This is a genomic window from Micromonospora sp. NPDC127501, from assembly GCF_040302185.1.
In the GTDB taxonomy this organism is placed as follows: Bacteria; Actinomycetota; Actinomycetes; order Mycobacteriales; family Micromonosporaceae; genus Micromonospora.
Genome location: NZ_JBEORJ010000002.1, coordinates 655,436 through 712,118, shown reverse-complemented (window position 1 = coordinate 712,118; position 56,683 = coordinate 655,436). Strand labels below are relative to the sequence as shown.

The 56,683-nt window shown below is 70.4% G+C and carries 53 protein-coding genes and 3 tRNA genes (2 of these 56 cut by a window edge); 25 read left to right on the top strand and 31 right to left on the bottom strand.

Annotated elements, in window-relative coordinates; all coding sequences use genetic code 11:
- Positions 1–13 carry the final stretch of an HAD family hydrolase gene (locus ABTW72_RS07330; protein ID WP_350855358.1) on the top strand. 578 nt of this gene lie to the left of the window's left edge, so 13 of the gene's 591 nt are visible here — the last part of the coding sequence; its start codon lies beyond the left edge, outside the window; its stop codon occupies positions 11–13.
- 4 nt (positions 14–17) lie between these two features.
- Here ABTW72_RS07330 and ABTW72_RS07325 read toward each other — a convergent pair whose 3' ends face one another.
- The gene (locus ABTW72_RS07325; RefSeq protein WP_350855356.1) at positions 18–989 is read right to left on the bottom strand and encodes a quinone oxidoreductase family protein; all 972 of its coding nucleotides are present in this window, start codon (positions 987–989) and stop codon (positions 18–20) included.
- A 236-nt stretch (positions 990–1,225) separates the two neighbouring features.
- Between ABTW72_RS07325 and ABTW72_RS07320 the strand changes: the two genes are divergently transcribed.
- Positions 1,226–1,921 (top strand): YoaK family protein, encoded by a 696-nt coding sequence (locus ABTW72_RS07320; protein WP_350855353.1) that lies wholly within the window; start codon positions 1,226–1,228, stop codon positions 1,919–1,921.
- Between the two features lie 12 nt (positions 1,922–1,933).
- Here ABTW72_RS07320 and ABTW72_RS07315 read toward each other — a convergent pair whose 3' ends face one another.
- The 3 genes from ABTW72_RS07315 to ABTW72_RS07305 form a co-directional block, all read right to left on the bottom strand.
- Positions 1,934–3,013 carry a COG1361 family protein gene (locus ABTW72_RS07315; protein ID WP_350855351.1) on the bottom strand — a complete coding sequence of 360 codons (1,080 nt, stop codon included), beginning with the start codon at positions 3,011–3,013 and terminating at the stop codon, positions 1,934–1,936.
- Between the two features lie 89 nt (positions 3,014–3,102).
- Positions 3,103–5,076, bottom strand: coding sequence for a purple acid phosphatase family protein (locus ABTW72_RS07310; RefSeq protein WP_350855348.1), 1,974 nt, complete (start codon positions 5,074–5,076; stop codon positions 3,103–3,105).
- A 144-nt stretch (positions 5,077–5,220) separates the two neighbouring features.
- Positions 5,221–6,540, bottom strand: coding sequence for a HupE/UreJ family protein (locus ABTW72_RS07305; RefSeq protein WP_350855345.1), 1,320 nt, complete (start codon positions 6,538–6,540; stop codon positions 5,221–5,223).
- Positions 6,541–6,619: 79 nt separating this feature from the next.
- Here ABTW72_RS07305 and ABTW72_RS07300 point away from each other — a divergent pair, with 79 nt between their 5' ends.
- The gene (locus ABTW72_RS07300) at positions 6,620–7,282 is read left to right on the top strand and encodes a type 1 periplasmic-binding domain-containing protein (protein ID WP_350855342.1); all 663 of its coding nucleotides are present in this window, start codon (positions 6,620–6,622) and stop codon (positions 7,280–7,282) included.
- 70 nt (positions 7,283–7,352) lie between these two features.
- Here the strand turns inward: ABTW72_RS07300 and ABTW72_RS07295 are convergent, their stop codons facing one another.
- From ABTW72_RS07295 to ABTW72_RS07285, 3 genes are all read right to left on the bottom strand, one after another.
- Positions 7,353–9,002 (bottom strand): glucuronyl esterase domain-containing protein, encoded by a 1,650-nt coding sequence (locus ABTW72_RS07295; RefSeq protein WP_350855339.1) that lies wholly within the window; start codon positions 9,000–9,002, stop codon positions 7,353–7,355.
- 230 nt (positions 9,003–9,232) lie between these two features.
- Positions 9,233–9,922, bottom strand: a complete 690-nt coding sequence (locus tag ABTW72_RS07290) for a hypothetical protein (protein ID WP_350855337.1) — start codon at positions 9,920–9,922, stop codon at positions 9,233–9,235.
- Positions 9,915–10,415 (bottom strand): sigma-70 family RNA polymerase sigma factor, encoded by a 501-nt coding sequence (locus ABTW72_RS07285; RefSeq protein ID WP_091396991.1) that lies wholly within the window; start codon positions 10,413–10,415, stop codon positions 9,915–9,917. Before ABTW72_RS07285 ends, ABTW72_RS07290 begins: the two co-directional genes overlap by 8 nt.
- A 181-nt stretch (positions 10,416–10,596) precedes the next feature.
- Here ABTW72_RS07285 and ABTW72_RS07280 point away from each other — a divergent pair, with 181 nt between their 5' ends.
- The gene (locus ABTW72_RS07280; protein ID WP_350855334.1) at positions 10,597–13,827 is read left to right on the top strand and encodes a S8 family peptidase; all 3,231 of its coding nucleotides are present in this window, start codon (positions 10,597–10,599) and stop codon (positions 13,825–13,827) included.
- Between the two features lie 99 nt (positions 13,828–13,926).
- Here ABTW72_RS07280 and ABTW72_RS07275 read toward each other — a convergent pair whose 3' ends face one another.
- Positions 13,927–14,649, bottom strand: a complete 723-nt coding sequence (locus tag ABTW72_RS07275) for an SDR family NAD(P)-dependent oxidoreductase (protein WP_350855332.1) — start codon at positions 14,647–14,649, stop codon at positions 13,927–13,929.
- Between the two features lie 470 nt (positions 14,650–15,119).
- Between ABTW72_RS07275 and ABTW72_RS07270 the strand changes: the two genes are divergently transcribed.
- Both ABTW72_RS07270 and ABTW72_RS07265 read left to right on the top strand, forming a co-directional pair.
- Positions 15,120–15,272, top strand: a complete 153-nt coding sequence (locus ABTW72_RS07270; RefSeq protein WP_350855329.1) for a hypothetical protein — start codon at positions 15,120–15,122, stop codon at positions 15,270–15,272.
- A 227-nt stretch (positions 15,273–15,499) separates the two neighbouring features.
- Positions 15,500–15,982, top strand: coding sequence for a class I SAM-dependent methyltransferase (locus ABTW72_RS07265; RefSeq protein WP_350855327.1), 483 nt, complete (start codon positions 15,500–15,502; stop codon positions 15,980–15,982).
- 94 nt (positions 15,983–16,076) lie between these two features.
- On the opposite strand, the gene ABTW72_RS07260 is transcribed toward ABTW72_RS07265, so the two are convergent.
- The gene (locus tag ABTW72_RS07260; protein WP_350855324.1) at positions 16,077–17,606 is read right to left on the bottom strand and encodes a non-reducing end alpha-L-arabinofuranosidase family hydrolase; all 1,530 of its coding nucleotides are present in this window, start codon (positions 17,604–17,606) and stop codon (positions 16,077–16,079) included.
- A gap of 512 nt (positions 17,607–18,118) precedes the next feature.
- Positions 18,119–19,231 carry a ricin-type beta-trefoil lectin domain protein gene (locus ABTW72_RS07255; RefSeq protein WP_350855321.1) on the bottom strand — a complete coding sequence of 371 codons (1,113 nt, stop codon included), beginning with the start codon at positions 19,229–19,231 and terminating at the stop codon, positions 18,119–18,121.
- Between the two features lie 833 nt (positions 19,232–20,064).
- Here ABTW72_RS07255 and ABTW72_RS07250 point away from each other — a divergent pair.
- Positions 20,065–20,592, top strand: a complete 528-nt coding sequence (locus ABTW72_RS07250; protein WP_350855318.1) for an RICIN domain-containing protein — start codon at positions 20,065–20,067, stop codon at positions 20,590–20,592.
- A gap of 422 nt (positions 20,593–21,014) precedes the next feature.
- The gene (locus ABTW72_RS07245) at positions 21,015–21,605 is read left to right on the top strand and encodes an RICIN domain-containing protein (RefSeq protein WP_350855316.1); all 591 of its coding nucleotides are present in this window, start codon (positions 21,015–21,017) and stop codon (positions 21,603–21,605) included.
- Between the two features lie 741 nt (positions 21,606–22,346).
- On the opposite strand, the gene ABTW72_RS07240 is transcribed toward ABTW72_RS07245, so the two are convergent.
- Positions 22,347–22,419: transfer RNA gene (locus tag ABTW72_RS07240), tRNA-Arg, on the bottom strand.
- Between the two features lie 35 nt (positions 22,420–22,454).
- Positions 22,455–22,545 (bottom strand) — tRNA-Ser (locus tag ABTW72_RS07235).
- Between the two features lie 239 nt (positions 22,546–22,784).
- On the opposite strand from ABTW72_RS07235, the gene ABTW72_RS07230 reads away from it, so the two are divergent.
- Positions 22,785–24,110, top strand: coding sequence for a hypothetical protein (locus ABTW72_RS07230; RefSeq protein WP_350855313.1), 1,326 nt, complete (start codon positions 22,785–22,787; stop codon positions 24,108–24,110).
- A 4-nt stretch (positions 24,111–24,114) separates the two neighbouring features.
- Here ABTW72_RS07230 and ABTW72_RS07225 read toward each other — a convergent pair whose 3' ends face one another.
- Entirely contained in the window at positions 24,115–24,885 is a 771-nt protein-coding gene (locus ABTW72_RS07225) for a CPBP family intramembrane glutamic endopeptidase (protein ID WP_350855310.1), read from the bottom strand.
- A gap of 144 nt (positions 24,886–25,029) precedes the next feature.
- Between ABTW72_RS07225 and ABTW72_RS07220 the strand changes: the two genes are divergently transcribed.
- A complete protein-coding gene (locus tag ABTW72_RS07220; RefSeq protein WP_350855307.1) occupies positions 25,030–26,145 on the top strand; it encodes a globin domain-containing protein in 1,116 nt (371 codons plus the stop codon).
- 68 nt (positions 26,146–26,213) lie between these two features.
- On the opposite strand, the gene ABTW72_RS07215 is transcribed toward ABTW72_RS07220, so the two are convergent.
- Positions 26,214–27,743 (bottom strand): peptide deformylase, encoded by a 1,530-nt coding sequence (locus ABTW72_RS07215; protein WP_350855304.1) that lies wholly within the window; start codon positions 27,741–27,743, stop codon positions 26,214–26,216.
- Between the two features lie 327 nt (positions 27,744–28,070).
- On the opposite strand from ABTW72_RS07215, the gene ABTW72_RS07210 reads away from it, so the two are divergent.
- A complete protein-coding gene (locus ABTW72_RS07210) occupies positions 28,071–28,847 on the top strand; it encodes a hypothetical protein (RefSeq protein ID WP_350855301.1) in 777 nt (258 codons plus the stop codon).
- 28 nt (positions 28,848–28,875) lie between these two features.
- On the opposite strand, the gene ABTW72_RS07205 is transcribed toward ABTW72_RS07210, so the two are convergent.
- Positions 28,876–30,711, bottom strand: a complete 1,836-nt coding sequence (locus tag ABTW72_RS07205; RefSeq protein ID WP_502892164.1) for a DUF6311 domain-containing protein — start codon at positions 30,709–30,711, stop codon at positions 28,876–28,878.
- Between the two features lie 212 nt (positions 30,712–30,923).
- Here ABTW72_RS07205 and ABTW72_RS07200 point away from each other — a divergent pair, with 212 nt between their 5' ends.
- On the top strand, positions 30,924–31,634 hold the full coding sequence (locus ABTW72_RS07200) for a class I SAM-dependent methyltransferase (protein WP_350855298.1): 711 nt from the start codon (positions 30,924–30,926) through the stop codon (positions 31,632–31,634).
- A gap of 153 nt (positions 31,635–31,787) precedes the next feature.
- On the opposite strand, the gene ABTW72_RS07195 is transcribed toward ABTW72_RS07200, so the two are convergent.
- Entirely contained in the window at positions 31,788–32,330 is a 543-nt protein-coding gene (locus tag ABTW72_RS07195; protein WP_112724999.1) for a YbhB/YbcL family Raf kinase inhibitor-like protein, read from the bottom strand.
- A gap of 111 nt (positions 32,331–32,441) precedes the next feature.
- Between ABTW72_RS07195 and ABTW72_RS07190 the strand changes: the two genes are divergently transcribed.
- Positions 32,442–32,630 (top strand): hypothetical protein, encoded by a 189-nt coding sequence (locus ABTW72_RS07190; protein ID WP_350855295.1) that lies wholly within the window; start codon positions 32,442–32,444, stop codon positions 32,628–32,630.
- A gap of 75 nt (positions 32,631–32,705) precedes the next feature.
- On the opposite strand, the gene ABTW72_RS07185 is transcribed toward ABTW72_RS07190, so the two are convergent.
- Positions 32,706–32,792: transfer RNA gene (locus tag ABTW72_RS07185), tRNA-Ser, on the bottom strand.
- 161 nt (positions 32,793–32,953) lie between these two features.
- On the opposite strand from ABTW72_RS07185, the gene ABTW72_RS07180 reads away from it, so the two are divergent.
- The gene (locus tag ABTW72_RS07180; RefSeq protein ID WP_350855292.1) at positions 32,954–33,952 is read left to right on the top strand and encodes an NAD(P)H-quinone oxidoreductase; all 999 of its coding nucleotides are present in this window, start codon (positions 32,954–32,956) and stop codon (positions 33,950–33,952) included.
- A 50-nt stretch (positions 33,953–34,002) separates the two neighbouring features.
- Here ABTW72_RS07180 and soxR read toward each other — a convergent pair whose 3' ends face one another.
- On the bottom strand, positions 34,003–34,476 hold the full coding sequence (gene soxR / locus ABTW72_RS07175; RefSeq protein ID WP_112637862.1) for a redox-sensitive transcriptional activator SoxR: 474 nt from the start codon (positions 34,474–34,476) through the stop codon (positions 34,003–34,005).
- A 47-nt stretch (positions 34,477–34,523) separates the two neighbouring features.
- Here soxR and ABTW72_RS07170 point away from each other — a divergent pair, with 47 nt between their 5' ends.
- Both ABTW72_RS07170 and ABTW72_RS07165 read left to right on the top strand, forming a co-directional pair.
- Positions 34,524–35,219: a thiamine pyrophosphate-binding protein gene (locus ABTW72_RS07170; RefSeq protein ID WP_350855288.1), complete on the top strand. Its 696-nt coding sequence runs from the start codon at positions 34,524–34,526 to the stop codon at positions 35,217–35,219.
- Positions 35,220–35,224: 5 nt separating this feature from the next.
- On the top strand, positions 35,225–36,118 hold the full coding sequence (locus ABTW72_RS07165; protein ID WP_350855475.1) for a transketolase family protein: 894 nt from the start codon (positions 35,225–35,227) through the stop codon (positions 36,116–36,118).
- Here ABTW72_RS07165 and ABTW72_RS07160 read toward each other — a convergent pair.
- The gene (locus ABTW72_RS07160) at positions 36,104–36,811 is read right to left on the bottom strand and encodes a glycosyltransferase family 2 protein (RefSeq protein ID WP_238669965.1); all 708 of its coding nucleotides are present in this window, start codon (positions 36,809–36,811) and stop codon (positions 36,104–36,106) included. The genes ABTW72_RS07165 and ABTW72_RS07160 overlap by 15 nt on opposite strands.
- 123 nt (positions 36,812–36,934) lie before the next feature.
- Here ABTW72_RS07160 and ABTW72_RS07155 point away from each other — a divergent pair, with 123 nt between their 5' ends.
- Entirely contained in the window at positions 36,935–39,154 is a 2,220-nt protein-coding gene (locus ABTW72_RS07155) for a glycosyltransferase family 39 protein (RefSeq protein ID WP_350855285.1), read from the top strand.
- A gap of 211 nt (positions 39,155–39,365) precedes the next feature.
- The gene (locus tag ABTW72_RS07150) at positions 39,366–40,967 is read left to right on the top strand and encodes a ricin-type beta-trefoil lectin domain protein (RefSeq protein ID WP_350855282.1); all 1,602 of its coding nucleotides are present in this window, start codon (positions 39,366–39,368) and stop codon (positions 40,965–40,967) included.
- 39 nt (positions 40,968–41,006) lie between these two features.
- Here the strand turns inward: ABTW72_RS07150 and ABTW72_RS07145 are convergent, their stop codons facing one another.
- The 6 genes from ABTW72_RS07145 to ABTW72_RS07120 form a co-directional block, all read right to left on the bottom strand.
- Positions 41,007–41,606 (bottom strand): hypothetical protein, encoded by a 600-nt coding sequence (locus ABTW72_RS07145; RefSeq protein ID WP_350855279.1) that lies wholly within the window; start codon positions 41,604–41,606, stop codon positions 41,007–41,009.
- A gap of 57 nt (positions 41,607–41,663) precedes the next feature.
- Positions 41,664–43,130: a sensor histidine kinase gene (locus ABTW72_RS07140; protein ID WP_350855276.1), complete on the bottom strand. Its 1,467-nt coding sequence runs from the start codon at positions 43,128–43,130 to the stop codon at positions 41,664–41,666.
- Entirely contained in the window at positions 43,123–43,815 is a 693-nt protein-coding gene (locus ABTW72_RS07135; RefSeq protein WP_350855273.1) for a response regulator transcription factor, read from the bottom strand. Before ABTW72_RS07135 ends, ABTW72_RS07140 begins: the two co-directional genes overlap by 8 nt.
- A gap of 89 nt (positions 43,816–43,904) precedes the next feature.
- Positions 43,905–44,411, bottom strand: a complete 507-nt coding sequence (locus ABTW72_RS07130; RefSeq protein ID WP_112675276.1) for a hypothetical protein — start codon at positions 44,409–44,411, stop codon at positions 43,905–43,907.
- 111 nt (positions 44,412–44,522) lie between these two features.
- Positions 44,523–45,536 carry a phosphotransferase family protein gene (locus ABTW72_RS07125; RefSeq protein WP_350855270.1) on the bottom strand — a complete coding sequence of 338 codons (1,014 nt, stop codon included), beginning with the start codon at positions 45,534–45,536 and terminating at the stop codon, positions 44,523–44,525.
- Positions 45,537–45,591: 55 nt separating this feature from the next.
- Positions 45,592–46,764: a thiolase family protein gene (locus tag ABTW72_RS07120; protein WP_350855267.1), complete on the bottom strand. Its 1,173-nt coding sequence runs from the start codon at positions 46,762–46,764 to the stop codon at positions 45,592–45,594.
- 112 nt (positions 46,765–46,876) lie between these two features.
- Here ABTW72_RS07120 and ABTW72_RS07115 point away from each other — a divergent pair, with 112 nt between their 5' ends.
- Positions 46,877–47,305, top strand: a complete 429-nt coding sequence (locus tag ABTW72_RS07115) for a PH domain-containing protein (RefSeq protein ID WP_350855264.1) — start codon at positions 46,877–46,879, stop codon at positions 47,303–47,305.
- Here ABTW72_RS07115 and ABTW72_RS07110 read toward each other — a convergent pair.
- Positions 47,298–48,209: a rhomboid family intramembrane serine protease gene (locus tag ABTW72_RS07110; protein ID WP_350855261.1), complete on the bottom strand. Its 912-nt coding sequence runs from the start codon at positions 48,207–48,209 to the stop codon at positions 47,298–47,300. The genes ABTW72_RS07115 and ABTW72_RS07110 overlap by 8 nt on opposite strands.
- 94 nt (positions 48,210–48,303) lie before the next feature.
- A complete protein-coding gene (locus ABTW72_RS07105; RefSeq protein ID WP_203148254.1) occupies positions 48,304–48,834 on the bottom strand; it encodes a peptidylprolyl isomerase in 531 nt (176 codons plus the stop codon).
- Positions 48,835–48,918: 84 nt separating this feature from the next.
- Between ABTW72_RS07105 and ABTW72_RS07100 the strand changes: the two genes are divergently transcribed.
- Positions 48,919–49,698 (top strand): hypothetical protein, encoded by a 780-nt coding sequence (locus ABTW72_RS07100; protein ID WP_350855258.1) that lies wholly within the window; start codon positions 48,919–48,921, stop codon positions 49,696–49,698.
- A gap of 81 nt (positions 49,699–49,779) precedes the next feature.
- Here ABTW72_RS07100 and corA read toward each other — a convergent pair whose 3' ends face one another.
- The 4 genes from corA to ABTW72_RS07080 all read right to left on the bottom strand — a co-directional run bounded on the left by corA (position 49,780) and on the right by ABTW72_RS07080 (position 53,392).
- Positions 49,780–50,934, bottom strand: coding sequence for a magnesium/cobalt transporter CorA (gene corA, locus ABTW72_RS07095; RefSeq protein WP_350855255.1), 1,155 nt, complete (start codon positions 50,932–50,934; stop codon positions 49,780–49,782).
- Between the two features lie 322 nt (positions 50,935–51,256).
- The gene (locus ABTW72_RS07090; protein WP_112601309.1) at positions 51,257–52,351 is read right to left on the bottom strand and encodes an aminotransferase-like domain-containing protein; all 1,095 of its coding nucleotides are present in this window, start codon (positions 52,349–52,351) and stop codon (positions 51,257–51,259) included.
- 106 nt (positions 52,352–52,457) lie between these two features.
- Positions 52,458–52,916, bottom strand: a complete 459-nt coding sequence (locus tag ABTW72_RS07085; protein WP_124770741.1) for an ester cyclase — start codon at positions 52,914–52,916, stop codon at positions 52,458–52,460.
- A gap of 83 nt (positions 52,917–52,999) precedes the next feature.
- Positions 53,000–53,392, bottom strand: a complete 393-nt coding sequence (locus tag ABTW72_RS07080) for a CBS domain-containing protein (RefSeq protein WP_091396882.1) — start codon at positions 53,390–53,392, stop codon at positions 53,000–53,002.
- Positions 53,393–53,504: 112 nt separating this feature from the next.
- On the opposite strand from ABTW72_RS07080, the gene ABTW72_RS07075 reads away from it, so the two are divergent.
- The 5 genes from ABTW72_RS07075 to ABTW72_RS07055 form a co-directional block, all read left to right on the top strand.
- The gene (locus tag ABTW72_RS07075) at positions 53,505–53,954 is read left to right on the top strand and encodes an NUDIX hydrolase (protein ID WP_186718371.1); all 450 of its coding nucleotides are present in this window, start codon (positions 53,505–53,507) and stop codon (positions 53,952–53,954) included.
- Complete coding sequence (locus tag ABTW72_RS07070; RefSeq protein WP_350855250.1) at positions 53,951–54,718, top strand: hypothetical protein; 768 nt, start codon at positions 53,951–53,953, stop codon at positions 54,716–54,718. Before ABTW72_RS07075 ends, ABTW72_RS07070 begins: the two co-directional genes overlap by 4 nt.
- A 78-nt stretch (positions 54,719–54,796) precedes the next feature.
- Positions 54,797–55,528 carry a phosphocholine cytidylyltransferase family protein gene (locus ABTW72_RS07065; protein ID WP_350855247.1) on the top strand — a complete coding sequence of 244 codons (732 nt, stop codon included), beginning with the start codon at positions 54,797–54,799 and terminating at the stop codon, positions 55,526–55,528.
- Positions 55,516–56,583, top strand: a complete 1,068-nt coding sequence (locus ABTW72_RS07060) for an iron-containing alcohol dehydrogenase family protein (protein WP_112625357.1) — start codon at positions 55,516–55,518, stop codon at positions 56,581–56,583. The genes ABTW72_RS07065 and ABTW72_RS07060 overlap by 13 nt, the downstream gene beginning before the upstream one ends.
- Positions 56,558–56,683, top strand: partial view of a CDP-alcohol phosphatidyltransferase family protein gene (locus tag ABTW72_RS07055; protein WP_350855244.1) — the start only. It continues 597 nt past the right edge of the window; 126 of the gene's 723 nt are visible here — the first part of the coding sequence; the start codon lies at positions 56,558–56,560; its stop codon lies beyond the right edge, outside the window. The genes ABTW72_RS07060 and ABTW72_RS07055 overlap by 26 nt, the downstream gene beginning before the upstream one ends.

Below are 56,683 nucleotides of genomic sequence, written 5' to 3'. Positions count from 1 at the left end.
GCGCACGCCCTGACGTCTCAGGCGACCGTCAGCAGGAGCTTGCCGGAGTAGGACGTCTGTAGGCGCTGGTGCGCGTCCCGCACCTTGCCCAGCGGGAACTTCTCCGCGACGTGCACCACGAACGGCCCGGCCTCGATGAGTTCGTTGAGGCGCTGCAACTGTCGAGGGCTCGATTCGCCGTCGTACGCACGGACCAGGACGCCCGACCGCTCCTGCGGCTCCGGCCGCACCCCGTGGGCGAACGCGACCACCCCGCCGTCGGCCAGCGCCTCGGTGAGCCGGTCCAGCGTCGCGCCGCCGGCCATCGCCAGGATGGCGTTCACCCCGCCCGGCGCCGCGTCCCGGATCCGGGCCAGCACGTCGGTCATGTCGCCGTGGCCGTCGAGGGACACGTCGGCGCCGAGCCGGGTCACCAGCGCGACGCCATCCGCCCCGGATGCCACGGCGACCACGTTCAGCCCCTGCCGCTTCGCCAACTGCACGGCCAGGTGGCCCTGACCGCCGCTCGCACCGAAGATCAGCAACCAGGCGCCGGCCGACAGGCTGACGGTGTCGAGCCCGGCCAGCGCGGTCAGTGCATCGGTGGGCATGGCGCCGGCGTGCTCGGCGGGCACACCATCGGGCACCTTCGCCGCGTACTCCGCCTTTACCGACGCGTACTCGGCGTAGAAGCCGCCCTTGGGCCGAGTGGTGGCGGAGACGTAAACCAGGTCGCCGATCGTCAGGCTGGTCACCTTGCTGCCGGCCGCGATAACGGTTCCGGCACCGTCGGAGCCGGGCACGATCGGGAGCGCGGAGCCCTCCGGCACCAGCACACCCTCGCGCTCGTACGCGTCCCACACCCCGACACCGGCGCTCAAGACCTTGATCAGCACCTCGTCGTCGGCGACCTGCGGGATCGGCAGCTTCCGCAGGGTGATCACCTCCGGCCCGCCGAACTCGTCGAAGGCGGCGGCCTGCATCCGCTCTGGCACATCCCCGTCAACCATGTGGATTCCCTCTCCGTGCCGGCGTCACCGTCGCAGCATGCCGGCTCGGCAACAGGCGTGGTTCGGAGCTGAGCGTCGTTCACCCACAAGGGCGAACGCCCCCGCTCGGTGGGCCTGGCCGGGCGTAGCCGGGGCGGGCACGGGAATGTCCGCGTGCCGCGCCGGGGCGAGCGCGGGTGCGTTCGACGCGAAGGACCGGGCGCGTCGCGCCGGCCGCGGGACCGACGGAGGGCATCGTGCACGCTCCGTCGACGCGGGCCACGGCCTGGCTCCTGGTGGCACTCGCCACGGCCTCAGGCTGCCTCGACGTGATCTGTCTGACCAAGCTCAACGGCTACTTCGCCAGCGTCATCACCGGCAACCTGGTGCACTTCGGCCACGCGCTCGCCACGGCCGACACCCGCTCTCTCGCGGGGGCGGTGGTGGCGGTCGGCGGGTACGCGGTGGGCGTGGCCGCTGCCACGGTGCCGTTGCGCCACACCCCGCCGGGTTGGAACCGCCGCACCGCGGTGGTGACGTCGGCCGAGGCGGTGCTGCTCCTCGGCTTCGCAGCGGGATGGTTTGCCTGCTCGGCACGTCCCGGGTACGGCTTCGGGCTCGTGCTGCTGGCGATGGCGGCCCTGTCGAGCGGCATCCAGAGCGTGATCACCGTGGCCGCCGGCGTACGGGGTGCGTCGACCACCTACCTGACCGGCTCGCTGACCGAGTTGGTCCGGCGTCGCGTCGTCGACCCGCACCGGTTCGCCGACGTGGGTGGTGTCGGCCGGCTGGCGGGGCTGGTGGTCGGCGCCGTGCTCGGCACGGTGGTACTGCGTACGGCCCCGACCTGGGCATCCGTGCCGGCGGCGGTGCTGGTGATCGCCGTGATCGCGTTCGCGATCGGTTTGACCCAGCGGGCGAGAACCGCCGCCGGCCGAAGCCAGCCGAGTTGACCGGAGCCGCGATCAGGAGGTCTGCGGCTCCGGGCCACGAAGCGCCTGCTCCACGGCGTCGCGTACGCGGGCGTCCTCGCGCGCCTTGCTCTGCGCCCGGTTGCGGCGTCGGTACACGTACGCCCCGACGAGCACGGCGATCAGCACGACGAGCACCAGCACCAGCATCCAGGGCAGGGCCCAACCGTGCGCGGTGACCTGGACCGGCTTGAGCGAGGTGGTGGAGCCCGAGGCGTCGGTGAGCAGGGGTGTCACTGTCGCGGTCGCGGCCAGCGAGATGGCGGGAGCCACCCCGTGTACGGGCACCGTCACCTCCCAGCTCTCACCCGGAAGCAGCTCCGGCGGCGCGGCGACATCCTCGGCCCGCACCCGCAGCAGGCCGAACGGGCCCGAGACGGTCACCGCCTGCTTACCGGACAGGGCCGCGTTGCCGACGTTGTGGACCTTGTAGGTGATGGTGGCGTCACCCTTGCTGAACGGGTTGGTCGGCCCGGCGTACGTGACGTGGAGGTTCTCGATCGCGAGGTTCGGCTTCAGCTCGCCGCCCACCCGCAACTTGATCCGGATACCGAGGCGCCGGTCGACGTTGATCCCCTCAGCCTGGTCGGCCTGGGTCAGCGTGGTGAGGATGCCACCGACGTAGTCCCCGGGCGTGGCGTTCTCCGGAACGTTGACAGTGAAGGGGACCTGGGCGGTCTTTCCGGGCTGGATCACGACGCTGCCGGCGTTCGGCTTCACCCAGGCGCCGATCGCGATCGACTTCTTGTCCCCGGTGAGCAGGTCGAGCTGGCCGGCGTCGGTGGTGAAGCCGTCGGCCGCGTACACGGAGAGGGTCAGCGGCGCCGGGCCGCGGTTGGCCACGACCATGGCGTCCTCGACGGCACCGCCCGGGTTGACGTTGTAGCTGTAGCTGGACCGGGCCTCGCCGTAGCCGTTGGAGGCCGTCCGGACCGTCCAGGCGACGTTACCGTCCGCCGCCAGGGCGGGACCGGCGCCGACACCGACGGCCGCGACGACGGCGAGCAGGGACAGTGCGGTCGTACGGAGGCGTGCGGCGGTCGTGGTCTTCCAGCGAGTTACGGACGGTTGCATCTCAAGTCCTCGTGGTGATCTTGGTAGTGGGTCAACCGGTGGCGGGGTAGGCCCCGAAGGTGCCTACCCCGCCGAATGGAACAGTCCGGTCAGCTGCTCAGTGCGGTGATCGTGAGGGTGGTGCGGTAGCTGCCCTTCGCGATGCTGTCCGGGATCTTCAGATCCAGGTCAGCGCCGAGCTTGGCGCCACCACGCGGGTGACCCTGCGCGGCCGCGGCGAGCGCGCTGGAGACCGAGAGGCCCTTGCCCTGGTCGTCGAGGGACGACAGGACCGGGGCACCGGCCTCGGCGCCCGCGCCGGCGTCGAGCACGTACGGGTTCCAACCGAGGTAGGAGCCGGAGAACTTCTTGTCGGCGTCGGAGAAGTCGCCGACGTTGGCCGAGATCGACCACGGGGCGAGCGAGCGGCGGCTGTCCGACACGAGGATCGGGTTGATCTTGCCGTTGGCCTGGAAGTAGGTGCCGTTGCGCTCCTGCGCGGTACCCAGGTCGACCAGACCGTTGTAGCCGTCGATCGTCCAGCCGAACTCGCCCGGAGCCGGGTTCGGCACGTTGACCTGGATGGCCTGGCCGTCACCGTGGAACGGGTGCACTGTCACGTTGTCGACGATCGAGCCGACCGGCTGGCCCTCCGGGGTGTTGACGCAGGAGAGGCCCTTCTCGACGGCCGCGTTCGGCGCCGCACAGGTGCCGCTGCGAACGTTCGCGAGAACGAGCTTGTCGCCGCGAACCTGCACCTTGACGTAGCTGCGCACGTGCTCCTGGTTCTGCACGGAGTTGTACCAGTACTTGCCCGGGTCCAGCGGGTCCGGGCCGTTGCCGCGGATGCCGGTGCCGGTGGTGTCCGGCTTCTTGATGTCGTAGTACTTCGAGCCGGAGGCCGAGTTGGCCGTCACGTAGATGACGCCGCCCGGGCCGGGGAACACGTCGGCAGCACCCGGCTTCTCGGCCGGGTTCTCCTTCTGGCCGTTCTTGATGGAGTAGCTGCGCGAGTAGCTGTGGTCGTGACCCTGGAGCACCATGTCGACGCCGAGGTTGGAGAACGCGGTGGTGAAGTCTTCCCGCCGCTGCTTGTTGTCGGTGTCGGTCGCGTGGCTGGCCGGCGAGTAGATGGAGTGGTGGTAGACCAGCACCTTCCACTTGGCCTCGGAGCCGTGCTTGTTGATGACGTCGGTGACGTACGCGACGTGCGCCGCGTCGCCACCGGCGGAGCCGTCCGCCGGGTTGGCGTAGCTGTTGCTGTTCAGGTCGATGAACAGCACATCCTTGTGGATGAACCAGTAGTCGCCGCCGGACCGGGTCGCCTGGTCCCCGTTGTAGTACTGGGCCGAGCGGTCGGTGTTCGGGGTGAAGTGGTGCTGCTCGTACGACTTGCCGCCGACGTCGTGGTTACCGATGGTGGCGACGAGGGGGATCTGACGCAGCTGGTCGGGGGCCAGGAACGAGGTCCACTGGCCCTCGTCGTTGGCGCTCTCCACGTGGTCGCCGGCGGAGACCAACAGCTCGGCGTTCGGGTTGGCCGCGGTGGCGACCTTCAGGGTGTCCTCCCAGCCGGCCTGGTCCTTCAGCCGGTCACCGGAGGAGCCGATCTGCGGGTCGCCGAAGAACAGGAAGTCGTAGTCGCCCTCGAAGTCCTGCGTCTTGAAGGCGTACGCCGGGGACCAGCTGCCCTCGGCGCCGACCCGGTACGAGTACGCGGTGTTCTCGCGCAGGTTGCTGATCGTGGCGTGCCGGTTGAAGCCGGTGGTGGAGGTGTTCGCCGCACCGACGGCGTCGAAGCTGACCGCGCCGGCCGGGAACTCGCCGTTGACGATCTCGGCGGTCGGGACGAGCTGGATCTTCTGCGCGGTGTCGGCGGAGGAGTACCAGCTCACGATGCGCTGGGTCTCGTTGGCGCCGACGCCGAGGACCACACCGGTGATCGTGGTGGACTCGGCCGCGCTCGCGGTGGCCATCAGGCCACTACCGAGGGCCGCGCCCAGACCGAGGAAACCGGCTGCGACCCCGGCGACCAGGCGCCGCCGCACGAGCGCCGAGGCCCGTGTCGAGGTGCTCAATGTCATCGACATTGTTCCCTTTTCAAATAGAGAAATGGATTGTGCCTTCACCCGACGCTGGGGAAGCAATTCCACGTTTTCGCCGCCCGGTGAACCAGCCATGAACGTGATCTTGCGAACGACTGCACTTCACGAACTACTTAGCCCTACTCATGATCCAGAAACGCGCTGCACAAACCAGATCAACCCCATAATGGACACGCCTGCGGAAACAGCCCCGGTCGCCCAGAGCCCGGCTTTCGGCGCACGACGGCGCAGCACGAACAGCAACGGGAAGACGACAGCGATAATCGTCAACTGAACGACCTCGATGCCGACGTTGAACACCAGCAGCGACCACAGCAGGGTCCACGACCACGCCTCGTCGATACCCAGCGCGCCCGCGAAGCCCAGGCCGTGCACGAGGCCGAAGCAGAACACCACGCCGAGGCGGATCCAGCCGGCCCGATCCAGGCTGAAGTGGCCGCGCCCGGCCGTCTCCAGCTCGGCCGCGTGCTCACCACGTCGCCAGATCCCCCACAGGTGCCAGCCGGCGACGACGGCGATCGACAACGCGATGACGGGCTCGACGACCGCCCCCGGCACCTCGACCAGGCCGAGCGCGGCCAGCATGAACGTCACCGAATGCGCCACTGTGAAGCTGGTGGCCGCGAGCACGATCTCCCGAAGCCGCCGAGACCCCGCGATGAGCGCCAGCAGGAAGAGGATGTGGTCGATCCCGGTCAGCAGGTGCTCGGCGCCCAGGAGGAAGAACTCGCCGAACCGTTCGTACCAGGCCTGCGCGGTCGAGAAGGACGGGTTGGCAGCGTCGAGCGCCGCGCTGCCCGAACGGCCGTCGATCTCGTAGGTGACGATCGTCTTCGTGCCCTTGACGTAGCCCTCGCCATCCGGGAAGAGGCCGCTGCGCACCACGTGCTCGTCGACCCGCTCCGGGCAGGTCCAGTCGAGCAGCAGATCCGCGTACGGCACGCCCTCGCGCTCGCCGATCGTCGCGTCACCCACCTGGGTCGGCCGGCAGGCCGTACCCCGGGAACTCACCGAGAACCGGTCGGAGACGTACCCGAGAACCGCCGACTCGTGATCCTTCAGGGCAGCGGCCTGGGCCGCGGTGTCGCCCGCCTCGAACGCGGCGGTTCCCGCCTGGAAGAGCGGGTCGTCGTCGCCGGCATCCGCAGCGGACACCACGAGGAGGTCGTATTCGAGCTCCACCCCGGTTCGAATGTGACCCTCATCTCCCGCCGCAATTTTCGCGTACACGGTCGACGAAAAGCCGTGCGCGGACGCCGGTTCGGCTCCCAGAAACGGAACCACCGCTGCGGCGAAACCGACAGCGGCGACGATAACGGTACGGCGGATGCGGCCTGACATTCGACTCCCTCGGTTGGCCAGTGCACGTTGCATGCCGTGGGTGAACACCAACCCGCGCACCGACGAACCGCCGGAGAACAACTTCCCCGAACGACCGTCCACCGATTAACGGTGACCGGAGTTGAGATAGGAATACGAAGAAGTACGCGCACTTTCCGCCACCACCCGGAGGACGATCACCTTGCGCCCCCCGCTTCGGGCCGTTGCCATGCTGGCCGCGACCGCCGCGCTGGTAACCGCCTGCAACTCCAGCGACGACTGGTCCGAGCCACGTCCGGCGCCCAGCGCCATCGGCACCCTCGGCCCGGGGTTCGTCGACCCCTCCACGAAGCCCGCGCCGGAGGCGACCATCACCCCGCGGCCCGGCTCGTGGGCCGACGTCCACCCGCCGAAGGACTACCGGGTCGTCCTGTTGACCAGCGGTGCGGACAACCCGACCAAGGCCCTCGTGACGGCGGTGAAGGAGTGGGCCGACGACGAGCACGTCGACCTGAGGACGATCGTCGTCGGCACTGCGCACGACACCGTTCCCAGCATCGCCAAGGCGATGGAGATGGGCCCGGACCTCATCGTCAGCGCGGGCAACGACCTCATCGACGGGCTCGCGCTGGTCACCCCGAACCACCTGGACGAGAAGTTCCTCGTGGTCGGCGCGGAACTCGCCGAGCCCACCCACAACGTCACAGCGGTCGACTGGGACGGCGCATCGTTCCGTGGCGAGGGGCTCGGGATGTCCTCGACGTACGACCCGAACTCGTTCACCGCGGACCGGTGCGCGGCGGCCATCCGGGCGGGCGTGGCCGCCGTCCTCAACGACCTGACCGGGCTCGTGGTCTGGCTCTGACGCTCGGGCTACGCCTCAGAGCCGCGCGACCCGGCGCGGAGGCTGTGCACCTCCGCACCGGGCCTGCGGGTCACCCGGCGGAACAGGTGGGAGTCATCCCCGCACCGGCGCCGCTGCCCTGGTAACCGAACTCGGTCGACTGCCCGGCCGCGATGGCGCCGTTGTAGGCGACATTGGTGAACTGAACGGTCCCGCTGCTGCCGCTCCGGTTGGCGCTCCAGACGCTGGTGATGCTGGCACCCGACGGCAGAGTCATGGTGACCGTCCAACCGTTGACCGGCGCGGTGCCGGCGGTCACCCGCACCGTGGCGACGAAACCGCCCGTCCACTGGTTGACCGACACCGTCGCCGCACAGCCACCACCGGTCGGAGGCGGCGTGGTTGGGGGCGGCGTGGTCGGGGGCGGCGTCGTCGGAGGCGGCGTGGTTGGGGGCGGCGTGGTCGGACCGTCCGCCAGGACCGGGGTCGACCAGTCCCGCCAGTCGGCCAACCGGCCGAGCGCCCTGCTGGAAATCCGGATCACGCCCGGCTCGTTGCCCGTCTTCAGCAGGAACTTGCGGATGTTGTTCTGCAACGGGGTACGCCACTCGGGGCGGTTGGCGCAGTGGCTGCCGTCCTGCACGTCGGACCAGTAGGTGATGTTGTCGCCGGCGCCGAGCGCCTTGTAGACCTCGGCGCCGCCCAGGGCCGCGACGCTCGCCGACCGGGGGCCGAGGTTGGCGATGTGCGGGTTGTCCATGATGAACAGTCCGCGCGGTGCCACCATGGCGACCATCTCGTGGGTGTCCACCGGGAGCCGGTTCGGGCTGCCGGTGAAGGAGCCGAACGCGTCACCCAGCCAGGGTTGCTCCCCGTACGCGCTGCTCAGGCTCTGCGCGCCCTCACCCGGGATGCCCCGGAAGATGGGGACACCCGCGCTGCCCGATTCGATCGGCATGGTCAGGGCGATGCGCTGGTCGAACACACCGATCGCGAAGGCGCCCTTGCCGTAACGGGAGCAACCGGTGACGCCCATCGCGTCCGCCTTGAGGATCCTGCCGTCGGACTGCTCGATGACGTCGATGATCCGACTGACGCCCCACCCCCAGGCGGCGAGCAGTCCGGTACTGCTCGATGAGCCGTAGATGCTGTAGAACGCGCCCTGCTTGTTGTTCCGGGGAGTGCCCTCGCGGCCGACCGCCAGTGGGTCGTAACTGATCACGGCAGCGCCGGCGGCCTTGATGGTGGCCGTGTCCGCGCCGAACCCGCCGACGACCACGACGGCCGGGAACGGACCGGTGCCGCTCGGCAGCTCGACCCGCGCCGAGAAGGTGGAGCTCCTGCCGTTGTGTGCCACGTTGACGCTGATGCTGCTGTTGGACACCGTCCCCGTGACCGTCGCGGGCTTGGCGGGCTTCTCACCGAAGACGAACTTCTCGGCAAGCTCCTTGATCTCCGCCCGCCGGCAGCGCCAGTCGGACCTGGCGGTGATGGTCGTCCCGTTCAGCTTCTTGAAGGGATCGGGAAGCTTGGCGTTGGTGGGCAGCGAGCCCAGGTCAGGCAGACCGGGCACGGCGCAGTCGGCGCCCTCGTCCTCCACTGCCGCGGCCAGCGTGCCTACGGCGGCTTGAGCGTTCGTCGTTCGTGTCACTACCGATACCGATCCGGCGACCGTGAGCGCTGCCAGCGCCAGCACGACGACCGGGAACCGGGTCCTGGAACGGCCCGAGGGGATGGTCACTAGAGGTCTCCTTCCGAGGTGGTGGTTACAGGAAGGGACGAAGCGAGATCGATGATCACGATTGCCAGCCACGTCAAGCCTGAGTCGACCCATCGCGGGATGTCAATGTTTTTCCGAAAGTTTCGGGCTCCCCGCGTCGAAACCTTTCGACGCCAGCGTCCGGCTCGACGGCCGGCATCACGTCCGCGCCGAGCACCGACGGCACGATGGTGGCCCGCTGTCGAGCCCGCTCACCTCGGCCCGCGGTCCAGGAACTCGTACGTGGTGGTCAGGCCCTCGGGCAGGTCGGGAACCAGGGCGTTGGTGCCGTCGACCACCTGGACGTAACGCTTGCCCTGGAAGATCGAGTAGCCGCCGTCAGGCACCTGATCGATCCGGAAGAGCTGCGTCGAGGCGGCGGCCTCACACGCCCGGCCGCGTACGCTGCCCGGCGCGGCGTCGTGCACGACGGTCATGCAGATCGCGTCGGCACCGGACGCCAGGACGATCCGGTACCTGTCGCCCTCGGGGCGCAGCACCCACAGCGCCCGACCGTCGATGCCCTGTTCGGTGGTGGCCCGCACCTGATCGCCGTCGCGGTCGATCGCCAACGTGGCCCCGCGCATGCCGGGCAGCACGATCTGGACCTGCCGCCGGCCGCCGAGGATCTCCTGCGGTCCCGCCGAGGCGGTCGCGGACGGGACCACTGGCGGTGCGACCTGGGTGGCCGGACCGACACCGGGCGTCCCGACGTTGTTCCGCACCTGCACCAGGGCGGCGCCGGCGGCGAGGGCCACCACGGCCAGCCCCGCTGCGCCGACGGCCGTCCGACGCCGCCGACGCCGGTCGCTGCGGTGCCGCAACGTCTGCGCTCCCGGCAGCGTGGCGACTCGCCGAACCTCGTCCACGATCGCGGTGAGATCGTCGCGCGGATCAGCCATGGGAGGTCTCCTCCTGATGCGCATCGGTCAGCAACCCGGCCATCGCTCTCCGACCACGGGCGAGGTACGTCTTCACGGTTCCGACGGGGGCCTGCATCTCGGCTGCCACCTCCGCGACGCTGAGGTCGTTGAGATGGTGCAGCACAACCGCCCGCCGCTCGTTGGCGCTCAACCGTTGCAGCGCCTGCAACAGCGCGACGTGGTCCTCGTTCAGTCCGGGCACGCCCTGGTCGACAGCGGCCCGGCGGTGCGCACGTACCCGGTTGAACGCCTTGCGCCAGCTGCTCACCGCGATCCGGGAGGCCACCCGGCGGACCCACGCCTCCGGACTGTCCGTCTCCCGAACCGTCGCCCATCGCTGCCAGGCCCGCATGAACGCCTCGGCGACGGCGTCCTCCGCCTCGGCGCGGTTGCCGGTGAGCGCGTACACATGACCCACGACCCGACCCGCACAGGCCGCGTAGAGGGCATCGAACTCTTCGGCGTCACGCATCCGACCGGTGCCCTCCCATGCCTCGTCCCCTGGTCACCGCCGCATGGAACTCGCAAGGGTGGACCGGTCACGTCGGCGCGGGCCGCGATTGTGCTCTCTGTCACACCAGTGTGATCAACCTGACGACCTGGTCAGGCGTCATCGTGCCGACCCGGGAGACGCCCGTGGCGGAGAGGACGATGTGCGACGACGGCAACGACGCGCCCTGACAGCCGGCGTACTCGCGACCGCGCTGGTTGCGGCGGGCCTGATCGCCCCACCGGCGAACGCGCAGGAGAAGCCGACAGCCACGGCCCCCGGCAGCCACGGAACCTTCACCCTGATCACCGGCGACCGGGTCTCGCTGGACGCGGCCGGGCGCCCACAGATCCAGCGCGGGCCGGGTCGGGCCGGCATGCGGTTCGTGAGCAGCCAGGAGGACGGTCACCAGTACGTCATCCCGGTGGACGCGATGCCGCTGGTGCGGGACGGGCGGCTGGACCGACGCCTGTTCGACCTCAGCACGCTCGGCGAGTTCGGCTACGACGACCGGACAGCCGAGTTGCCGCTGCTGGTCGCGTACCCCGAGAACATGGCGGCGCGGGCGCGGACCGCGACCACCGGGGGTGCCGGGCGGGTGCGGGCCGATCTCCCGGCCGCGCACGCGCTCGCGGTCCGGGCGGACCGGGACGACCGGGTGACGCTCTGGGCGTCGCTGACCCGAGGTACGACGTCCGCGCGCACCCTCGCCGCGGGGATCACCCACATCTGGCTGGACGGCAAGCGCACCGTCTCCCTCGATCGCAGCGTGCCGCAGATCGGTGCCCCGGCGGCGTGGCAGGCCGGCTTCGACGGCACCGGCGTCACCGTCGGCGTGCTGGACACCGGGATCGACGCCGGCCACCCCGACTTCGCCGGCCACCTCACCGAGGTCCGGGACTTCACCGGCGGCAACGACCCCGGCGACTCGGTCGGCCACGGCACCCACGTGGCATCGACGATCGTCGGCAGCGGTGCGGCCTCCGGCGGCAGGTATCGCGGGGTCGCGCCGGGGGCGAAGCTGCTCGTCGGCAAGGTCTGCGCCACCACCGAATGCCAGGACTCGGACATCATCACCGGCATGCAGTGGCTCGCGCCGCAGGCCCGGGTGGTCAACCTGAGCGTGGGCGGCGACGACGCACCCGGCCTCGACCCGCTGGAGACCGCGGTCCAGGAGCTGAGCCACCGGTACGGCACCCTCTTCGTGGTCGCCGCCGGCAACGAGGGGAAACCGAAGTCGGTCTCCTCGCCTGCCTCCGCCGACGACGCTCTCGCCGTCGCCGCGGTGGACGCCGACGACCAGCGGGCCTACTTCTCCAGCCGGGGCCCGCGCATCGGCGACAACCACATCAAGCCCGAGATCAGCGCGCCGGGCGTCGACATCGTGGCCGCCGCCCCCGGCGGCGACTACGCCACCATGTCGGGTACGTCGATGGCGACCCCGCACGTGGCCGGCACCGCCGCGATTCTCGCCGGGCAACACCCGGACTGGACCGGCCCGCAGCTCAAGGCCGCCCTGATGGACTCGGCCAAGCCGACCGGCGAGGACACCATCTACGAGCAGGGCGCCGGCCGGGTGGACATCGCCCGCGCGGTCGCCCAGCCGGTCGCCACCGACATCGCCGCCATCGACTTTCCGGTGCAGCGCTGGCCGCACGCCGACGACAGCCCGATCACCCAGGTCGTCGGCTACCGCAACACGGGCACCGCGCCGGTCACCCTGACGCTGGCCATCGCTCCGGCCCCGGCGGGCATGCTCACCGTCAGCCCAGCCACGCTGGTGGTGCCGGCCGGTGGCCGCGCCGAGGCGACGATCACTGTGGACACCCGGGTGGACGCCCCGGACGGCGTCTACCAGGGCGCGCTGACCGCGACCGGCGCCGCCGACCTGCGGGTTCGGACGCCCTTCGTGTTGAACCGTGAGATCGAGAGCTACGACGTACGGCTCGACCACACCGGACGCGACGGCAAGCCGGCCACCGAGTACACGACAGTGGCGGCGAACCTGACCACCGGCGAGTTCAGCACCCTCCCCGCGACACCGGGCGGCGGCGTCCTGCGGCTGCCCAAGGGTCGGTACGCGTTGTACAGCACCATCCACGAGGGTGCCGTGTCGACCCTGCTCGCGCAGCCGGTACTGGACGTACGCGGCCCGGTGACCGAGGCGGTCGACGCCCGCAACGCCAAGCCGGTCGCGTTGACAGTGCCGCAGCACGACGCCGCGCCGATCTCGATCAACGTGAGCGCCAACTGGGACGACGGCCTGCGCTACCCGGGTGTCCAACTCAGCGGAGTGTCAGTCACGGACGTCTTCTTCGGCCGGCTCGGGCCCGCCGTCGCGGCACCCGAGTTCACCGCCACGCTGGGCGTCGGGCTCGCCCGGCCGGGCAGGGACGGCACCTTCCGCAACAGCCCCTACACCTACGACCTGGCGTACGTCGGCAAGGGCGACATGTTCACCGGCCTGACCAGGAAGCTGTCGCCGAAGAACCTGGCCACTGTCAAGACGACCTACCGCAGCCAGTCCACGGCGGCGACGGCCACCCGGTTCCACCGCGCGTCGGCGCCCGGAGGCGCGGGCCCGATCGGGTCGAACACACCTGTCGACCTGCCGTTCAAGGGCACCGAGTACTACAACACAGACGGCGGCATCGTCTGGACGTCCACGTTCGTCGAGGGGGACAACCTCACGACGCAGGATTCCACCTTCAGGTCGGGGCGTGCGTACACCCAGACCTGGAACGCGGCGCCCTTCGGGCCCACCGTGACCCAGGCACCGACCCTGTCACCCCTGGGGTACGCGGGCCGCGACGGCGACACCATCTCGATCGCGTCGGTGCCCCTGTTCGGCGACGCGACCGGTCGCCCCGCGAGCCGCGACGACCAGCCGGTGCGGTTCCGGCTGCTGCGCGACGGTAAGGAGATCGGCACCTCGGACAGCCCGTGGGCCGACTTCACGGTGCCCGCCGGGAAGGCCACCTACCGACTGGAGGCGACCGCCACCCGAGGCGCACCGGACACCCTGTCGACGTCGGTCTCGGTGGCCTGGACCTTCACCTCGGCGCACACCACGTCGCCGGAGCGGTTGCCTCTGACCACGGCTCGCCCGACGCCCGTGCTCGACGACACCAACACGGCGCGGGCCGGCCGGATCATGACGATCCCGGTGGCGCTGGACCGACAGGCCGGGTCGAAGGCCGCGCCCAACCGGACGCTCGCCGTGTCCGCGTCGTTCGACGACGGCCGGACCTGGGTCGCCTTGCCGGTGATCCGGAACGTCGCGCTGATCAGTCATCCACGACGGGCCGGATTCGTCTCGCTGCGACTGACCGCCACCGACACCGCCGGCAACACGGTCACGCAGACGATCCAGCGGGCCTATCGGATCGCCTGACGCACTACCCGGTCCGGGGCGGCTGCTGGAGCCGCCGCCCCGGACCGGACTCCGGTGCCGAGGTGCCTCGGTGCCTCGGTGTATCGGTGTATCGGTGCTTCAGGCGGTGAGGGCACCGTCGATGGCAATGGAGGCGCCGCTGATGAATGTGGCCTCGTCGCTGAGCAGGAACGCGGTGAGCGCGGCGACCTCGTCGGAGGTCCCGGCTCGTCCGGTCGGCTGCGCCGACAGGTAGCGCTCCGCGATCTCCGGAGCCTGGCTGACCACGCCCTGCCAGAGCGGGGTGTCGATCAGGCCGGTGACCAGGGCATTGACCCGTACACCGGAGCGCGCCACGTCAAGTGCCGCCGAGCGCGTCAGACCGATGACCCCGTGCTTCGCCGCGTTGTAGGCGGCCTGGGTCCCGTCGCCCTTCACGCCGGAGACCGAGGCGTTGTTGACGATCGCGCCACCGCCGGAGGCGATGATCGCCGGGAGCTCGTACTTGAGGCCGTAGAAGACGCTCGTCAGGTTGAGGGCGAGCGACCGGTGCCAGTTGTCGCTGTCGGTCTCGCGCACGCTGGCCATCGGGCCACCGCCGGCGTTGTTGAACGCGCCGTCCAGCCGCCCGTACTCCGTCACCGCGGCGTCGACGAGCCGCGCCATGTCCTCCTCGACCGTCACGTCGGTGGGCACGAAGAGGGCACTGCCGCCCACGTTCCTGATCTGCGCGGCGGCCTCCTCGCCCCGGTCCTTGTCCCGGGCGCCGATGACGACGCGGGCCCCTTCCGCTGCCGCCCGCTGGGCGAACGCCAGGCCCATGCCCTGCGTGCCGCCGGTCACGACCAGCACCTTTGCTTCCAACCGTCCAGACATCTCGTCTCACATCCACTTCGACTGGTGAGCCGCCACGGGGCCCGCAGGGCTCTTGGTGAGACGGAACGCTAGCCTTTTCTGGAACGATCGCCAAAGTAATGCCACTCACAAGCGGCGCTCTCCCGCAGGTGCGACATCGCCTTGACCGGCCGGATATAGCGCATAAATACGCTGATTCGGCTGCCGCAATCACCCGTGGTGACGCTGTAGCTGTCGAAGCGTTCTTTGGTGATCGTTCCATAAATTCGTTGGCGTTGGGCGAATCCGAATGCCCACAAACCACTCTCAAGGAACAGTCATGCTCACAGGTCGCGCGGCCCGAGAGTCCCAGCGGTGGGAGGCCCTGGTGTTCATCTCATCGCTCAACTACGGCCGCCACCTACCTGGTCTCGCACGGTGGTCCGGCGGCGCGAGCCCAGGAGCGGAACGAGGCGCTGATGTGCGGCTACTCGGTCGCGTACTGGGTCGCCGTCGGATTCGTGGTCGCAGCGGCCCTGGTCTCGGTGGCAATGGTGAACGCCGGAGCCCCGAAGGACGTCCCGGCCCCGACGGACGCCCTCGGGGACGTCACCCCGTTGCCCGTGCACTGATGGCTGCCGCGTCTGTCGATCCGGCGCGGTGACCGAGGACACGGTGCACCGACTCCGCTGAGAGGGTGGAATCAGGGGTGTGAGCAGAGAAGGCACCGGCGAGTGACGTCGTGAGGTCCACTCTTTCGAGCCGCGATCCGGGTTCGTCCAGCGCTGGCACGACGCCCGCGCCGAACGAACCGATTCGGGCAACGCCCGCCCATCGGCAGCGCTGGGCGGTGCAGATCATGTCTGTCGCGCCCGACGACCAGGTGCTGGAGATCGGCTGCGGTCGGGGAGTCGCCGTCTCCCTGGTCGCCGGTCAACTCACCACCGGTCGGATCGTCGCCATCGACAGTGCCGCGACGATGGTGCGGCTCGCGACCGAACGGAACCTGAGCCACATCGACGCCGGCAGAGCTGAGATCCGGCGAACGGGGTTCGAGTCGGCCGACCTTCCGACCGGCCACTTCACCAAGATCTTCGCGGTGAACGTCAGCCTCTTCTGGTTGGGCGACGCGGCGCAGCAGATCGCTCGGATGCGCAGCCTGCTGGCGCCGGACGGACGGCTCTACGTCTTCGGCGAGCGACCCACCGAAGCGCACGCCACCGCGAACCTCACCGCGACCGAAGTACTGCTGGAAACCCACGGTTTCGCCACCGCCACATCGAGCGCCACCCGTGGTCGGGGCCAGGTGCTGACCTGTGTCACCGGCATGCCGATCCGGTGAGCCTGGGCCGATCGCAGCGTTGACATGAGCCGGGCGGGCTCGGCGTGACGCCGAGCCCGCCCGTTCCGGGTCAGTCGAACTTGATCAGACAGAGTCAGCGCTGCAGGGTCAGCAGACCCGGCCGGTACGGCAGCAGGCCGTAGTCGACGCCGTCGGAGCTGGGGGAACGCCCCTGGTAGAGCAGTTGCAGGTTGCAGGCGTCGACGGTCATCGTCTGGTCGGCGTTGGTACGCAGCAGCTCACCGTGGCTGATGTCGTTGGTCCAGGTCGCGCCGCTGTTGACCTTGCCCGCGAACGGGTTGCTCTGGGACGCGGCCTGCGGCGTCCACGAACCGTTCAGGCTGGTCGCCGTGAACGAACGGAAGTAGCGGCCCGTCGAGCCGATCGCCTCGACGATCATGAGGTACTTGTTCAGACCCTGCAGCTTGTAGACCTGCGGGGCCTCGAACAGGTTGTTCGTGGTGTCGCTCATGATGGTCGTGTAGCTGCTGCCGAAGTTGCCCGGGAAGTTCCCGATCGGCATGCTGGCCCGGTAGATCTTGCCGTTGTCACCCGCGAAGAACAGGTACATGTTCGTACCGTCACCGATGAGAGCCTGATCGATCGGGCCGGTACCGGAGCCGGTGATGCTTCCGGTGAACAGCGGCTGCGCTGCGGACCAGCCGTTCGGGTTGGTGGGGTTGGTCGAGGTCCGGTAGGAGAACGCCGTGCCACCCCACTGGTAGGCCAACACCCAGATGTTCTTCGGCGCGAAGTAGAACAGCGACGGCGCGACGGTGCCGGAGTTCATTCCGGTCTGGGTGGCCGATGCCATCTGCGAGTAGTTCGTGAAGAGGCTGAAGTTCATCGAACCCCAGCTGGACCCGAAGTCGTGCGTGGTGGCGTAGACCAGTTGCTGGCCGTTGTAGGGGGCGACGGTGAAGTCCTTCAGCGACACCCAACCCGACTTCGGGTTCGCCAACACCCCGGTGGAGGACCACCGGTACGTCGACGGAAGGTCGCACGTGCCGCCCGGCGGCGGAGTCGTCGTCGGCGGCGTGGTTCCGTCGACGCGAACGAACTGCCACTGCTGGTTGGCGCCGTTCCAGTCGTCGTACTGCACGATGTTGCCGCCGTCGGCGGTCGAGGCGCCCTGCACCTCCATCACCTTGTTGCTGTTCCGGTTGATCAACCGGACGTAGCCGCTGTCCGAGTCGGCCAGCCGGAACTGCTGATTGGTGCCGTTGAGGTCACTCCACTGCACGATGCTGCCGCCGTTGGCGGTCGAGAAGCCCGAGACGTCCAGCACCTTGCCGGACAGCCGCGACTTCACCCGGTAGTAGCCACCACCGGAGTCGACGAACTGCCACTGCTGCTGGTTGCCGTTGTTGCGGGCCCACTGGGTGATCCGGGCACCGTCATTCGTGGCCAGGTTGTAGACGTCCAGGGCCTTGCCGCTGTTGCGGTTGACCAACACGTACCACGCGTTCGTGTCGACCGACGCCGCGGCGGCGGGAGACGACACCACCGCTACGGCAGCGCCACCGACCATCAACGCCGCCGCGCTGGCGGCGAGGATGCGGGGCAACCACCAACGCCGCCGCGACGGCGTTGCGATCGATGGAGACCTATCGAGGGTAGACATGATCCTCCTCCAGTGACCAAGAGCCGAACGGCCTACCCAAGGGTGGGCGTACCGCGACGCGTGGCCGAGCGCACAGGCGTCAGAGAGTTAGCGTTAACAAGACGCCGGCGCGCAGTGGCGCACGCCTGATTCGAGATCGACGAAGCAGGGCTTGCCCGGAAAGCCGAGGTGTCGTCGTCCTTAGGCATCGACTGTGAGCGATAACATGCCGTTCGTCAAGACGTAATGTGCTGGGAACATCTGCCGCTGCCACGCTGCGGATCTTGGGGCGAAACGCCTTGAACCGCATTCCCGCAGGCATCGCCCCAGATTCGCGGTGAGGGCTTCGGCCGGGCCCTTGAGGAGGCCTCGCGAGCGCGTTAACATCGACGGCTGCCCATTGCCGGCGGCTTGCGGGCGGCGCCGGTGAACCCGGCCTTGACGGGGATCCCGTCGATGCCGTCCGGAGAGTGGGCAGGCGACGACGGTGGTCGGATCACCTGCGATCCGACCACCCGCCGCGTCCGGACGAGCTATCGGCGGCTCCACTGCTGGTTGGCCTGACCGGTGCAGGTCCAGAGGACGAGCTTCGTCCCGTTGCCCGTGCCCACGTTGTACGGGTCCAGGCAGAGGCCGGACTGCACCCCGGTGATGGTGCCGTTGGCGTTGACGTTCCACTGCTGGTTCGTTCCGCCGTGGCAGTCGTAGATGGTGACCAGGGTGCCCGGGGAGGTGCCATAGCCGGCGGCGTCGAGGCACTTGTTGCCGTACACGGTCAGCGTCTTGCCGCTCGTGTAGGTCCACTGCTGGTTGGTGCGGCCGTGACAGTCCCACAACTGCACCTGGGTGCCGTTGGTGGTGGAAGAGCCGGGGACGTCGACGCAGCGACCGGACAGGGTACCCACGATCGCAGTGGTCTGCCCGCCGCCGCTGCCCGGTTCGCCGATGCTGCCGGGCACCGACTGCAGCGCGCTGTACCACCGGGCAGCCATCTTGTCGTAACCGCCGGACGTGGGGTGGACGCCGTCGATCAGGTCTGCGGTGGTGAGTGCGCTGTGCATGTCGACCAGGTGTACCCGCTTGCCGGCGTTCACCTTGCTCTGCACGATGCCGGGGATCGCCGCGTTGAAGGTGCGGGCGGCCGCATTCTGGTTGCTGTTGGAGAGCGGGATGATCTGCGCGACGAACACCTCTGCGGTGGGAGCCGTGGTGGTGATCCGGTCGATCAGGGTGGAGAGCCGGTTCGGCGCGGTGCTCACGTTGTAGTTCTGCAGGATGTCGTTGGTCCCGATGTGCAGCAGAACGGTCTGCGGCCGTTGGGTGTTCAGCCAGCCGACGATGTTCGCGTCGATCTGGTCGATGCGCCAGCCGGGATGTCCCTGGTGGTCGTGGTCACCCAGGCTGGCGGGCCCGTTGAACTGCGAACCCACGAAGTCCACTGTGTACCGACCATTGACGAGCCGCTGCCAGAGCCCGATGCGGTACCCGCCCGGCACCTGGGTGCCCTCGGTGATGGAGTCGCCGAGAGGCATCACCCGCACCCCGCCGTTGGATTCCGCGTTGGCCGGACCGGTCGGAGTCAGTACCCCGGCGAGGACAACACCGAGTGCCGCTGTCGCCGCGAGCCATCTTGCCCTAGTTCGCATAGATCTCTCCCCTGCAGTGGTAGTGCTGACCGAGGAGTCAGGCCGTCGCGACCGCCGCGACATCGGCATGACGATGCCGTCGCAGCACTGGGACGGATTGTTAACGCTAACAGCGATTCCTGTAAATTCTTGTCGCTGATCTGGCCCACGTCAAGCGCCAGCAACCCGGGCGACCTGGCCGGCGCAGCGGCCGCGCCCTGCCTCGAGCGTCGCCGGCTACCACTCGCCGTCGTGCCGCGGCGTCTTCCACCTCCGGCAGGGCAAGGCGGGATCTTCAACGACGGCGGCCAGGTCACCGTGGAAGAAGACGGTGATCAGCGGCAACCGGCCCACGAACTGCACACCAGCTCACCGCCGGTGCCCAACTGCTTCGGCTGATCATCCGTTCGCCCCGGCACTCGGGTAGCAAAGAGGCATCGGAGCACCATCCGGTCCCGCACAGGTTCGGTCACGAAGATCGGACCTGTGGCGGGACCGGATGCCGCTTGGGCCGACCGGCCGCCGGTTCCGTCCGACCGTCCTGATCGGAGAAACAGGTGCGTTCGACAGCGGTGGGTCAGTCCTTCACGAGCGAGCCGTTTTGCAGCGATCTCGGCCTGCACTCGGCCAATCGCTGCACCGGATAGAACTCCGTGCGCACCTCCATCGAATCCGGCGGTCGCGGCCAAGCCCAGCGATTTCATGATCACCGTCAGGGCATTTATCGACGCCTATTGCGCGAACGCAGCCCGTCTGACACTCTCGCTGCCAGACGATTACTCGGAGCAGCCGAGTAAACACGGGGAGGAGTAACTGTGCGTAACAGAGTAATCAGGGCAGCAGTTTCGGCGGCTGTGACCGCAGCGCTGGCGGTTGCCGTCAGCCCGGCAGCCGCGCAAGCAAAGGCCGATGACAAGGCCCCGCTACCAATCTCGACGGTCCTGTCCCCGTCGAAAACACTGGCCGCAGCTCCATTTGCGGTGAGGAACAAGAAGTCGTCCAAGTACCTGCAGGCCAGCAGTACCGCCAACAACGCCGCCGTCCGCCAGCAGAACGCCAGCTCGAGCAGCCTTCAGGGCTGGGTTCTCGTTAACGACTCCGGCTACGTCACTCTCCAGAATTATGGCGTGGTCCGGAACTTGGGAACCTCGGGCGCCAGTACTGCCTCCAACACCTCTGCGGTGATCGTCAACCCCTCCGGCAGTTTCGACCAAGACTGGCTCGTCTCGTCAATCGACGGCACGTTCTTCTACCTCAAGAACCGCAAGAACACCTCGATGTGCCTGGGAATCGACGGCGCCAGCACCGCCGCCGGCGCGAGGGCCGCCATCTACACCTGCGCCAACGCGATTAACCAGACGTGGTCCTTCACCACCTTCTAGTCGAGCCCGCTTGTCCGGTCCGGCCGAACAGACCAGCTCTGCTCGGCCGGACCGTGCGTGCCCACCTCGGCGGCCCCCGCTCGCCACTTGGCCCTGGCGGTCGCCGCCGGCAACGGTCAGCCCAGGAGGACAGTCCGTGCAGGCCGGTGCCTCGGCTTGCGGTTGGGCCCATGTCGCCGCCCTGCGCCGCGAACTGGCCGCCCTGTCGCGCTTCGAGCGTGACACAAGCCTCACGACCGTCTATGCGTCCTGATCGACGGTAGCTGACCTGCGGATCGTCGACCCGCGGCAGAAGCAGCCGCCGATCAGGGGAAAGGCATTCATAGTCCTCTTTGTCCACCAGGGCACACCGGGACCTGAAAGTCTGGCAGTCTCTCGACCAGACAGCTTTAGCAACCGAGTCGAAACACGGGGAGACAGCGATGGGCAACAGGGCCAGTAAGGCAATGGCTGCTGCGATCATGACCGCAGCGACCGCGATTGCAACCGTAATCATGCCGGTCGCCGCCTCTGCGGCACCCGAAGGTGCCGGTTCACAGGCCAGAGTGACACCTTCGAATGATGACTTCGTCGCCGCTGCCAACCCTTTCAAACTGCAGAACAGGAACTCCCTCAAACTGCTGCAGCCGCAAAACGGAAGCTTTGCCGCCGGAACCAAGGTTGTTCAGCAGTCAGACGCTGGCAGCGGCGTGCAGCGGTGGTACATCATCAACGATGGCAGCTGGATCAGCCTGCAGAATTACTCCGCGAACCCCATCAGGAACATGGGGATCAACGGTGGCAGCACCGCCTCCGGAGCTGCGGCGATCATCGCGGCCCCGGGCGCCGGTTACAACCAGGACTGGAAGGTTCTGTGGACCGACAGCACGCAGACGTGGTTCCGACTCCAGAACCGAGGGAGCGGACTGTGCTTGGGAATCTCGGGGGCAAGTACCGCTAACGGCGGACAGGCCGCCCAGTTCGCGTGCGCCAGCCCGGCCGCTGCGAATCAGACCTGGAGATTCTTGAACTGATTTGACGGCGAGACCCGACACGACGTCGGCCGACTCCGGAGTGTCGCTCCGGAGTCGGCCGACGTCGTCGGGCGACTCCACCAGGAGATAACCGGACGGCAGCTGGTTTATCTCGATGCGCATGTTCCACCGTACAGAGGCTGGCGCCTCCACGCGGATCGACAGCTTGCTCGTGAAGTAATCGATGCGACTTCCCGACGGGGTCACGCCAGTCGTGATGCATCGGACCGGCAGACGCACGCCGGGATCGATGACGATCGTCATAAGGCCCCGATGCCAGTCGGTCGAGATCCAGAGGCCGCCCGGGTGACCTCGACGGTGGCCACGGTGGTGCCGCCGTTGCGCGCCCCAACCGTTGCCAGCGTGGTCCGGCTCGTCTCGGGTGACGGACGTTCCGGTACGTCGAGCGCCACGTCTCGCGGTGGCGGCGCACTGCGAGCACTGGCGGCTGGGTCGCCGAGGGCGGCGGCGCGGACGGCGGCGACGTCTCACATGCAGTGGCCACAACGACGACCGACGGGGGTGGCCACGACGGAGCGCATTGCCCGGGTGGGCCGGCGACACCCAGCTGAATTCCCAGCCGCCCCAGGTGTCCCAGATGACCAGGGCCGGCATGTACGAGGGGATCCACGACGAGGTCACGTTGCAGGACGACTGCGTGGTGACACCCGCCATTCAACCGGCACGACCAACAAAAAACGTCTGACCGCGTTTCCGCAGGTCAGACGTCTAATGATCTTGTGCGCCCGAAGGGACTCGAACCCCTAACCTTCTGATCCGTAGTCAGATGCTCTATCCATTGAGCTACGGGCGCTTGTGCTCAGCCAGTGTACACACCCGGCTTTCGCGCGGAGACTCCGGGATTCGAACCCGGGAGGGGCTTTAAGACCCCAACCGCATTAGCAGTGCGGCGCCATAGACCAGACTAGGCGAAGTCTCCCTGGTGATCCTCAGACCACCGCGCCCGAGGATACAGGTCGCCACCCACCGGGAGCAAAACGACTTCCGGGGTACGCCCACGCGACCCGCCCGCCCACCGTGTTTCCACGCTGTGCGCCGGCGTGATCGGGACTACGCTCCATCGATATGCAGGAGCAGCCGCCCAGCGAGTCGCCCCGTCGAGAGCCTGCTGAACGAGCGCGTCCGCGCTCTCCACGGGCCACCTTCAGGCCGCCGACGGTGGCCGAGGAGCCCACCGAGACGGTGGAGCCCGGGGAGACGGCGGCACCGCCGGCAGCCACCCCGGCGAGCCAGCGCCCTCGACGGGCGAAGGCTGCCCCGGCGGTGCTCTTCCAGCCACCGGAGCCGGACCGCCCCCTGCCTCGCCAGCCTCGACGCGCACCGACCGAGCTGACCACCGAGGCGGAGGCGGAGCAGCCTGACGGCGGCGACCAATCCGGCCCGGCAACAGGCGTCGCACAACCACCGAAGGCCCGGAGCACCCCCGTCCGCAGGACTGCCGCTCGGAAGGCAGCCGACACGCCCGCCGAGGTGACCCCGACCACGCCGGCACCACGCAAGCGCGCCGCGAACCCCACCAAAGCAGCAAACGCGACCAAAGCGGCGAGCACCACCGAGGCGGCGAGCACCACCACAGCGTCGAGCACCACCGGAGAGGCGAGCACCATCACACCAGCGGCCCCGGCCAGAGCCGCAAAGGCCACCAAGCGCGCGGCCACCCCACGCAGGAGCACCACGCCGACAGAGCCCGCCCCCGAACCCGTGGCCGCGCAGCAGACGACACCCGCCGGGCAGAAGACACCCGCCGGGCAGCAGACGACACCGTCCGAGCCGCAGACGACACCCGCCGAGCAGCAGTTGGCACCGGCAACACCCGCCGTGCGGCAGGCCGGGCCGGCTCTGCGGCGTACCCGGGAATCAGAGCTGCGCGCGGTCACCGCGCGCGTGCTCGACCACCCTGGCTTCGCACCGGAGCTGCTGGCCCTGGCTGCGGTACGGACGTTCGGGCCGGACGCGGTCGGGTGGGCCGCTGGGTTGCGCGCCCGCTATCCGGACGCCTCGGCGGACGGCCTGGCCCGGTTGGCGACCCGGCGGTTCGTCCGCTCGGCGGGTGCGGGTGGGGCGACCGCGGCGCTGGCCGGCTTCTTCGCGCCGCTGGCCGAGTTGGCGGCGGTGCTGTGGACGCATTCGGAGCTGGTGCTGCACCTGGCCGCGGCGTACGGCGAGGATCCGACGCATCCGGACCGGGCCGTCGACCTGCTGGTGCTGACCCAGGTGCATCCGGATCGGGCGAGCGCGGCAGCGGCTCTGGCCGCCGCCGAGACGGCGGGTGAACCGGTCGAGGGGGCATGGCCGCGGGCGGCGGAGGCGGCCTGGCGGCTGGCCGCGCCGCTCACGGCGCAGGCCGGTGGTTGGGTGGCGTTGCGGCTGGTGGCCCGGTTGCTGCCGGGCGCGGCGGTGCTCGCGGCGGCGTTGGGTGACGCGGCGGCGGCCGACCGGCTCGCGGCCCGAACGGTGGCCGTCTACCGACCCGACCGGCGCTGACGGATCAGAGCCAGTCGAACCACTCCCGGGGCAGCAGCGCGTAGCCGACGAAGGCGAACACGTCGAGCAGGGTGTGCGCGATGATCAGCGGCATCACCCGTCGGGTGCGCAGGTAGAAGAGGCTGAACACGACGCCCATGATCGCGTTGCCGACGAACGCGCCGAAGCCCTGGTACAGGTGGTACGAGCCGCGCAGCAGCGCGCTGGCCGCGATGATCGCAACCAGCCGCCACTGGAGCTGGCGTAGCCGGGTGACCAGGTAACCGACCACGATCACCTCTTCCAGCACGGCGTTCTGCACGGCGGCGAGGATCAGCACCGGAACCGTCCACCAGACGTCCGGCAGCGCGGCCGGCACCAGCGTGGCGTTGAGGCCCAGGTGGGCCGCCACCCAGAACAACGCCAGCCCGGGTAGGCCGATGAGCGCCGCCAGGCCGGCGCCGCGCGCCACGTCCTGGCCGGGCCGTCGGGCGTCCAGGCCGAGGGTCCGCGCCGGGTCGCCGGGGTCACGGCTGAGCAGGTGTACGGCGAGCAGCACCGGCAGCAGCGCGAACACGATGCCGAGCAGCTGGTACGTGAGGTCCAGCCAGGGGCGGGCCGACGCCGAGGTGTTCAGCGAGGCGGTCTGCTTGGAGAGCGGACCGTCGGCGGTCAACTTCGCGATGATCGAGACCACCGCGTAGATCGCGGACTGTCCGAGAGAGAGGCCGAGGACCAGCAGCGTCTCGGTGCCCAGCAGTCGGCGGGACACCGGGCGGGTCAGCTCAACGGTCACCGCACCACTCTGCCCGACGGGCCGCACCCGTGACATGGCCGACCGGCCACCATGAGCCGATCGCACATTCTGTGCGACCGGTCGACACTCTCCGTGGAGATTCTATGGGCGCCCGATCCGATGCCGTCTGGAGAAGGAGCGCCCGTGGACAACCTCGCGCGGTTGCTGAAGGAGAGTTGGACCCTGGTCGAGGACGACCGGGTCCGGTTGAGCGGTCACTTCTACGCTCGGCTGTTCCTGCTCGACCCCGCCCTGCGGCAACTCTTCCCGGTGCAGATGACCGGCCAGGGCGACCGTCTACTCGAAGCGATCATCACGGCGATCCACACCGTCGACGACCCGGAGAGCTTCGACGAGTTCCTCCGGGCGCTGGGCCGCGACCATCGCAAGTACCACGTCGACGAGGGGCACTACGCCACGATGGGCGTCGCACTGCTGGACGCGCTGCGCAGCACCGCCGGCGACGGCTGGAACCTGGAGTACGACCAGGCGTGGCGGGAGGCGTACGCGGCGATCGCCGCCCTGATGGTGGCCGGCGCCGCCTCCGACGACGACCCGCCGTTCTGGCACGCCGAGGTGCTGACCCACGAGCGGTACGGCCCGGACACCGCCGTGCTGACCTGCCGGGCGTTGCAGCATCCGCTGCGCTGGCAGGCGGGGCAGTACGTGAGCCTGGAGGTGCCGCGCTACCACCCCCGGGTGTGGCGTAACTACTCGGTGGCGAACGCCCCGAACGACGACAACGTGCTGGAGTTCCACGTGCGGTCCCCGGGGGCCGGCTGGGTGTCCGGCGCCCTGGTGCGGCGGGTACGGCCGGGTGATCTGATCCGCCTGGCGGCGCCGATGGGGTCGATGACCCTGGACCGCACCTCGGAACGGGACATCCTCTGCGTGGCCGGCGGCGTCGGGTTGGCACCGATCAAGGCGTTGGTGGAGGAGTTGGCCACCTTCAACCGGACCCGGTGGGTGCACGTCTTCTACGGTGCCCGGCAGGCGGCCGACCTGTACGGCCTGGACGGGTTGCAGGAGTTGGTGGCCGTACACCCGTGGTTGTCGGTCACCGCGGCGTGCAGTGAGGATCCGGACTTCGACGGCGAGCAGGGCGAGATCCCGGAGGTGGTGGCCCGATACGGCCCGTGGACCACGCACGACTGCTACGTCTCCGGTGCCGCCCGGATGGTCCGGTCCACCCTGCGGGTGCTCGCCGCGGACAACGTGCCGCCGCCGCACATCCGCTACGACACCTTCGGTGACCTCTAGACGTTCCTCCCCCCACACCGGGGCGCGTGCCCCTGCCCCCTGGGGCACGCGCCCCGGTCCCTTCCTGGTCAGTAGCGCCAGGGGCGCCCGGTCTCGCGGTACTCCTCCACCGGCACCAGCGGCACGCCGGGTGCCATCCGGTCGACGTAGAGCCGGCCCTCCAGGTGGTCGATCTCGTGTGCGACCAGCCGGGCCATGCCGAATTCGAACGACGTGATGATCCGGCTGCCGTCCCACTGGGCGTGTTCCACGTCCAGGCGCAGCGGCCGGGGCACCAGACCCCGGTGGTCGAAGAAGGAGAGGCAACCCTCGTACTGCTCGTCGGTCTCCGGGTCGGCGTCGACCACCCGGGGGTTGAGCAGCAAGACGGGCTCCGCCGACCGGTCGGGGGGCCGCACCACGGCCGCCGCGCGGCCGATGCCGAACTGCGGCGCGGCGACGCCCACTCCCTTGCTGAACGGATGCAACTCGTCGAGCCGGGCCAGGACCATGGTGAGCCGGTCGACCACGTCCCGGGCGACGTGTTCCTCCCCGGGCAGGTCGAACGGCCGGGCCCGCTGGCGGAGCAGGTCGTCCCCGCGTTGCACGATGCCCAGGCCGCGCATCCGGTCGCTGGGTCGGACCCGGGTGCCACCAGGGCCGAGGTCCGGTTCGGTGTCCGGACGGGCACGGAACCGCCACTGCATCCGGTAGCGGGCGTTCAACGGGGGGTCGTCGGTCTGCCAGTCGTAGATCACCCGGTCGCCCTCGTCGTGACGCTGCGGCGCCGTCCGGAGCGGGCCCTCCTCCGCGCTGAGCGAGGTCTCCACGCCCCAGACCTGCGGGTCGAGGGCCGCAGGCAGGTCCAGGCGTACGGCGAGCTGGCGGGTGGGCAGTCGCACGGCTCGCTGGAACCAGGGGCCCCACTTCTCGTGCCCGACGCTGTACGCGTACTCGATGGTGGCCCGGTCGCCCGGGTAGAGGGGGAAGCGTCGCTCCCCGTTCTCGAAGAGCAGCCAGATCTCCTTGAACGCGTCCCGATCGTGCTTGGCTCGCCAGTGCATCGGCTCCGGGTCTCCGCCGCCGTCGTCCCGACGGGCCTGTATCTGCAACTCGGCGAAGGTGAGGGGGTGCTCCCGATGGTGCCGGTTGGAGCGGCCGGGGTCGTTCGGGTAGCGGTCGACGGCGACCCGGACCAGGTAGCGGGTGACCGGCTCGGTGCCGGCGTTGTACAGCTCACGGTGGATGACGCACCGGTAGCCGTCGTCGGCGTGGGTGAGGGTGGCCAGCTCCCGTTCCACGACCAGGCCGGTGCCGGGTGGCAGCCACTGTCCCGGCAGGTACGGCTCGCGATGCGGCTGACCCGACCGGGCGTGCCGTAGGTCGTCGTACTCCCGGAAGCGCTGCCAGATCGCGCCGCTGGCCTCCAGGACGGCCTCCGCACGGCGGGCGAAGTCCTCGGTGGGGCGGTGCCGGCGCCCTTCGACGTGGCTCACGTAGGACGGGTCGAACCCCATCAGGACGGCCAGTTGCTTCTTGGACAGCCCGCGCCCGGTCCGTTGCCGGGCAAGTTCGGCCGCGAAGGAGTCGGCAGCCCGTTCGAGGGGTGAGGTCGTCATCAGCTTCCTCGTGGCCGGGGCTATAAGTTTCACGTTCCGTGCGTGAGCGCACACGCAAGTGGCATGTTTTCGACACACCGCTTGACAATTCACCGATGGCCATCGATTGTGCGGCGGCGTTTCCCAGCACTGACTCCGGGTAGTACGCGAAGCGCTACTCCCCTCGAATACGGGGGTGACCTGGACGTCTGGGATGTGACCAAGGTGAGGCTTCCCTTACGGTCAGGGGGTTGGTTAGGCTAGCCTTAGCTCAGGACGGCACTGGTTCGTCCGCCGGGGCGCACTCCTCGGTCACACAGACAGGGGACGACTCAGGTGACAGCGGTGATGCCACGGCGCGAGGCCACCACCACGCCGCTCGCCCCCGTCACCGCGGCGCTCCGGGCCATGTTCGGCACCGACGACCTCCCCGGCCTCGCCCGGGGCCTGCTGGTCGACGACGAACTCGGCTGGGCGCCCGCCACCACCCTGATCGACGGCAGCCGATTGCCGGAGTTGCTGAATGGCGCCGCCGTCCGCTGGGGCGGCACCCCGCACGCGTGCGCGGCGCTGGCCTGGAAGTCCTACAGCTACTGGGCCGCGCTGCCGGTCGTACTCGGCTGGGCCTCCGCCCGGCGGGTGCCACTGCTCGATCCGGCCGACCTGCTGATCCACTTCGAGGACCACCGGCAGCTGCTCACCATGGGCCTGCGCCGGGGCACCACAGTGGCGGTGCTGCCGAACGATCCACTGGCGCTGGCCGGCCTGCCTGAGGTGCGGGTCGTCGCCGACGAGGCGGAGCTGCTGGGCGCACTGCGCGCGTCCCTGCTCGACGCTCACCTGGCGCCGCTCATCACGGCGATCCAGTCCGAGGTCCGGGTGGGCACCCGGACGCTGCTCGGCTCTGTCGCCTCCGGCATCGCGCACGGCATCCTGCGGGCCGCCGACGCCCTGCCCGGCTCCACGGTGCAGAGCATCGACACCCTGCTCGGCGCACTCGACCTGGCCGACCTGATCGAGCTGGTGCCGGGGCCGGCCGGTGAGCCGACAGTGCAGCGCCGCACCTGCTGCCTCGCCTTCACCCTGCCCCGGCCGAAGGTCTGCCAGGGCTGCTGCGTCCGGTAAGGCCCTGGGCCAGGCTGGGCCGCGCTGCTCAGTCGGTCAGTGACCGGACATCCCACACCCACACGCCGCCGGTGAAGACCGGTTGGATCCCGGTCAGCTCGGTCATGCCCCGGCGCAGCGCGGCCTCGTGCTCGTGTGGCCCGAGGATGACCACTCCGGCCCGCCAGTAGCGCAGGTCGTCGACCGCTCGGACCCGGCTCTGCGGGGTGATCGGCGGCACCGCCCCGGTTCGCCGGATGGTGGCGAAGAAGCTGCTGGTGGGGCGGGGAGTCGCACCGAACAACGCGACCTTCGGCGGATCGGCGTTCGGGCGGGTGTCCGGGCCGAGGAAGTAGCCACGGGCCAGCGGCATGTCCAGCCGGGTCGCCGCGGACCAGCGCAGCGGCTCCGCGTAGGTGGTGTCCGGCAACGGCAGGGTCACCACACTGCGCCCACCGGCCACGTACGGCCGCCAGGCCCCACTGGTCACGAAGCTGGGGACCGGGTCGAGGCGGGCCACGGGCAGCGGGGTGGGGACGATCGGCAACAGGGCCATCGTGAGCACCGTGGCGGTGACGAAGCGGACCTGCCCCCGAGCGGCCGGGTGTGCCTCGGCCAACTCGCGGGCACGTTCGGCGCCGTACGCGAGCAGCAGCCCGATGATCGGGGTGATCGCCAACGCCCAGCGTGTCGGCACCACCGAGTGCAGGATGGGCAGGTTCTCCAGCGCCGCCCAGGGGCCCGGCACGCCCGTACCCCGGTTGTCGAAGCGGACCTCCCGACCCAGCGAGAGCACGGCGAAGAGCAACCCGAGCGCGGCCAGCGCGAGCACCACGATCGAGCGGCGCAGCCACCACACCAGGGCGATCACCAGCACCACCAGCGCCCAACCGAAGAAGCTGTTCTCCTCGGTCGGGTTCTTGGCCAGGCCCGCGGCGGTGCGCGCGCTACCGGCGAGTGATTCCCGCGAGTACGCGACGAACGAGGCCACGTCGCTGGAGTAGCCGCGGATCAGGCGGGACAGCCCGGAGTACGCGTCCGGTCCGAAGAACTGGACGTACAGGGGGTACGCGAGCAGGAGCCCGGCGACCCCGGCGGCGACGGCCAGGCCGGCGAGGAAGGACCGGGCCCGCGACCGCAGATCCGGGCGGCCGAGGGCGAGCACGCCGACGATCACGCCGAGCCCGATCGCGGTCATCAGCAGGATCTCCAGGTTGAGGAACGCCTGCCAGACGATGACCAGCGCGAGGAGGACCCCGTTGCGCAGCCAGCGGCCCGGCTCACCGAGTCGCAGCGTGCGCCAAATGATCAACGGGACGACGAACTGCGACACGATGTTCGGATGGCCATTGGCGTGCGACACCATGGCCGGCGCGAACGCGCAGAAGCCGGCACCCAGCCACGCCGGTCCCCGGCTGCCGATCAGGACCCGGGAGAGCACGAAATACCAGGCCGTGGCTGTGGCAATCATGCCGACGGTGAGAAAGATCAGAAATGACGCTCGCGGCCCGAACAGCAGGGTGATCGGCGTCATTGGCAATGAAATGGATAATACGGACGTATTGGCCATCAGATTGACGCCGTCGGGGACGTTCATCTGATTGGAATGGAACGGATACGCAAAGTGCGTGACCACTCGCGCACCGTGGGCCATCATCCATTCGAACTGCGACTGATCGGACTGGTTGTCCCGCACATCGCTGCCCGGGTCCAGCCAGAGCCGACAGGTGACCCAGAAGCCGAGCACCACGAAGCTCAGCACGGCGGCCAGATCGGCCCACATACCCCTTCGGGAAGGCCGATCGGCACCGGCGGCCCCCTCCGCCGACGGCGCGGCGGCCGGGCCGCCGCTGTCGCTGGGCACGTCCGATTCAGGAGTAGTCATGACAATTCATAGGGTAGTCAGCGCATGGCGCCGCCGTGACATGTTTCGGGGTACTGCCGTACTATGTGCCGGGTTCGCCGACCGCCGATCACGAACCCACCCCCCGACCACAATTCGGCCACCCCGATGCCCCGATTCTTTCGCCATCCCAGCGGATGATTCACTCTGTCGGTCCAGGCACGGGTCGAGTTCATATCGTGAGGAATCGACGCATGGCAGAAATCACTGGGGATCAGCGGGTGCAGTCCGAGGTGCTGGAAGGCCTGGCAACAGCTGTCAACCACCGCCGCTGGTTCATCGAACTGGCCGTGCCGTACCTCGGCGACGACCCGATCGAGATCGGCAGCGGCCTCGGTGACTACGCGCTGGAATGGTCCGAACGGCTGCCGCGGTTCACCGCCACCGAGGCCGACCCGGACCGGCTGGTGCAGCTCAAGGAGCGCCTCGCCGGCCGTCCGAACATCGAAGTCCGGCAGATGCTGCTGCCGCACAACGACCGGGGCGACTACAGCGCCGCCGTCTCGTACAACGTCCTGGAGCACATCGAGGACCACGTGGGCGCGCTGCAGAGCATGCGCGACCTGGTCCGACCCGGCGGCGCCGTGATCATCATCGTGCCCGCGTTCCAGTTCGCGATGGGCCCGGCCGACATCGCCACCGGACACGTCCGCCGCTACACGAAGAAGACGCTCGGGGCGGCGATGACCGACGCCGGCCTGACCATCGAGAAGATGCACTACGCCAACGCGCTCGGGCTGATCGGCTACTTCATGGCCACCAAGGTCTTCCGGCTGATGCCGAAGGAGGGCCCGATGGTCAAGGTGTACGACACCCTCGTCCTGCCCGCGACCAAGGCCGCCGAGCAGCTCGTCCTTCCGCCGTTCGGCCAGTCCGTCTTCGCCGTGGCCCGCGTCCCAGCCTGACCCCGGCCCCGGCCCCGGCCCCGGCCCCGGCCCCGGCCCCGGCCCCGGCCCCGGCCCCGGCCCCGACGATCTTGCACTTCCTGTCGTCTTTATGCCTGTTATGTCAGGGATGTCGGGACAGTAAGTGCAAGATCGCGGGAGCTGGGGGCGGGGTTATTCCTTGATCTGGTACGTGGGGCGGATTACCGCCCTCGCCAGGGTGTGGAATGTCAGGTTGAAGCCGACGTAGGCGGGGCTGGCGTCCGGGGTCAGGTCCAGGCGGTCGACGTCCAGGGCGTGCACCGCGAAGACGTACCGGTGCGGGCGGTCGCCGGGCGGCGGAGCCGCGCCGCCGTAGCCCTGCTCGCCGTAGTCGTTGCGGACCGAGAACGCCCCACCGAGGTCGGTGCCCGCCGCGCCACCGGCCCCGGTGGGCAACTGGGTGACGTTGACCGGCACGTTCACCAGCACCCAGTGCCAGAAACCGCTGCCGGTCGGCGCGTCCGGGTCGTAGCAGGTCACCGTGAAGCTCTTCGTCTCGGCGGGGAAATCCGACCAGGTCAGCTGCGGCGAGACGTTGTCGCCCCCGGTGCTGCCATGCGCGTGCCGGGCGTCCATCGGCTCGCCGTTCTGCACGTCGTCACTCGTCAGCGTGAACGACGGCACCGTCGGCAGCAGCTCGTACGGGTCCGGGGCGATCGGTCGTTCCAGGGTCATGGGGACGCGTCCTTCCGATGTGCGGAGATACCAGCCCCTTCTTACCCCGCCACGGCCCTCCCGACGACCGGAAGCGCGCGCTGACCCGACTGTGGTTTCGCGGAGCTACGTTTGAGTTCGGGCAACGTTCCGCAGGGGGACATCGTGGCCGGCATCTGGCGGGACTTCGCGGTAGCCGTCGTCACCGCGTTCCGCCGCCGGGACGAGCGAGCCATCGCCGAGGAACGCCGACGTGCGGTCGAGCGGCTGGCCGAGGAGACGATCCGCCGGGAGCGGCGGGCCACCGACCCGCCGGAGTGACCGAGAGGCACCGCCCAGCAGACAGCCCCCGCTTGCAACCAGGGGCTGAGCTGCGTAAACAGCCGTATCACCAGGCGGAGGGTGTGGGATTCGAACCCACGAAGACATCGCTGCCTTACCGGTTTTCAAGACCAGCGCCATCGGCCACTAGGCGAACCCTCCTGGGCCGTCACCCGTGGGCGTACGGCCACGCATAGTCTGCCACGCCTCGCTCCGGGCGGCCCGGCGTCCCTCCCCGGTGCGCCGGCCAGGCGGTCTGCTGGGTCCACAGTGGGCCAGACGGTGCGCCTGCGGCACCCGGTGAGATCGGGAAGACTGGGCCCATGCGAGCCATCACGATTCCGCAGCCCGGTGGACCCGACGCAATGGTCTGGGCCGAGGTGCCCGACCCGGAGCTGGGGCCCAACGAGGTGATCGTGGATGTGCGGGCCAGCGGGGTCAACCGCGCTGACCTGCTGCAACGGCAGGGGCACTACCCGCCGCCGCCGGGCGCGCCAGCGTATCCCGGGTTGGAGTGCTCCGGGGTGGTCACTGAGGTCGGCGCGGAGGTCGCCGGATGGGCGGTCGGGCAGCAGGTCTGCGCGTTGCTGGCCGGTGGCGGGTACGCGGAGCGGGTGGCGGTCCCCGCCGGGCAGTTGCTGCCGCTGCCGGCCTGCGACCCGGTCGACGCGGCGGCGCTGCCCGAGGTGGCCTGCACGGTCTGGTCGAACCTGGTCCAGGTGGCACGGCTCGGTGCGGGCGACACGCTGCTGGTGCACGGCGGGGGCAGCGGGATCGGCACGTTCGCCGTCCAGCTCGGGGCTGCCCTCGGCGTGACAGTGCTGACCACCGCGCGGGAGGGTAAGCACGCCCGGCTGCGTGAGCTGGGCGCCGCACACCTGATCGACTACCGGGAGCAGGACTTCGTCGAGGAGGTCCAGCGGGTCACCGACGGGCGCGGCGTGGACGTCATCCTCGACATCATGGGTGGGTCCTACCTGGGGCGGAACGTCTCCGCGCTGGCCACCGGCGGCCGGCTCGTGGTGATCGGGATGCAGGGCGGGCGCAAGGCCGAGTTGGATCTCGGCGCGCTGCTGAGCAAGCAGGCGAGCGTCACCGCGACGTCGCTACGGTCCCGTCCGCTCGCGGAGAAGGCGGAGATCGTCCAGGGCGTACGGGACGAGGTGTGGCCGTTGGTCGAGGCGGGCCGGATCCGGCCGATCGTGGACCGGCGGCTGCCGATGACCGAGGCGGCGCAGGCGCACCGGCTCGTCGAGTCGAACGACCACTTCGGCAAGGTGCTGCTCACCCGCCCGCCGGGTGGCGGGTCGGCCGTCAGCTGAGCCAGCCCACGGCGGTCGATCGTCAGTTGAGCCAGCCTGCCGGGTGGCGGTCAGCTGAGCGAGCCTGCCAGCGTCGGGTCGTCCGTCGGTCGGGGCAGCACCAGCCGGGCGCCCGGGCCCTCGCCGGCCAGCGTGTCCTCCGGGTTGTTGAGCGTGCAGCGTTGCAAGGACAGGCAGCCGCAGCCGATGCAGCCGTCCAGGTCGTCGCGGAGCTTGGTGAGCAGCCGGATCCGCTCGTCCAGCCGGCTGCGCCAGCTCGCCGAGAGCCGCGCCCAGTCCTGTGGGCTCGGGGTGCGGGCCTCGGGGAGCGAGTCGAGTGCCTCGCGGATCTCGTCGAGCGAGACGCCGACCTGCTGGGAGATCCGGATGAAGGCGACCCGCCGCAGCTCGGCGCGGGCGTACCGGCGCTGGTTGCCGCCGGTGCGGTCGGCGCGGATCAGCCCGAGTCGCTCGTAGTAGCGCAGCGCCGACGGTGCCACCCCGGAGCGGGCGGACAGCTCACCGATCGTCAGTAGATCCGGCATCACCAGGTCCTTGAGTTGAAGTCCACTTCAACTCACACAGTAGTGGCATGACCACGACACTGCCCACCGACAGCAGCGCCCGACTGCCCGGGCTGATCCGACGACTGACCGGCGACGAGAAGCACGCGCCGAGCGCGCACTCCACCGTCGACGTGCTCCAGGTGCTCTACGACCGCGTGCTGCGGGTCACCCCCGACACCGCCGACGACCCGGAGCGGGACCGGTTCCTGCTCTCCAAGGGCCACGGACCGGCCGCCTACTACGCGGTGCTCGCCGCGCACGGCTTCATCCCGGACGCGTGGCTCGACGACCTGGCCGGGCCGGAGAGCCGGCTCGGCCACCACCCGGACCGACTCCTGGTGCCCGGGGTCGAGATCGGCTCCGGCTCCCTCGGGCACGGGCTCGGGCTGGCCGTCGGCACAGCCCTCGGCCTGCGCGCCCAGGGGCTGCTCAACCCCCGGGTGTACGTGCTGCTCGGCGATGCCGAACTGGACGAGGGATCCAACCACGAGGCGATCGCGTACGCGGGAGCGACCGGCCTGGACAGCCTCACCGCGGTCGTGGTCGACAACTCGTCGGCCAGCCACGGGTGGGCCGGTGGCATCGCCAGCCGGTTCACCGTCAACGGTTGGACCGCCGACACCGTCGACGGCCGGAACCACGAAGCCCTGTACGCGGCGCTGACCGGGCACCGACCACGACACCCGCACCTGGTGGTCGCCCGCATCGAGAACAGGGGATGACCGACATGCGTACCGCCTTCATCGACACCACCACCGCGCTCCTCGACGAGGATCCGCGTACCGCACTGGTGCTGGCCGACATCTCGGCGAGCCAGTTCGCCTCGGCCGGCCACCGCCACCCGGACCGGGTGCTCAACGTCGGGATCCGGGAGCAACTGATGATCGGCGTGGCCGGCGGGCTCGCCCTGACCGGGCTGCGTCCGATCGCGCACTCGTACGCGACGTTCCTGGTGGACCGGGCGTACGAGCAGATCAAGTTGGATCTGGACCACCAGGGCGTGGGCGCCGTCCTGGTCAGCATCGGCGCGTCGTACGACGGGTCGGCTGAGGGCCGCACCCACCAGTCGCCCGGGGACGTGGCGCTCTTCGACTCCCTCGGTGACGGCTGGACGGTCCGGGTGCCCGGCCACCCCGGTGAGGTGGCGCCGCTGCTGCGCAACGCCGCGACCACCGACGATCCGATCTACCTGCGGCTCTCCGAGCAGCGCAACGCCGAGGCGTACCCGGACGCCACCCGGCTACGGGTGATTCGGCGAGGCGGGACGAATGCGCCCCTCGTGGTGGCGGTCGGACCGATGCTCGACCCCACAGTGGCCGCGACCGAGGGAATGGACGTGACCGTGGCGTACACCCACACGCCCCGGCCGCTCGACACGCCCGGGCTGCGGGCGCTCGCCAACACCGACGTGGTGCTGGTCGAGCCGTACCTGGCGGGAACGTCGAGCGCGCTCGTCAGCCGGGCTCTGGCGGACGTACCGCACCGGCTGCTCGCCCTCGGGGTGGGTCAGACCGACCTGCGACGGTACGGCGATCCGGCCGACCACGCCCGGTGGCATGGTCTGGACGCCGACGGCCTGCGGCGGTCGATCAGCGCGTTCCTGGGGTCAGTTGGCGGCTGAGACGGCGGGGCGGCGGCGAGCGCGCTCGCGCCCGAGGATCCAGATCGCCTCGACGCCGTCCTTCCAGGTGATCTTCTTGCCCTCTTCCCGGCCGCGCGCCCGGTAGCTGATCGGCACCTCGTACGGCCGGATCCGGCGACGCAGCAGCTTGCCGGTCACCTCGGCCTCCATGCCGAAGCCGCGCGAGCGCACCTGGAGCGACCGGTAGAGCGCCACCGGCATCAGCTTGAAGCAGGTCTCCAGGTCACCGATGTACGAGTTGAACAGCACGTTGGCCGCCATCGTGACGCCCTTGTTGCCCATCACGTACCAGAAGCTGTAGGCGCTGTGGCTGCCGAAGGTGCGATTGCCGTAGACCACCGTGGCCCGACCGTCGAGCACCGGGTCGAGCAGCTTGGGAATGTCCTGCGGGTCGTACTCCAGGTCGGCGTCGAGGATGACCATGTAGTCACCCTCGGCGCTGTCGACCGCCGTCTTGATGGCGGCACCCTTGCCGGCGTTGCGCTGGTGGGTGATGACCCGCAGGCGCGCGTCGTCGGCGCGACCGAGGACCTCGCCGGTGCCGTCGCGGCTGCCGTCGTCGACGACTACCAATTCGATCTCACAGGGATAGTCCACCGCCAATGCCTGCTTGAGGGCATCCGCGATGCGTTCTTCCTCGTTGTAGACCGGCATGAGGATCGAGAGCTTCACGGGGATCTCCACGGTGGCGGCAACACGTCGGCCATAGCCTAGCCTGGTTGGTTTGTTTACCGCGTACCGCTACCGCTGGGCAGTCGGCGCGGCGGCTTCAGATCAATGGTGTTTACTTCCGCCATGTCGGCTGCCGGCTCCCTGCTCGCGGCGGTTCCTGCCGCCGCGGTGCTCCTGCTCATCGTCGCGGTGATGCCACGCGAGGCTGGCGCGGTCGCACCGCTGCGGCTCGCCGTGGTGCGCGCCGTCCTGCTCACCGGGGCGTACGCCGTGCTCGTCGTCGAGGTGCTCGGCGCGTCGCACGCGTTGACCCGAGGCGCGTTCACCGTCGCCTGGCTGCTCTTCCTGGTCGCGGCCGCGGCGGCGGCCGGTCTGCGCTGGCGACGGGCGACCCGCCTCGGGCAGCCGCCCGCCGCCGCATCGGTGCCGGTCAGCGCTGCGCCGGCAGTCAGCACCGCATCGCGGCCGGTGCCGGTCGGCGCGGTGGTGTCCGGTGGCGGACCCGACGTGTCCGCCCCGGCCGCCGAGAGGGGTGCGCCCGTCCCCGCGCCGACCCGGGCTGGCCGGGGGTTCGCCGACCTTCGTGCCGTGGCGGTCGACGCGTGGCGTACGGCCCGACCGGGTGAGCGGCTCCTCGCCGGCACGGTCGGCGGGCTGGTCCTGGTGGAGCTGCTGGTCGCGCTGCTGGCCGAGCCGAACAACTTCGACTCGCAGACGTACCACCTGCCAAAGGTGGAGCACTGGGTGGCCCAGGGCGACCTGGACTTCTGGTCCACCGCCATCCACCGGCAGGTGACCATCCCGCCCGGAGCCGAGTATCTGCTGCTGCACCTGCGCCTGCTCACCGGCGGGGACCACCTGTACAACCTGGTGCAGTGGGCGGCCGGAGTGGTCTGCCTCCTGGTGGCCGCCCGGATCACCGCACAGCTCGGCGGCGGCCGGCGGGCCCAGTTGCTCACCGCGTTCGTGCTGGCGACCACCCCGATGGTGGTGCTCCAGGCGACCAGCACGCAGACCGACCTGATCTGCGCGGCGTGGGTGGCCTGCGCGGCGACGATGGTGCTGGACGGGCTGAGTCGACGGACCGGCTGGGGCACGCTGCTCGGGCTGGGGGCGGCCACCGGGCTGACCGCGGTGACCAAGACCAGCGGCCTGATCGCGGTCGGCCCGCTGCTGGTGCTCTGGGGACTTGCCCAGTTGAGGCTGGCCCGGAGCAGGAACGCCACGTCGACCGACCCGGCAGCGGCGGCCGGGGGTGGGCGGTCCTGGCCGGTCGGTGGGCTGGCCCGCACGGTCGGTGGTTCGGTGCTGATCCTGCTGGTCGCGGCCGTGGTGGTCGGCCCGTTCCTGGCCCGGGTGACCGCCGAGTTCGGGCACCCGCTGGGGCCGCCCCGGCTGCGCGAGTCCATTCCGATGGAGCGGCACGACCCGGCGTCGATAGTGGTCAACGCGCTACGGATCGGGCACACCGCTTTCGACACGCCGCTGGCGCCGCTGCGTCGGGCCGGGGCCGAGGTGATCATCAGCGGCGCCGAGGCGATCGGGGTCGACCCGCAGGACCGCGCGATCACCTTCGGGCGGGAACTGTTCCCGGAGCCGGCCTGGTATCCGGACGAGGACCGGGTGGCGTTCCCGGTGGCCGGGGCGTTGGCGGCGATCGGTGCGGTGATCGCGCTCGCCCGCCCACGGCGGATCGCTCCCGAGCGGGCCGGGTCACTGCGGGCGTACGCCGTGGTGGTGCTGACCGCCGTGCTGCTGCACAGCGCGATGATCAAGTGGCAGCCGTGGGGCAACCGGCTGCTGCTCTACGCCGTGGTGCTCGCCGTGCCCCTCGCCGGCCTCTGGCTGGACGCTCTCCTGCGCAACCGCGCGGGTGGGCGTCGAACGGTTGCCACAGTGGCGGCCCTCACCGTGCTGGCCACCTCGGCGCTGGCCGGGGTGCTCGCACTGTCGTACGGCTTTCCGCGCCGGCTGGTCGGCGCTGGCTCGGTCTTCACCACCTCGGACTGGGACACCCGGTTCCTGCGCCGCCCCCAGTGGGCCGACGAGTTCCGCTGGGCGGCGACAGCGGTCCAGGACAGCGGTGCGCGACGGGTCGGGCTGGTACAGCAGAACGACAACTGGGAGTACCCGTGGTGGCTGCTGCTGCGGCAGCCCGACGGCGGCTCACCGGACCTGGTGGCGTTGCAGTCGGTACTGCCGGAACGACCGCCGGCCGACCCCTCCTCGGTCGACGCGATCGTCTGCACCGGCACCAAGGCGGCCTGCGCCAAACTCGTCCCGGCCGGCTGGCGGCTGGAGTTCCGCGGCTACGTGGGCTACGCCCTGCCGCCGGGCCGCTGAACCAGAAGCGGGCCGCACCGCCGCCGGGCCGCTGAACCAGAAGCCGGCCGGGCGTCGCCTTGGCGGTGGCGCGCGGGCCCGGATAAGTCCGATCCGGGCGGTTCTGCATCCCGCGCGCAAGGACCTGAAGCGCATTCACATCTGTTGATCCGCACGTTACCGTCTGGTAACTCAATCGACGTCCCGCGATTGAGCCGAAAGGAGTGCGTCGATGCCTGCAATCCCCGCCAGGCCCGAACGCGCGACCCGACGACGGGCCATCACCGTCGCCGTCGCCGTCGCCGCTCTCGTCCTACCGATGCTCGCCGGACCGGCCACCCCCGCCACCGCCGCCGACCGGCCAGCCGTCCAACCACTCCCCGCCAACCTCGAAGCCATCCGGGCCGCCGAGGCGACCGCCCTCTACGGCAGCCCGGCGATCCGCCCGATCGAACAACGACGTACCGCGTTGATCACCATGGGTGACAGCGAGATCTCCGGTGAGGGGGTCGGCAACTACGTCCCCGGCACCCACCAGGACGGCAACTGGTGCGACCGGTCGTACGACCAGGCGGTCTTCCGCACCGGCATCACGTCGGACGCGCAGTACAACATCGCCTGCTCCGGTGCCACCCCCTGGAACCTGATCGCCGGTGGCCCGACCCAGCACAACGAGCTGAACCAGGGCGACCACCTGGGCATCAAGGCGCGCAACACGCACGTGAAGCTGATCTGGGTGGTGGTCGGCGCGAACGGTGACGGCACCATCCAGTTCGGTCCGGTCGCCACCGACTGCGCCGTCCGCCGGGTCTTCTTCCAGGGCGCCTGCTACCCCACCTACACCGACCAGTGGACGATCCGCACCGACGGCAGCCGGCAGGCCGTGGAGTCGGCGCTGACCGACATCCGGCAGACCATGACCAACGCCGGTTACCTGCGGTCGGACTACGAACTGGTGCTGATGTCGTACCCGAGCCCCGGCAGCCCCGACGTGGAGGACAACCCCAACTTCCCCGGCTGGTACTCCGGCGGTTGTCTGCTCTACCTGGCCGACGCGGCGTTCGCCCGGAACAAGGCGGTGCCGATGTTCGAGTCGGCGCTGCGCTCGGCCGCGGCGAACACCGGCACCCGCTACCTGGACGCCAGCCGGCTCTTCCACGGGCACGAGGTGTGCACCGACAACACCTCGGTCCGCGGCCTCTTCATCGAGGTCGGCATCTGGAACGAGAACGCCGCCCGACAGTCGTTCCACCCCAACGCCCGCGGGCACGGCATGTTCGCCCAGTGCATCACCCAGTTCTGGAACTCCGGGCAGACGCGGGCCAGCTGCGTCGACCCGGCCAGCACCGGTGGTGGCGTGCTCTACCCGGGGCTGCTGGAGTTCAAGCAGCTGCGCAACCTGGCCACCGGCACCTGTGTCGACGGCAAGGGGTACGACTCCCGCAACGGCACCGCGCAGCAGCCGTACTCCTGCCACGGTGGGCGTAACCAGGGCTTCTGGTACGACTCGGCCCGACGGTCGCTGCACTCGGAGCTGTCCCACGACCGTTGCCTGGACGTCGCCAACAGCTCGATGACCGCCGGCACCGCTGTCAACATCTACGACTGCAACGGCACCGGCGCGCAGCAGTTCGTCTTCGTGGGTAACCAGATCAGGCCGGCGAGCGCCAACAACCTCTGCGTGGCGTTCGACAACCCGCTGCTGGGCAGCTCTCGCCTGCGGTTGGCGAACTGCTCCAGCAGCACCCGGCAGCAGTGGTCGTTCGAGGCCCGTACCGCCGCCAACCCGGTCGGCTACGGTCACGACGACTTCATCGGCTCCCGCGTCTACTGACGAGGGCAGGGGCCCTGGCGGCGACCAGGGCCCCTGCGCTCACTTGGCGCGGGGAACGAGGATGAGCCGGGCCACGCCCTTGTCGCCGTCCTTCGCGCCGGCGACGCCGAGCGTCGCGCCGACTTTGACCTCGCTCGGCTGCACTGTGGCCCGCCGCTCGACCACCCGCAGGTCGTCGCCGAAGGTCCACGTCATGGTGAAGCCGTCGGTGGACTTGACGGTCATCGAGTCGCCGTCGATCGCGGTCACCTCGCCGCGCTGCACGGCGACGGTCTGCGTACCGCCGTCCTTCGTCTTCACCACCGCCTCACCGTGCAGGGTGTTCTTGCGCAGCAGCACGCGGGCCTGGCGGCGCTTGCGCCACTCCTCGCCGCGCTTCTCCCGGGCCTTCTCCTCTGCGCTGGGGGACGCACCCGGGGTCGGCGTGGCCGGTGCGGCGACGGTCAGGACGTCCAGGTCGTCGGCGTCGAAGCCCATAGCGGCCAGCGCCTGACCCTCGACTCCCATGGCGGCGGCGACCTCGACGGCGACATCCCGGGCGGGCTGGCTGGCCACCTCGGCCGCGCCGCAGCCGCTGACGCCGAGCGCGACCGCCGCGAGCAGTGCCGTGGTGCCGGTGGCGATACCCCAACGTGGCATGACTCTCCCTCTCTGTCAGTGGAGCCCTCAGCCTTCCCGGGAACGACGAGCGGAGCGTCAGACCGATGTTCGGGTCAGGTAAGGATCACCGGGCAGCCGGACGGTGAAGGCGGCACCGCCCTCCGGCGCGTGCCCCGCGGCGATCTCCCCGCCCAACCGGCGGACCAGCCCGGCGGCCAGCGCCAACCCCAGTCCGCTGCCCACCTTGCGCACCCCCCGGTACCGCTCGTGCAGCGCACCGCGTTCGAAGGCCACCGCCAGGTCGTCGTCGGTGAAACCGGGCCCGCCGTCGCGGACCTCCAACACGCCGCCGTGCGCCGGGTCCGCGCCGGCCGACCGGACCGCGAGCACCACCGGCGACCCCGGGGGTACGACCCGCAGCGCGTTCTCCAGCAGCCCGTCCAGCACCTGCCGGATCCTCCCCGGATCGGTGTACGCGGGCACCGGCTGACCGGGCGTCTCCACCCGGAACGGCACGCCCACCGCCGCACACCGACCGGACCAGGTCGGCTCCGCGTCCACTGCCAGTCGGGTCAGGTCCACCGGCACCGGTTCCAGGGGAAAGTCGGCGGCCTCCAGCCGGGCCAGTGCCAACAGGTCGCCGATCAGCCGGTCCAGGTGTTGGGCCTCGGCCAGCATCGTCCGACCGGTGTCCACCGTGTCGGCGGCACCGAGCACTCCGTCGGCGAGCGCCTCGGCGTACCCCCGGATCGCGGTCAGCGGGGTGCGCAGCTCGTGCGAGACGGAGAGCAGGAACTCCCGCTGTCGGCCCTCGCTGGTGGCCAGCGCGGCAGCCAGACCGTTCAACGCCTCGGCCAGGTCGGCGACCTCGTCCGGCGGCTCGACGGGCACCCGGACGGCGCGGTCACCCGCGCGCAGTCGGGCGGCGGCGGTGGCCGCGACCCGGATCGGCCGAGCCAGCCGACGGGCCAGCAGCAGCCCGGCCGCCACACCGGCGGTCAACCCGGCCAGCAGCGGCAACCACAGACTGAGCAGCACCCGTGCCCACAGCCCGTTGGCCAGCGGACGGGAGAGCACCACCCCGTTGCCGCCGGGCAGGGCCCGACCCTCGACCAGGGCCCGTTCACCGTTGACCGAGCGGCGGGCCGACACGTTGCGGCCCTGCCCGATCCGCTGCACCACCCGCTGTGGCAGACCCGCTCGGTCGACCGCCCCACGACGGATCAGGTACGCGTCGATGCCCTGGTCGCGCAGTTGCTGGATGAGCCGTTCCTCGTCGGCGCTGCGCCCCCGGTCGAGGCGGGTCCGCAGCACCTCGGCGGCGAGTCGGGCCTGGGCGGCGAGCGCCTCCTGCTCGCTCCGCTCCGCGCCACGGATCGCCAACGGCACCGCGACGATGGCGGTGACCAGCACCGACACCAGCGCCACCGCGCAGGTGACGAGCACCGCGCGGGCGGTCAGCGTACGGCCGAGTCGACCTCGTCGGGGTGCGGTGGGTGAGGTGGCGCCCACCACCGGCAGGGTCATGGTCGGCGACTCGACGTGCCCGGGGTGGTCAGGCATCGACCGCGTACCCCACGCCGCGATGGGTCCGGATCACACTCGCCGGGCCGAGCTTCGCCCGCACCTGGGCGACGTGCACGTCCACCGTCCGGGTGCCGGCGTGCGCCGCGTAGCCCCAGACACCAGCCAACAGCTCCTCCCGCGTGAAGACCCGGCCGGGCCGGGCCATCAGGTGGGCCAGCAGGTCGAACTCGGTGGAGGTGAGCTGCACCGGAGAGCCGGCGGCGGTGACCGTACGGCGGGCCGGGTCGAGCGTCACCGGGCCGACGACACGCGGCCGGTCCGCGCCCTCCGGGCCGCCGGCGGATCGGCGCAGCACCGCGCGGACCCGGGCGACCAGTTCCCGAGGGCTGAACGGCTTGGTGACGTAGTCGTCGGCGCCCAACTCGAGACCGACGATCCGGTCCACCTCGTCGTCGCGGGCGGTGAGGAAGATGACCGGGGTCCAGTCGCCGGCCTCGCGCAGCCGGCGGCAGATCTCGGTGCCGGGCAGACCCGGCAGCGCGATGTCCAGGACGCAGGCCACCGGACGCATCCGGCGGGCCGCGCTCAGACCGGCCTCGCCGTCACGTTCCAGGTGGACGCCGAACCCGTCGCGGGTCAGGTAGAGCCGGACCAGGTCGGCAATGGCCGGCTCGTCCTCCACGACGAGGACGAGCCCGCGATGCGGTGGTTCGACGGTCACCGGCCCATGATTGCCGACTGCGAAGGGTCGGCGCGATCGGTGTGTGTTCGAGTTCGGTAAAGGCGGGGCGACGTCCGGTCGGGATCAGCTCACCAGGACGGCGCGAACATCCCGGGCCGGGCGGCGGCCGGTGCGTCACCGATGCTGGCGACGACCCTCGCGCCGGGCGGCCGCAGGCGGGTCCGGAACGCCTGGTTGAGCAACGCGTCGAGCTGCCAGACCTGCTTCGGGTGACTGGTCCGGATCAGAAACCGCTCACGGATCCCGTCGATCGCGGTGGCCGCCATCTCCACCGACTGCAGCCGCGGGTCCGGGCTCCAGGTGACGTTGCTCAGCTCGCGCAACTCGGTGTTGAGGTGCAGGCGCAGTCGGTGCAGCAGGCGGGTCTGCTGGGTCACCACCAGGCGGCGGTGTGTGAGTAGCAACAGGTAGTCGCCGGTGACCGGACGGTCGGGGCGGCTGCAACGGGTGACCAGGATGGTGGCGTCACCGGAGCCGACACAGCGCCGGAAGACCGGCATGTGCCGGCTCACCGTCTGCACGGCCAGGCCAGCCTCAGCGGCGGCCGGGAGGAACGTTCGGGAGAAGACGTCCATGACCTGCCCAACGACGTCCCCAGCAGGGTGACGTGGGTCACCCGGGTTTTTTGGAAGTTCCACGCCGCCTGTCGCACTGCCTGTCCGACTTCCGACTCGGACGGATCATGGTCAGGAGTTCGGCTGAAGTGGACTGGCGGCGAACAACTCCTCCAGCCAGCCCGGGACCGCGTCGGCGTACTCGGCACGGGACTCCTCGGGGGTGTCCAGTGCCCGACGCCAGGAGAGCGACCGGCTCACCGGCCCCAGGCCGATCGCGAGGTCGGCGGCCTCCACGAGGGTCCGTCGGTCGTACCGGTCGGTCCACGCCTCCAGGTACGCGTCGCGCAACCGCGCCAGCTGGGCGTCGTCGGCGGCGAGCTTCCCGGCGTGTCCGATCGAGCGCAGGGTCACCAGCAGCGTGCCGAACGGGTGCGCCACGGAGGCGTCGCCCCAGTCGAAGTACCGGTACCCGGCCGCGCCGGCGAAGACGTTGCCGTCGTGCAGGTCGTCGTGTTGCACAGTCGCCGGAATGCCGAGGTCGGCGAGCCGGCGGCACCGCTGCTCGAAGGCCGGCAGCTCGGCCCGCAACCGCTCGTGCACCTCCGGGCTGAGCCCGCCCTCGGCCCCGATCAGCAGCGCCTCGTGATCGTCGAGCAGCTCGGCGAAGAGACCGGCCAGCACCTCCGGACGCTGATCCGGCACGCCCAGGGCGACCAGCTCGTCGGCGCGCGACGCGCTCGCCAGTTGCAGCGCCGCGTACCCGGGCAGTGCCCGCTCCCAGTGCGCCAGGTCGGGGTCGCGCGCCAGCACGTCGCGCAACGACTCGCCGCCATCGGGCAGCAGCGACCAGCCCTGCGCCGGGTCCACCGCGATCGGCGTCAGCACCTCATCGGGCGTCAACTCGGCGAGCGCCGCGATCAGGACGGCCTCGTGCACTGTGCCCGGGTTGTTGGCCTTGAACCAGACGGGACCGTCGTCGGTGGGCACCCGCCACACCAGCGACCAGGGCCGCAGCCTCGGCTCCACCAGCCCGGTCACCCGTCGGCCGGCCCGACTCAGCTGCGCGTCGACCCAGGATCGGGCCCGCACCTGCCACCGCTCGCTGGACCAGTCGGGGGCGGGCTCACCGGCGATCGTCGTCACGCTGGGCACCTTAGGCGGCCGTTCCGCGTTCGGGCGAGGCGTTTTCCCGCCCGCGTCAGACCAGCTCGACGATGGTGGCGTTGGCCATTCCGCCGCCCTCGCACATGGTCTGCAGGCCGTAGCGGATGCCGTTGTCCCGCATGTGCTGGAGCATGGTGGTCATGATCCGGGCACCGGAGCCGCCGAGCGGGTGGCCGAGGGCGATCGCCCCGCCGCGCGGGTTGAGCCGCTCCGGGTCCGCCTCGGTCTCCGCCAGCCAGGCCAGCGGCACCGGGGCGAACGCCTCGTTCACCTCGTACACCCCGATCTCCTCGATGCCCAGCCCCGCGCGGCGCAGCGCCTTCGCGGTGGCCGGAATGGGCGCGGTGAGCATGGTGACCGGGTCGTCGGCAGCGACCACGGCGGTGTGGATCCGGGCCAGCGGGCGCAGGCCGTGTCGGCTGGCCCAGTCGGAGGTGGTCACCGCGAGGGCCGCGGCGCCGTCGGAGATCTGGGACGCCGAACCGGCGGTCACCACGCCGTCCGCGCGGAACGGGGTGGCCAGCTCACCCAGCTTTTCCAGGGAGGTCTCCCGGCGGATGCCCTCGTCGGCGGCGAACTTGCCACCGTCGGCGAGCGGCACCGGGGTCAGCTCCGGGTCGAACGCGCCAGCGTCCTGCGCGGCGGCCGCCTTCTCGTGGCTGGCCAGCGCGAACTCGTCCAGTTGGGTACGCGAGAGGCGCCACCGTTGGGCGATCAGCTCGGCCCCGACCCCCTGGTTGAACGGCAGCGGCGCATCGTCGGCGAAGCCCTCGACGCCCCGGTAACGGGCGCGTAGCTGGTCACTGAACGGCATGCCGCCGGCCACACTGGAGCCCATCGGCACCCGGGTCATCGACTCGACGCCCCCGGCCACCACCAGGTCGGCCTGACCGGAGAGCACCGTCGCGGCGGCGAAGTGCAGGGCCTGCTGGCTGGAGCCGCACTGCCGGTCCACCGTGGTGCCGGGCACCGCCTCGGGCCAGCCGGCGGCGAGTACGCCGTTGCGGGCGATGTTCCACGACTGCTCACCGACCTGGGACACGCAGCCCCAGAAGACGTCGTCGACCTGGGCCGGGTCGAGCCCGGTGCGCTCGGCGAGGGCGCGCAGCACGTGCGCCGAGAGGTCGACCGGGTGGACGCCGGCGAGACTGCCCTTGCGCCGCCCGACCGGGGTCCGTACCGCGCCGACGATGACCGCGTCACTCATATTTACTCCCCGGTAACTTGGGCTGCCCCGATCCTACGTCGTCCATCGACCGGTCGTCCGGCCACACCCGCACGAGGTGCCGGAGTCCGACCGCCGCTGGCATGCTGGGCGGGTGAATGAGACCTCCCCGGCACAGCAGTGGCGGGTGCCGTCGAGCCTGCCGGCGGCGAAACTGGCCGGCGCCGTCCTGCTCGTCGCGCTCGGGCTGCTCTTCGCCGACGGCGACCCGGTCCGCCTGGCGGTGGCCGGCCTGGCCGCCGCCGCCCTGGCCGGCTGGGCGGTACGTGACCTGGTCGCGCCGGTCCGATTGGCGGTGGACCCGGCCGGGCTCACCGTCATCCACGGCTTCGCCGGCCGGCGGCTGGTGCCCTGGTCGGCGGTCGAGGCGATCGCCGTCGACCGGCGGCCCCGGCTGGGGCTGACCAGCGAAACGCTGGAGATCGACGCGGGCAACTCGCTGCACCTGTTCGGCCGGTACGACCTGGGGGCCACCCCGGAAGAGGTGGCCGCCGCGTTGCGGGCCGCCCGCCCGGTCAGGTGAGCAGTGCGGCGGTCCGGAAGAGCACCAGCGCGAGCAGGACCAGCAGGATGATCGCCCCACCGGTGACCTGCACCAGCGTGCGACGACTCCGCGGTGCGTAGGCGAGCACCAACGCCATCAGCGCGCCGACCACCAGCCCGCCCAGGTGCCCGGGGATCGAGATGCCCGGCACGGCCAGCGTGAACACCAGGTTGATCACCAGGATCGGGATGATCCGGGAAATGTCCCGGCCCAACCTGCGCTCGATGATGATCAGCGCGGCGAAGAGACCGAACACGGCGGTCGACGCGCCGACGGTGGCCGCCCGCGGGCTGCTGAACAGGTAGGCGGCCACGTTGCCGCCGAGGCCCGCGATCAGGTAGAGCGCGGCGAACCGCACCCGCCCGAGGTTGGCCTCCAGCGACCGGCCGAGCACCCACAGCGCCCACATGTTGAGCAGCAGGTGGAGCACGCCGTAATGCAGGAACATCGCCGTGACCAGCCGGTACCACTGGCCCTCGGCGATCCCGCCGAGCGTGTAGTCGGAGAGGTACGCCCGGCCGAGCACCGCACCCCACTCGGTCAGCGGCGTGCTGCCACCCATCAGGCCGCCGAAGCCGGAGCCGCCCACCGCCGCGTCCCCGCCCCGGGCGGAGGCGATGGAGGCCAGCAGGAACAGCACGTTCAGGGCGATCAGTGCCTTGGTGACATAGCCGTGCCGGCCGGCCGTACCGCCGCCGAAGGCGGTACGCGCCGGCCGGACACTGCGACGTCCCTCGTTGACGCACTCCGGGCACTGGTGCCCGACCGAGGCGTCCCGCATGCAGTCCGGGCAGATCGGCCGGTCACAGCGGGTGCACCGGACGTAGGTCTCCCGGCCGGGGTGCCGGTAGCAGACCGGGGTGGTCGGCGGAGACTCGCTCACCGGGCCGACCCTCCGTCCGCCACCGCACGGTCCACCGGCGCCGGCTGTGCTCCGGAGCGCTCAATCATGCGAGCAAAGGTACCTCGCCAGTCGTTCAGGAAGCGGACCGCTCGATCTCGACCCGCTCGATGACGACGTCCTGGAGCGGACGGTCGCTCGGACCGGTCGGGGTGTTCGCGATCGAATCCACGACCTTCACCGACTCCTCGTCGGCGACCTGGCCGAAGATGGTGTGCCGGTTGTTGAGGTGCGGCGTCGGGGACACGGTGATGAAGAACTGCGAACCGTTGGTGCCCGGTCCGGCGTTCGCCATCGCCAGCAGGTACGGACGGTCGAACCGCAGCTCCGGGTGGAACTCGTCGGCGAACTTGTAGCCCGGCCCGCCCCGACCGGTGCCGGTCGGGTCGCCCATCTGGACCATGAAACCGCTGATCACGCGGTGCGAGATGGTGCCGTCGTAGTACGGACCACTGCCCGGCTGACCGGTGCGCGGGTCGGTGTACTCACGGTTGCCCTCGGCCAGGTCGACGAAGTTGCGGACGGTCTTCGGCGCGTGGTTGGGGAAGAGCTCCAGCCGGATTGGGCCAGCGTTGGTGTGCAGGGTGGCGTAGACAGCCTCGGCCACGGGTACTCCTCACTCGTTGGTCAGTTCCATGCGGATCCTCCCATGTGCCCGATCTGGCATCGCGGAGGCATCCGAAGGTGGAGGATGACGAAGGAACAACTCCCAGGAGGTAGGACCGTGTTTGGATTCGGGCGGCGTAAGTCCCAGGGGCAGCAGGCGTTGGCCGAGCTGAACCAGAGCATCAGCCACCTGATGCTGGCAGCCAATCACGCCGCGAAGGGCGCCGGCGCGACCGTCGGCCCGCGGGTCCAGGTGGCCCGGGGTTACGTCGCACCGACGGCCGCGAAGGTACGCGACCGCGCGTCGACCGGCTGGGGGACGACTCTCACCACGCTGGCACCGCTGGCGGCGGCTGCTCGTGACGGCGCCGCGCACGCAGGGCCGCTGACCAGGAAGGCCAAGTCGAAGACCATGCGGATCACCGGTAAGAAGAAGCAGCCGCGTCGTCGCGGCTCGATGATGACCGGCCTGTTGGCGGCGGGTGCCATCGCCGGCCTGGCCGGCGCGGTCGCGCTGCGTCGCCGCCGGGAGCAGCAGGAGTGGGCCGAGTACGACCCGACCCGCAGCACCCTGGAGCCGATGCGCGACGAGGTCGACTCGATCGAGGTGCGTACGCCGTCCGCCGCCCGGGGGTCCGACGGGTCGGCCATGTCCGGCGCGGCGGGGATGACCGGCGCGGGCAGCTCGGCGGTGGCCGGCGGCTCCAGTGCCAGCACCACCGCCCCGGCCAAGCAGACCGGTGTCCGCCCGACCGACAAGGTCCCGTCGGTCGCCGAGGGCGCCACCGACGTCTCCGGTCGGCCGACCGACGACCTCACCAAGGCGCTGGGCAAGGACACGGCCCGCACCAACGGCCGCCGCTGAGATCAACAGCAGCGCATCGGGCGCCGGCGAGTGGGTCCACCCACTCGCCGGCGCTTCCGCGTGAGCGGCGCTATCGCAGGATCAGAGCCAGCCGTTGCGGCGGAACCAGCGGTAGAGGGCCAGCGAGACGCCGAGCATGAGGGCCAACACCACCGGATAGCCGTACGTCATCTTCAGCTCGGGCATGTTGTCGAAGTTCATCCCATAGATGCCAGCGATGGCGGTCCAGACCGCGGCGATACCGGCCCAGGCAGCGATCTTGCGCATGTCGTTGTTCTGGTCGACGGTGACCTGGGCCAGCCGCGCCTGGAGGATCGAGTTCAGCAGGTCGTCGTAGGAGTTCACCTGCTCCACGGTGCGGCTGAGGTGGTCCTGCACGTCCCGGAAGTACTTGCGGATCTCCTTGGGCACGTCCCGGTTGACCTGGGAGGTCAGCGTCATCAGCGGCCGCTGCAACGGCACCACCGCCCGCTTGAACTCGACCAGCTCCCGCTTCATCTGGTAGATCCGCTGGATCCGCCCGTGGCCGTGCCGGTCGAAGACCTCGGCCTCCAGCATGTCCAGGTCGTCCTCGATCTGGTCGGCCACCTCCAGATAGAGGTCGACCACCCGGTCGGTCACCCCGTACGCCACCGCCCATGGGCCGTGCAGCAGCAACTCCTGCTTGGTCTCCAGGTCGGCGCGGATCGGGGCAAGCCGGCAGGCATCGCCGTGCCGGACGCTGATCACGAAGTTCGGGCCGATGAAGAGCATCACCTGCCCGGTCTCCACCACCTCGGAGTTCTCGGTCAGCTCGGTGTGCTCGCAGTAGCGGGCGGTGCGCAGCACCAGGAAGACGACGTCGCCGAACCGCTCCAGCTTGGGGCGCTGCTCGGCCTTGACCGCGTCCTCGACCGCCAGCTCATGCAGGCCGTACGTCTCCGCGATGGCGGTCATCTCGGCCAACTCCGGCTGGTGCAGGCCGATCCAGACGAAGCCGTGCTCCTCGCGGCGGGCAGCGGCCAACGCCTGCGCGTAGGTCCAGTCGCCGGGCTGGCGCCTGCCGTCGACGTAGAGCGCGCAGTCGACAACAGCGCTGCGGCCGGTGCCCGCCCCCGTCGGGGCCGAAACGGGCGGCGAGCCGTCGGCGTTGAGGATCCGGGTCATCGCCCGGACCGGGGAGGGCCACGCCCGAGGCCGCAGCACCCGACCGGTGGTCGACGGTGCCGTCCGGTCCCGCTCTGTCCGATCCGTCATCGCGTCACCTCCCGCGCTCAGCTGCGGCTTGCAGGCTACGCCGATCACGGTCGAGGACCGGTGTGACGGCGGTCGCTTGGGGGGCGGCGCCGGGCGGGCCGGGCCGCATCGGGGGGCGTGCGGGGGACGACACGGCCCACCCGGCACCTGTGGGGGCGGGAGGTTGTGCTGCCGCGTCAACCCGGCAGGGCCGGCCCGGAGGCCGGGCGGTGAAATCCGCAGTGGCGGGGTGACGCTCGCAGCATTGTGGGCCAGCCGGCCGCCCGGAGGGGAGCCCCGGGACGGCCGGCATCGTCGTTCTGTCAGGAACCCGACAGTTATTTCAGCTGCGGACGGCCTCGACCGCCGACGCGAGCCGCCGGACACCCTCGTCGATCCGGTCGGCGGTCACCGCCGAGAAGGCCAGTCGGAGGGCGTGCCGCCCGCCGTCCAGCACGAAGTCACTGCCCTTGACCACGGCGACCCCGCGCTCGGCCGCCGCCGGGGCGAGCCGGTCGACCAGCACGTCCTCCGGGAACTCCACCCAGAGGAAGTAACCGCCGTCGGGCTCCACGAACCGCGCCTGCGGCAGGTGCCGGCGCAACGAATCGGCGAGCACCTGGGCCCGCTCGCCGAGCGCCGCGCGGACCGTCTCGATCGAGCGGTCGATGTCACCGGAGACGCAGAACTGGTGCACGATCGCCTGGGACACCATCCCGGGCGAGATGTAGAGGCTCGTCGCGTTCTTCGCGATGGAGGCGATCAAATCGGCCGGGCCGACCAGGTAACCGACCCGCACACCAGGGCAGACCGTCTTGGTGAAGCTCGACGCGTGCACCACCACGTTGCGGGTGTCCAGCGAGAGCATCGACGGCAGCGCCTCGCCACGGAAGCGGATGTCCGCGTACGGGTCGTCCTCGAAGATCGTGAACTCGTACTCGGCGGCCAGGTCGAGCAGCTCCCGGCGCTTCTCCAGGGACAACGTCATGCCGGCCGGGTTCTGGTAGTTCGGGATGACGTGCGCGAGCCTTGGGCGGACGCCGGACTCCAGCAGCTTGCGCAGCTCGGCAGTGTCCAGGCCATCCGGCTGGACGGCGATGCCGTGCAGCTCACTGCCCATCCGCTGGAGGTTGAGCAGGGTGCGGTCGTACGTCGGGCGCTCCACCACCACCGCGTCCCCGGGGCGGACCAGGTGGTCGAAGAGGAACGCGTCGGCCTGGAGCGACCCGTTGGTGACCAGCACCTGGTCGGCCTCGACCCCGTGCTTCTCGGCGATCCACTTTCGCAGCGGTAGGTACCCGACGGAGGTGCCGTACGCCGTCACCCCCGCGGGGTCGGCGTCGAAGGCGCGGACGGCGGCGGCCTTGAGCCCCTCGACATCGACGATGTCCAGCGAGGGAGCCCCACGGGCAAAGGAGATCAACTGCTCGGCGGTCATGGATGTTGAGCGTACGGGCGGCGGCAGGGGACGCGCGGTCGGCACGGCGATGTCCGCATCCTGAGCCACCGGGTCGGGTGACCCCACTGGGCCGGTCGGCGGCAGATCAGACCGGAAGGGCGAGCGCGTCGTGCTGCGCGGCCCGGGAAAGTCCCTCCAGCTGCACGCCGAGCGCGTCGAGGAGCTGACTCCAGTCGAAGTAGGAACGCCACGCGGTGATCCGACCCTTGCGGGCCCGGACCACGTCGGCCACCTCCCAGCTCACCAGCCGGCCGGTGGGCGCGACGGTGCCGTACGGCGAATGCAGGGTGCCGGTGTGGGTGCCGGTCAGTCGCAGCTCGACCGCAGCGCCACCGCCGGTACGGACCGCGCCCATCGGGTCGACCCGCAGGTCTGGAAAGGCGCCGGTCCAGGTACGCAGCAGCGCGGGCAGCTCGATCGGCCGGACCGTCACGCCCGGCATGGCGTAGAAGGCCTCCGGGGCGTAGAGATCCGGCAGCCGGGCCACGTCCCGACGCAGGAGCATGGCGTACTGCTGCTCGACCAGCCGCTCCGCGTCGCGCATCGGGACCTCCCCCACGGGCCACGGCATCTCCGCGCCCGCAAGGGATGTCTACCCATCGATCCGGCCCCGCACACCACCCCCGGTCAGGTCGTGGCGACCGCCTGGCTCTCCGACCAGACCCGCATGATGTCCCGGACGGAGATCACGCCGGCCACCTCCTGGCCGTCCAGCACGACCAGGTGCCGGAATCCGCCCCGGGCCATCGCGGCGGCGGCCTCCGCCACCGTCCATTCCGGCCCCGCGTAGACCACGTCCCAGGTCAGATGGGCGCCGGTGCGTTCCACGTCGCAGTCCAGGCCGGCGCCGATGGCCTTCAACACGTCGCGTTCGGTCATGATCCCCACACCCTCGGAATCCGGGTCGATCACGACCGCCGACCCGACACCGCGGGCCGACATCATCCGGGCCGCCTGGCGGAGCGTGTGCTCCGGACCGACGACGAGGACCTGGCTGGACATCGCATCCCGTACCTGCATCACACATCACCCCTTTGGGACGGTGGCATTCGGTACGGACATGGTGGTCGGTGGATGTTTCCGGGACAAGAGCGGCATCGCACAAGCTGCGGACGCTGGCTACTGTCGGGTGGTGTCCACCGAGCCCCTGCGCTGCGCCGGCGCGCTGATCGTCGACCATGACGGCCGCATCTTCTTTCAGCGCCGCTCACCACACCGACGCCTGTTTCCCAATTGTTGGGACATCGTCGGCGGCCACGTGGAGCCGGGCGAGGACATCGACGAGGCACTGCGCCGGGAGATCACCGAGGAGACCGGCTGGGTCCTCTCCCACGTCCTGGGGCAGGTGGGCGAGTACAGCTACGTCGGCGACGACGGCCTGGCCCGGACCGAGTACGACTTCCTGGTCCGCGTCGACGGTGACCTCGACCGTCCGATGCTGGAGGCCGGCAAGCACACCGAGTACCGCTGGCTGGCCGAGCACGAGGTGACAGTGCTCGACGAGCACCGCGACGTCAACGACGGGCTGATCCGGCGGATCGCGGAGGAGGGCTTCGCCGTCCTGCGGTCGATCGGTCTGTGAACACCGTCGAACTGGCGCCCCACCGGATCGCCGGGCTGCTCGCACCGGCAGTGGACCGGACCTTCCGCGCCGGCATCCTGGCCGGCCGGGACGGTGGTGGCGCCGAGTTGTCGCAGCGCTACGGCGGAATCACGGCGACCGGCTTCCTGGTCGACCTGCGCACCCGGCTGGCCGCCCCCGGAGGCACCGTCGACGGTCCCGGGTTCGCGGCGATCACCCGCTACCAGGACCCGGTCGCCTGCCGGCGGACCGTGGACAAGCAGGTGGCCCATGGGATGATCTACCGCGGCCCGGACGGAGCCCTGTCCGCCACCGAGCGGGGCGCCGCCTTCCTCGCCGAGCTCTACCAGGTGCACGCCGAGGTCACCGAGGAGTTGTGGGCCGGCCACGACGACCGGGTGGCCCGACTGGTGGCCATGCTCGGCCGACTGCTGTCGTACGCCCTGGTGCTGGCCGACGAGGAGCCGGACCCGGTCGCCTCGGCCTTCGCCGCGCTGGCGCCCCCGTACGAGCCGGACGGCACCCCGTCGGGCGTTCTGCTGCTCAACCGGCTCAGCACGCTGCGACACCACCGGGCCGACGCGCACGCCGCCGCCTGGACCGCCGCCGGTCACACCGCGTCGAGCATCGCTGCGCTACCGGCCGGTCCCGAGCGACTCGCCATCGAACTGGAGACCGACCGGCGGGCCGCCGGCCCGTACGCCGCGCTCAGCGCGGAGGAGCGCCTGACCATGCTCGCCGACCTGGCGGCACTGCCCGGCTGACCCGGTTGGCCGGAGCGGCACACCCGGCCGGGGCTATCCTCCAGCGGTGACGGGAGCAGGACGAGGGAGGATGTCGCGATGATCGGAATGGTGCTCGCGGCCGGAGCGGGACGACGGCTGCGCCCGTACACCGACACCCTGCCCAAGGCGTTGGTGCCGGTGGACGGCGAGACGACGATCCTGGACATCGCGCTGGGCAACCTCGCCGAGGTGGGGCTCACCGACATCGTGATCGTCGTCGGCTACGCGGCGGACGCGGTCGTCTCCCGCCAGGCGGAGCTGGAAAAGAAGTACGGGGTCACGCTCACCCTGGTGCACAACGACAAGGCCGAGGAGTGGAACAACGCCTACTCGCTCTGGCTCGCCCGGGAGTACTTCGCGCGCGGGGTGCTGCTGGTCAACGGGGACACCGTGCACCCGGTGAGCGTGGAGAAGACACTGCTCGCCGAGCGTGGCCCGGGGATCCTGCTGGCCGTGGACACCCTCAAGCCCCTGGCCGAGGAGGAGATGAAGACCACCTTCGACGCCGCCGGCCAGCTCACCCGGATCACCAAGATCATGGACCCGGGCGAGGCGTACGGGGAGTACATCGGCGCGACGCTGATCGAGCCGCAGGTCGCCGACGCCCTCGCCGACGCGCTGGAGGCGACCTGGCGGCGGGACCCGAACCTCTACTACGAGGACGGCTACCAGGAGTTCTCCGACCGGGGCGGGGAGGTGCGGGCGGCGCCGATCGGTGACGTCCCGTGGGTCGAGGTCGACAACCACGCCGACCTGGCCCGCGCGCGGGAGATCGCGTGCCGCTACTAGCTCGCAGCGTCCTCACCCCGCTGCACATCGACGTGCGGCGCGGGGCGGTCGCCGACCTGGGCGCGATCCTGGCCGACGGGCGGATCTCCTCCGGGGGCGACGTCGCGGTGGTGGTCGGCCCGGGTCAGGGTGCCCAGATCGCGGAGCTGATCCGACCGTCGCTGCGCTCGGCGGACGTGTTCACCGTCTCCGGCGGGACGCTGGACGCCGCCGACGACCTGGGCGGCAAACTCCGCTCCCGGTCCTACGACGCGGTGGTCGGCATCGGTGGCGGCAAGACCATCGACGTGGCCAAGTACGCGGCGACCCGTCGAGGGCTGCCGATGGTGTCGGTGGCGACCAGCCTCGCCAACGACGGGATCGCCTCCCCGGTTGCCAGCCTGATCACCGACGGGATCAAGGGCTCCTACGGGGTCCACATCCCGATCGGGGTGATCGTCGACCTGGACTTCGTGGAGAGCGGCCCGGATCGGCACAACCGGGCCGGCATCGGCGACGTGATCAGCAACATCAGCGCGCTGGCCGACTGGGAGCTGTCCCGACAGGTACGCGGTGAGCCGGTCGACGGGCTGGCCGCCTCGCTCTCGCGGGCGGGCGCCGAAGCGGTGCTCAACCACCCCGGCGACATGAGCGACGACGCCTTCGTGATCGTCCTCGCCGAGGCGTTGATCTCCAGCGGTCTGGCGATGGCTGTCGACGGCACCAGCCGTCCGTGCAGCGGCGGCTGCCACGAGATCATGCACGCGGTCGACTCGCTCTTTCCGGGAACCGCCTCGCACGGCGAACTGGCCGGGCTGGGCGCGCTGTTCTGCACCTGGCTGCGCGGAGATCTCCGCCGCTTCGGGGAGATGTCGGCCTGCCTCGCCCGGCACGGTCTGCCCCGGCTCCCCGCCGAGGTGGCGCTCACCGACGACCAGTTCATCGAGGCGGTGCAGTTCGCGCCGCGTACCCGGCCGGACCGGTACACCATCCTCGAACACCTGGCACTGTCGCCTACCGAGACCCGGGAGCGGCTGGCAGACTACGCCGGTGCAATCCGCGACCAGCTTGGCTGACCCCCGTCCCACCGTCGCCGACTTCCACCGGGTGAACCGGGGCGGCGGCCTGTTCAGCGAGTCGATCAGCCAGTGGCTGGGGGCCGTCTTCGCGCTCGTC

Bases quoted from the DNA above. Each gene is read 5' to 3' on its own strand.
- ABTW72_RS07120 (WP_350855267.1), bottom strand. From the start codon at position 46,764: ATGAGTGACGCGGTCATCGTCGGCGCGGTACGGACCCCGGTCGGGCGG.
- ABTW72_RS07285 (WP_091396991.1), bottom strand. From the start codon at position 10,415: ATGCGTGACGCCGAAGAGTTCGATGCCCTCTACGCGGCCTGTGCGGGT.
- ABTW72_RS07210 (WP_350855301.1), top strand. From the start codon at position 28,071: ATGCCACGGCGCGAGGCCACCACCACGCCGCTCGCCCCCGTCACCGCG.
- ABTW72_RS07325 (WP_350855356.1), bottom strand. From the start codon at position 989: ATGGTTGACGGGGATGTGCCAGAGCGGATGCAGGCCGCCGCCTTCGAC.
- ABTW72_RS07090 (WP_112601309.1), bottom strand. From the start codon at position 52,351: ATGACCGCCGAGCAGTTGATCTCCTTTGCCCGTGGGGCTCCCTCGCTG.
- soxR (WP_112637862.1), bottom strand. From the start codon at position 34,476: ATGCCGGATCTACTGACGATCGGTGAGCTGTCCGCCCGCTCCGGGGTG.
- ABTW72_RS07290 (WP_350855337.1), bottom strand. From the start codon at position 9,922: ATGGCTGATCCGCGCGACGATCTCACCGCGATCGTGGACGAGGTTCGG.
- ABTW72_RS07255 (WP_350855321.1), bottom strand. From the start codon at position 19,231: ATGCGAACTAGGGCAAGATGGCTCGCGGCGACAGCGGCACTCGGTGTT.
- ABTW72_RS07205 (WP_502892164.1), bottom strand. From the start codon at position 30,711: ATGACTACTCCTGAATCGGACGTGCCCAGCGACAGCGGCGGCCCGGCC.
- ABTW72_RS07145 (WP_350855279.1), bottom strand. From the start codon at position 41,606: ATGCCACGTTGGGGTATCGCCACCGGCACCACGGCACTGCTCGCGGCG.
- ABTW72_RS07195 (WP_112724999.1), bottom strand. From the start codon at position 32,330: ATGACCCTGGAACGACCGATCGCCCCGGACCCGTACGAGCTGCTGCCG.
- ABTW72_RS07270 (WP_350855329.1), top strand. From the start codon at position 15,120: ATGTGCGGCTACTCGGTCGCGTACTGGGTCGCCGTCGGATTCGTGGTC.
- ABTW72_RS07085 (WP_124770741.1), bottom strand. From the start codon at position 52,916: ATGCGCGACGCGGAGCGGCTGGTCGAGCAGCAGTACGCCATGCTCCTG.
- ABTW72_RS07140 (WP_350855276.1), bottom strand. From the start codon at position 43,130: ATGCCTGACCACCCCGGGCACGTCGAGTCGCCGACCATGACCCTGCCG.
- ABTW72_RS07245 (WP_350855316.1), top strand. From the start codon at position 21,015: ATGGGCAACAGGGCCAGTAAGGCAATGGCTGCTGCGATCATGACCGCA.
- ABTW72_RS07080 (WP_091396882.1), bottom strand. From the start codon at position 53,392: ATGCAGGTACGGGATGCGATGTCCAGCCAGGTCCTCGTCGTCGGTCCG.
- ABTW72_RS07170 (WP_350855288.1), top strand. From the start codon at position 34,524: ATGACCACGACACTGCCCACCGACAGCAGCGCCCGACTGCCCGGGCTG.
- ABTW72_RS07065 (WP_350855247.1), top strand. From the start codon at position 54,797: ATGATCGGAATGGTGCTCGCGGCCGGAGCGGGACGACGGCTGCGCCCG.
- ABTW72_RS07265 (WP_350855327.1), top strand. From the start codon at position 15,500: ATGTCTGTCGCGCCCGACGACCAGGTGCTGGAGATCGGCTGCGGTCGG.
- ABTW72_RS07315 (WP_350855351.1), bottom strand. From the start codon at position 3,013: ATGCAACCGTCCGTAACTCGCTGGAAGACCACGACCGCCGCACGCCTC.
- ABTW72_RS07155 (WP_350855285.1), top strand. From the start codon at position 36,935: ATGTCGGCTGCCGGCTCCCTGCTCGCGGCGGTTCCTGCCGCCGCGGTG.
- ABTW72_RS07100 (WP_350855258.1), top strand. From the start codon at position 48,919: ATGACGAAGGAACAACTCCCAGGAGGTAGGACCGTGTTTGGATTCGGG.
- ABTW72_RS07215 (WP_350855304.1), bottom strand. From the start codon at position 27,743: ATGACGACCTCACCCCTCGAACGGGCTGCCGACTCCTTCGCGGCCGAA.
- ABTW72_RS07150 (WP_350855282.1), top strand. From the start codon at position 39,366: ATGCCTGCAATCCCCGCCAGGCCCGAACGCGCGACCCGACGACGGGCC.
- corA (WP_350855255.1), bottom strand. From the start codon at position 50,934: ATGACGGATCGGACAGAGCGGGACCGGACGGCACCGTCGACCACCGGT.
- ABTW72_RS07130 (WP_112675276.1), bottom strand. From the start codon at position 44,411: ATGGACGTCTTCTCCCGAACGTTCCTCCCGGCCGCCGCTGAGGCTGGC.
- ABTW72_RS07180 (WP_350855292.1), top strand. From the start codon at position 32,954: ATGCGAGCCATCACGATTCCGCAGCCCGGTGGACCCGACGCAATGGTC.
- ABTW72_RS07165 (WP_350855475.1), top strand. From the start codon at position 35,225: ATGCGTACCGCCTTCATCGACACCACCACCGCGCTCCTCGACGAGGAT.
- ABTW72_RS07200 (WP_350855298.1), top strand. From the start codon at position 30,924: ATGGCAGAAATCACTGGGGATCAGCGGGTGCAGTCCGAGGTGCTGGAA.
- ABTW72_RS07310 (WP_350855348.1), bottom strand. From the start codon at position 5,076: ATGACATTGAGCACCTCGACACGGGCCTCGGCGCTCGTGCGGCGGCGC.
- ABTW72_RS07260 (WP_350855324.1), bottom strand. From the start codon at position 17,606: ATGTCTACCCTCGATAGGTCTCCATCGATCGCAACGCCGTCGCGGCGG.